The following is a 57365-nucleotide window of genomic DNA, read 5'->3' as shown; positions in this document are numbered from 1 at the left end:
GATTATGCAAAGCTGCCCCATACCGAGCGCAATATTCTGCGCCGTATCTTTCTCGACCCACGGGTACGTGAGATCCAGGCTGACTGGGAAGGCCTGGCGCAGTCGCTGGTCGCCGCTTTTCGCGCAGATGCCACCCGCTCAGGCGCAACAGCAGAAGTGAAACCGCTTATTGATGAATTGATGGCAGCGTCGCCGCTGTTCGCCGAACTGTGGCGCAGCAATACCATCGACACGATGGGCGAAGGCACGAAAGTGCTGATTCATCGCGAGGCGGGGAGATTATCGCTGGAGTATTCGAGTTTTGCCGTTGAAGGGCAGCCAGATCTGACGATGATTGTCTATAACCCGTCAACGCCTGAGGATGCCCAAAAAATCAGCGCGTTGCTTAGCGCAGCCGCCCGCGCGCCAGATTAAGCCGGGTATCGCTCATCTGCATTGCGTTCTGGCTGACATGGCAATGGGTGATAGCAATCGCCAGCGCATCGGCGGCGTCCGCCTGTGGGTTCGCCGGAAGTTTCAGCAAGGTGCGTACCATATGCTGAACCTGGCTTTTCTCGGCGCTGCCAATACCGACGACCGTCTGTTTAACCTGACGGGCCGCATATTCAAACACGGGCAGATCCTGGTTTACAGCAGCCACAATGGCCACACCGCGCGCCTGCCCAAGCTTGAGCGCAGAATCGGCGTTTTTTGCCATAAAGACTTGTTCAATCGCGAAGTAATCAGGCTGGAACTGGGTGATGATTTCCGTCACACCGGCATAAATTAATTTCAGACGCGACGGTAAATCATCAACTTTGGTACGGATGCATCCGCTGCCCAGGTAGGTCAGTTGCCTGCCTACCTGGCGAATCACACCGTAACCGGTTACGCGTGAACCCGGGTCGATACCGAGAATGACAGACATCACGCGTCTCCGGTTATTGCGATAAGTTGCCTCATCACAGAGTCGCCGCAACCTCGTCAGAAATTTCACCGTTATGGTAAACTTCCTGCACATCGTCGCAATCTTCGAGCATGTCGATCAAACGCAGCAGTTTCGGTGCGGTTTCCGCATCCATATCCGCTTTGGTTGATGGGATCATAGAGACTTCGGCGTTGTCGGCTTTCAGGCCTGCCGCTTCCAGCGCATCACGCACTGCGCCCATCTCTTCCCATGCGGTGTAGACGTCAATGGCACCGTCGTCGAAGGTCACAACATCTTCCGCGCCCGCTTCCAGCGCTGCTTCCATGATGGTGTCTTCGTCGCCTTTCTCGAAAGAGATCACGCCTTTCTTGCTGAACAGGTAAGAAACGGAACCGTCAGTGCCCAGGTTACCACCGGTTTTGGTGAAGGCATGGCGCACTTCGGCAACGGTACGGTTGCGGTTGTCAGACAGACATTCCACCATCACCGCTGTGCCGCCAGGACCGTAACCTTCATAAATGATGGTTTCCATGTTCGCGTCTTCATCACCGCCCACACCACGTGCGATAGCACGGTTCAGGGTGTCACGGGTCATGTTGTTCGACAGCGCTTTATCCACTGCCGCACGCAGACGCGGGTTGGAACCGATATCGCCGCCGCCAAGGCGCGCTGCGGTAACCAGCTCACGAATAATTTTGGTAAAGATTTTACCGCGCTTGGCATCCTGTGCCGCTTTGCGGTGTTTGGTGTTGGCCCATTTACTGTGACCTGCCATAAGAAACTCTCCACTTAACCGTTGATTTATACGGCATGAATTACAAATTCTTCAATCGCCTGCCGGTTGCTCCATGACTTGGTTAACGCGGCCGCTTGCGGCGCATCAACCCAGCGGTAAGCCAGATGTTCAGTGAACACGACCGACCTTTCATGGGGTAGCGCAAGACAGAACCAGGATTCGGTATTGCGCACCACGCCAGGGGCATAGCGATGACGTAAATGTTCAAAAATTTCAAACTCCACCGTGCGCTGACAGTCAATTAAGGCCAGTTGCTCAGTCGCAATGTCAATGGCGACCTCTTCCTTTACTTCGCGCGCGGCGGCTTGCGATGCGGACTCTCCCTCTTCCAGGCTGCCGGTAACCGACTGCCAGAAATCGGGATCGTCGCGTCGCTGCAACATCAGCACCCGCTTCGTGTCCTGGGCATAAATAACAACTAAGACAGAAACGGGATACTTAAATTGCATATTATTCGTTCTCCGAAATCTCTTTTGACGCTTTCGGAAGCACCTGAATACCCAGTTCCGCCAGGGAAGCCGGGTTAGCAAAGCTCGGTGCTTCGGTCATCAGACAAGCAGCCGCAGTGGTTTTCGGGAAAGCGATAACGTCACGAATGTTGTCGGTGCCGGTCAGCAGCATGGTCAGACGATCCAGACCAAATGCCAGGCCCGCGTGCGGCGGGGTACCGAATTTCAGCGCATCCAGCAGGAAGCCAAACTTCTCGCGCTGCTCCTGTTCAGTAATGCCCAGAATGCCAAACACGGTCTGTTGCATGTCGCCACGGTGAATACGCACAGAACCACCGCCCACTTCGTAGCCGTTGATAACCATATCGTAAGCGTTCGCAACCGCCTCTTCCGGCGCGGCTTTCAGCTCGTCCGCCGTCATGTCTTTCGGTGAGGTGAACGGATGGTGCATTGCGGTCAGGCCGCCTTCACCGTCGTCTTCAAACATCGGGAAGTCGATAACCCACAGCGGCGCCCATTTGTTTTCGTCGGTCAGGCTCAGGTCTTTACCGAGTTTCAGACGCAGCGCGCCCAGCGCATCAGCTACCACTTTCTTGTTGTCAGCGCCGAAGAAAATCATGTCGCCGTCTTGTGCGCCAGTACGATCCAGGAGAGCTTCAACGATGTCCGCAGTCAGAAACTTCGCCACCGGGCTGTTGATGCCTTCCATGCCTTTGGCGCGCTCGGTCACTTTGATGTAAGCCAGGCCTTTCGCACCGTAGATCTTCACAAAGTTGCCGTATTCGTCGATGAGCTTACGGGTCAGAGACGCACCGCCTGGTACGCGCAGCGCAGCAACGCGGCCTTTCGGATCGTTTGCCGGGCCGGAGAATACCGCGAACTCAACGGATTTCAGCAGGTCTGCCACATCCACCAGCTCCATCGGGTTACGCAGGTCCGGTTTATCGGAACCGTAACGACGCTCCGCTTCGGCGAAAGTCATGATCGGGAACTGGCCCAGATCGACGCCTTTAATGTCCAGCCACAAGTTGCGGATCAGCTCTTCCATCACTTCACGTACCTGCGGTGCGGTCATGAAGGAGGTTTCCACGTCGATCTGGGTGAATTCTGGCTGACGGTCAGCGCGCAGGTCCTCGTCACGGAAGCATTTCACAATCTGATAATAACGATCGAAACCGGACATCATCAGAAGCTGTTTGAATAGCTGTGGAGACTGCGGCAGCGCGTAGAATTTGCCTTTATGTACGCGTGAAGGCACCAGATAGTCGCGCGCGCCTTCCGGCGTCGCTTTGGTCAGCATCGGGGTTTCGATATCAAGGAAACCGTGGTCATCCATAAAACGACGCACGAAGCTGGTAATTTTGGCGCGGGTTTTCAGGCGCTGGGCCATTTCCGGACGACGCAGGTCCAGATAGCGGTATTTCAGACGCGCTTCTTCGGTATTAACCTGATTGGAATCCAGCGGCAGCGGCTCAGAGCGGTTGATAATGGTCAGTTCGCTGGCAAACACTTCCACTTCGCCGGTCGCCATATCGCTGTTGACGTTTTTTTCGTCACGAGCACGCACGGTGCCGGTCACCACGATGCAGAACTCATTACGCAGTTCGGAAGCCAGTTTGAAGGCTTCGGCGTCCGGGTCGAAGAACACCTGAACGATGCCTTCACGATCACGCATATCAATAAAAATGAGGCTGCCGAGATCACGACGACGATTGACCCAACCACACAGAGTCACCTGCTGCCCCACGTGGGACTTACGCAACTGTCCGCAATATTCTGTACGCATGAGATATCCCTTAACTTTGCCGCAGGCTGATTGTTGCCTGCCGTGCAGGCGACGATGTCGCAGCTTTAGCTGAATGTCACAACTGGATGAAAAAAGGCGGCTATTATACTGGAAATAATGGCACACGATAAGCCCGATACCGCCTGTACGCGCGTTTGCTGCGCACGCTTAGTGCGTATTCTCACAAAAATTAACAAAATTTGTAAACCGGGTGCAGCAGGATACCGCGTAAGGTAAGTGCGACCTCATTCTTTTTTCAGGAGTTATCATGCTTGAACTTAATGCTGCCAACACCGCCCTGGTGGTTATCGATTTACAGGAAGGTATTCTGCCGTTTGCCGGTGGTCCGCACAGCGCTGAGGATGTGGTGAAACGTGCCGCGACGCTGGCTGAGGCGTTCCGCGCTAACAGTGCGCCGGTCATTCTGGTCCGCGTTGGCTGGTCTGCCGATTTTGCCGAAGCGTTAAAACAGCCGGTCGATGCACAGACTGGCGGTCACGCATTGCCGGAAAACTGGTGGACGTATCCGCTCACGCTTGGCAAAAAAGAGAGCGACATTGAGGTCACTAAACGCCAGTGGGGCGCATTCTACGGTACCGATCTGGAGTTGCAGTTGCGCCGCCGCGGTATCGACACCATCGTGCTGTGCGGTATTTCCACCAACATCGGCGTCGAATCCACCGCCCGCAACGCCTGGGAACTGGGCTTTAACCTTGTGGTTGCGGAAGATGCCTGCTCCGCTGCCAGCAGCGAACAGCATCAGGGCAGCATGAAAAATATCTTCCCGCGAATTGGTCGCGTGCGCAGCACCGGGGAGATTCTGGCCGCGTTATGATTTACCTTGGCCTGCCGCAATGGTCGCACCCGAAATGGGTGCGCCTTGGCATCACCAGTCTTGAGGAGTATGCCCGCCACTTTAACTGCGTGGAGGGCAACACCACGCTCTATGCCCTGCCGAAAGCCGAAATTGTTCAGCGCTGGTACGATCAAACCCACGATGATTTTCGCTTTTGCTTTAAATTTCCGGCGACCATTTCCCATCAGGCCTCGCTGCGCCAGTGCAGCGATTTGACGCAGGAATTTTTCACCCGTCTTGCGCCGCTGGAAACGCGTATCGGCCAGTACTGGTTACAACTGCCCGCCACGTTTGGTCCGCGCGATCTTCCGGCACTGTGGGCTTTCCTGGATGCGCTTCCGGCTGATTTCACCTACGGTGTTGAAGTGCGCCACCCGGAGTTTTTTGCTAAAGGCGAGACGGAGTTGTCGCTTAACCGCGGTCTGCACCAGCGTGGCGTCAACCGGGTGATTCTGGATAGCCGCCCTATTCACAGCGCCATCCCCCACAGCGAAGCGGTGATGGATGCGCAGCGCAAGAAGCCCAAGCTGCCGGTCCATGCCCTGGTGACCGCACAAAACCCATTGATCCGCTTTATCGGTAGTGACGATATGGAACAGAACCGTCAATTATTCAGCGTCTGGCTGGAGAAACTGCCGCAATGGGAGAAGCAGAGCACGCCATATCTGTTTTTGCACACCCCTGATAACGGCCAGTCGCCGGAACTCGTGGACGTATTGTGGAAAGATCTTCAGCAGGCGCTGCCCTCTATTGGTACTCCTCCGTCCATTCCTCAGCAATCTTCTCTTTTCTGAATGGATTACCTATCATTGTAAAGCCATCCGCGTATAAAGGGAGTTTGTATGGTAAGCGCGCTGTATGCCGTGCTGGGTGCGTTACTGCTCATTAAGTTTTCATTTGATGTTGTGCGTCTGCGCATGCAATACCGCGTCAGCTATGGCGACGGTGGGTTCAGCGAGTTGCAAAGCGCCATCCGTATTCACGGCAACGCGGTGGAATACATTCCGCTGGCGTTGGTGCTGTTGTTATTTATGGAGATGAACGGCGCTGAAACCTGGATGGTTCACGTGTGCGGCATCCTGCTTATTGCCGGACGTTTAATGCATTACTACGGGCTTCATCACCGACAGCTAAGCTGGCGTCGTTCCGGAATGAGCGCGACCTGGAGTTCGCTGCTACTGATGGTGGTCGCAAACCTGTGGTATATGCCGTGGGAGTTGGTTTTCTCCCTGCGTTAGCGCACAATACGCCACTTTGTTTTCCCGGATGTTTACATTATGTCTAACCGCGACATGCTTTTTTCCGCGCCTATCGCCAGCCTGGGCGACTGGACCTTTGATGAACGGGTTGCCGAAGTCTTCCCGGATATGATCCAGCGCTCCGTCCCGGGTTACTCCAATATTATCTCGATGATCGGCATGCTGGCGGAGCGTTTCGTTCAGCCACAGACGCAGATTTACGACCTGGGCTGCTCTTTAGGCGCCGCAACGCTTTCCGTGCGCCGTAATATTCATCACGACGGCTGCAAAATCGTTGCCGTTGATAACTCGCCGGCAATGGTTGAACGCTGCCGCCGTCATATTGATGCGTATAAAGCGCCTACGCCGGTCGAGGTTATTGAAGGCGATATTCGCGATATCACCATTGAAAACGCCTCAATGGTGGTGCTGAATTTTACCCTGCAGTTCCTTGTGCCAGAAGAACGTCAGGCGCTGCTGGATAAGATTTATCAGGGGTTAAATCCCGGCGGCGCGCTGGTGCTGTCCGAGAAATTCAGTTTTGAAGATGCCAACGTCGGCGAGCTGTTATTCAACATGCACCACGACTTTAAACGCGCCAATGGCTACAGCGAACTGGAAATCAGCCAGAAACGCAGCATGCTGGAAAATGTGATGCTGACGGATTCGGTCGAAAAGCATAAATCCCGCCTGCAACAGGCCGGGTTTGAACATAGCGAAGTCTGGTTCCAGTGTTTTAACTTTGGTTCGCTGATTGCCCTTAAAGCGGGTGACCAGGCATGATCACCTTCGAGCGTTTTTATCAGCAAATCGCCGTCAGCCCCCTGTCTCACTGGTTAGAAACCCTGCCGGCGCAGATTGCCGCCTGGCAACGTGACCAGCTTCATGGTCAGTTCAAACAGTGGACCAATGCGGTGAATTTCTTACCCGAGCTGACGCCGTCGCATCTCGACTTGCTTAATAGCGTCACCGCCGAAAGCGAAACGCCGTTAAGCGCAGGGCAACTGACGCGCATGGAGACCCTGCTGCGCAATCTGATGCCGTGGCGTAAAGGACCTTACTCTCTGTATGGCATCAATATCGACACGGAATGGCGTTCCGACTGGAAATGGGATCGCGTGCTGCCGCACCTGTCTGACTTACAGGGCCGGACTATTCTCGATGTAGGCTGTGGCAGTGGTTATCACATGTGGCGCATGATTGGCGCGGGGGCAAAGCTGGCCGTGGGCATCGACCCGACGCAACTGTTCCTGTGTCAGTTTGAAGCAGTGCGTAAGCTGTTGGGGGATGATCGTCGCGCCCATTTATTGCCGCTGGGTATTGAGCAACTTCCGGCGCTGAATGCCTTCGATACCGTCTTTTCCATGGGCGTGCTGTATCACCGTCGCTCACCGCTGGAGCACCTTTGGCAGTTGAAAGATCAACTGGTGAAAGACGGTGAACTGGTACTGGAAACGCTGGTTGTCGACGGTGATGAGCATACCGTTCTGGTGCCGGGTGATCGCTATGCCCAGATGCGTAACGTCTATTTTATTCCCTCGGCGGCGGCGCTGAAAAACTGGCTTGAGAAGTGCGGCTTTGTTGATGTCCGTATCGCCGATGTCTGTGCGACCACCACCGGGGAGCAGCGCGGTACGTCATGGATGGTGACGGAATCACTGGCTGACTTCCTTGATCCGAATGACCACACCAGGACCATTGAAGGCTACCCGGCCCCGGTGCGCGCCGTGTTAATTGCACGTAAACCGTGATGAGTGACGAAGCCTTTTCGCCAGAATAGTTCGGTTTGCAACAAGGCGGCGACGCGGCGCATCCCCGGGAGCGTAGATAACTACGTGACCGGAGTGAGCGAGGAAAGCCAACGCCGTTGCAGGCCGGAATATGCAGGCGAAAGATAAAAAAAGGCCCCTGTTAATGGCAGGGGCCTGGTACGAGCAAGCATCATATTGGGCGACATGATGCGCGGTAAAAACCGGTTATGGGCGATGCTGAACAATCATTGTCTTCATCACCGCCACTGCCTCGCCGTCCACACCATAGCGCGAATACTCATCCGCGGCGGCGTCCGACGACATGGACAATCCTGTATTGCGATAACGCATAGGCGATGGTGTCCAGATACCCGCTGAGCTGTGAACTTCTTTCACGCCTGCGTCAAGAAAACGCATCAGGTTCGCTGCACGAACACCCGCGCCAGCCATAATGATTGGAACACCTGAATGGGTATTTAGTTCCATAATTAATGAAAGACCTTTTTCTGCGCTCGCCTGTTGACCTGACGTCAGGATGCGGGCAACCCCTAAATCTCTCAATTTTTCAGCGGCTTCACGCGGTTTTGCACACATATCAAAAGCGCGATGAAAAGTGACCGCCATCCCCCCTGCGGCCTCAATAATTTGTTGCATACGCGGCATATCGACATTGCCTTCCTCATCCAGCACGCCGGTCACCATTCCCGGAAAACCCAGTTCGCGAATGGCCTGGATATCCTCTAGCATGGCGGCGAATTCATCGTCGCTGTAGCAAAAATCGCCCCCGCGCGGGCGCACTATCGGGTGCACAGGGATGGTGACCCGCTGACGGGCAGCTTTAAGCGTCCCGAGTGAGGGGGTAAGCCCGCCTTCTTTCGGCGCGGCGCACAGCTCAATGCGGTCCGCCCCGTTTTGCTGCGCGATCTCCGCACAGGTTGCGCTATAGCAACATATTTCCAGTAACGTCATCTCTTCTTCCTTTAAGATGCAGCGTGCTCAGCATGGCATTATTTGGCAACCTGCGTGCTAAGCGCCCTCACACAGTGAGATTCTATTGCTCGCTGGCGACTATCTCTTCTATCGACCAGGGGTGAAATTTGACGGTGACTTTACCATCGGTCACGGCAAGCGTGGGGTTCGGCAGGCGCTCTCGTTCACCTTTTGGCGAACTGGTCTTCACAAAAATGCCTGGCTGGCTCAACCCCTCATCCGAAAGCAGCGCCAGCGCGCGGGCATTCAGGTTTTCCGGCTCACCCGGCAGTACAATTTCGATATGCTCCCACCCCTCGTGCGGGTAACGTTTTTCCCCCGGCCACGGCAGTTCGACCACGCTAAATGCCCAGTGCGCAACCTGCACCGGTTGCGATAACCTGAACAGACAGATAGGTCGGCCATTAATAAGGTTTTCTGAGAGCAGCTCACCGCACTGTTCAAAGCCGCGACGCCAGCGTTCAGCCGTCGCGTTCTGATGACAGCGCAAGGAGATATGGTCAGCATTGAGGTCACGGATATCCAGCCCCAGTCGGGTGACAAGGTGTGTCAGATCCTCAATGAAACGCGGGAGATCTGCAGCGATATCCTGCAGCTCGTCAATATGTTGCCAGCCAGCCATTGTTTATTCCCATGCGATGAATTCGGGCGATACTTTACCCTGTTCTTCGCATGGCACCAACTCAGGTTATGCAGTGACATCACCCGCGTCTGACGTCACTGCCACCCGGTTATTTGAGGTTCAGGCGAAGCCCCAGATCGTTGGGATAGGGATTGAAATAGTTTTGTGCCAGCAGATAGTGGTCAGGGTATTCGCCAAGGTAATGTTTGAGCAACGTTAAGGGGGCAAGTATCGGCAGCAGCCCGGCGCGATAGTGAAGAATCACCTCCCGAAGCTCACCGCGCTGACGAGGCGTAAGTTTGCCGTGAAAATACCCCTGAATGTGCATCAATACGTTAGTGTGATTCTTGCGGGAGGCCGGGTGTTTGAGGATCGCCATCAGTTTTTCCCGGTAAGCCTCGAAAAACGCCTCCAGGTTGTCCCACTGGGAAAGTGACGCGACAAACGGCCCGATCTCCCGGTATCCCGCCTGATGATGTGCCAGCAACTGGAGTTTGTAGCGGCTGTGAAAATCGAGCAGGCTATGACGGGTCAGACCGCGTGCCCGCAGGGTATTGAGCTCATATAACGCGAATACGCGCTCCACAAAGTTCTCGCGCAATACCGGGTCGTGCAGGCGACCGTCTTCTTCCACCGGCAGCCACGGGTACGCCGAGAGTAACGCGCCGGTGAAACGCCCCACCCCCTCTTTCCGCCCTCTCCCGCCTTTTTCATCATACAGTCGCACGCGCTCCATTCCGCAACTCGGTGATTTCGCACAGACGATAAAACCGGCCAGTTCGGCAACGCGGGGTAGATACGCCGTGGTGAAGTCATCTATTTTCTGGGTGACATCCTCATTCGGCGCCTGGCTAAAGCGCATCCGGGTCTCGCCACTGGCGGTCTGAACCAGACGCAACGCCGGGCGGGGAACGGGCAGCCCCATAGCCATCTCCGGGCAGACAGGGCTAAAGGTCACCCACTGGGCAAGTTCGTCCATCACAAACCCCATGCGCTTATGTCCGCCATCGAAACGCACGGCCGAGCCGGTCAAACAGCCGCTGATACCAATCGTCGGTTGAGTTTTCATACCCCTCTCCTTTTTATTGTGTTTTTCGGGTGAAAAAGAGCGTGACCGTTGCAACGGTAATGCCGAATTTCTTCATGGCGGTTTTATTGAAAAGGTGTGTATCGTCCTGCAGATACAGCCAGTCATCAAAGTGTAGCAGCCAGGTTTTCCCGTCAGCCGTCACGTTCATGCTGTAACGCCAGTTAAAGGCATTGCCTGCCGCCTGACCCCGTGCGACACCGTCGATATCGCCAGCAGTCCCTTCATAGCGGCCGTTACCGGTACGCCGGATATGCCACACCCGCTGCTGTTTTTCGCCATCGTCGTACACAAAATGTTCGTTGAGTGTCAGCGTGTCGCCCACTACGTCGCCCTCTATCTCAACGTGGAAGCGGCGCAATTGTTTACCACTATAGTCCTGCACCATGCCCCAGGCTTCGGTCTTGCCCTGAAAATAGTGAAATATATCGAGCGACGGCTGTTGGCGTTGATAGTCATTTATCTCGCTACTGCAGCCCGTCAGCATTAAGAGAAGTGTCAGTCCAAATGCCAGAATGCGTTTCATTGTTCACCTCCAATGAGCTGCTGACGCAGCCTGGGGTATTGCGTATGGGGATCGAGCCAGATGGCCAGAAAGCTGATGCTGAACGCCAGGGATTGTGGTGGACCCAGCGGGGTAAAGGCTTTTTGCGCCGCCGAAGCGCGATACCAGAACTGCCCTTGTTTATCATGCAGAACAAACGCCAGTTGCGTGCCCGAATGGACATCCGGCCAGAGCGTTGCCAGAGTGCGTAGCCAGGCCTGACTCTGCGCTTCCTGCGTCAGAATGCCCAGCGCCTGCCACTGTTCGCGAGTCGCATCGACCAGTTCATCACGCGTGATGTCCCGCGCGTAGGTAATGATTAACGCCTGGTCCTGATCCGCTGCGATATAACGCCCCTGCGGCGTGCGCAGTTGCGAGGTATAAACGGTAAAGGGCCCCCAGGTTAATGTTGCGTCACCGGTTTTGCGCCAGTTTAGCCAGTCGGAGGCGCTCACTAAGGGAGCGGCGGCTGTCAGTAATAGCAGCGCAAAGCGCAGAGCTTTCATTGCCGCCTCCCCATCAATAAATGGAAAAAAAGCGCCAGTACCAGCCATCCGAGTCCGAGCCAGCTCAGCACAATAAAGTTCGGTTGCAGGAATGTAATCGCCCCCAGCCGTTCACCGACATAGTAAGCAACAGGCCCGCCCAGCGTCGCCAGCAACGCCAGCGTCCAGCCCGGCAAGGCACTGGTGTGGGTGAGCCGGGTCCAGACGACGGCAAACATCAGCCACAGCGCCACCATCCACAATGGCAGCACGCCATCTCCGCTGAAACGGATCAATCCGGTAAGCGCCCAGAGGGCATCCAGCGAGCCGCCAGCCACGGCCAGCACCAGGGCATATATGCGCAGCGCTGGCGCAAGCATAACGCAGGCGAGCATCGCCAGTGCGAGCCAGACGATAATGCCGCGCTCACGAAACAGCACCACCAGCGTCCAGTAAAGATCGAACGCCACGGCCATGAAGAAAACCTGCAGATGGCGGTTCATACACGTTCCGCGGTCAGTTGCACCACGCTGATGGTGCGTGCATTGAAACCCGCTTCGCAGTAGCCAAAATAGTAAAGCCACATGCGGCGAAAACGCTCATCAAACCCCAGTTTTTCAATCTCTTGCCAGGCCTGAACGAAACGCTGACGCCAGTGCGCGAGAGTGCGGGCATAATCGGGCCCCATATCGAACACATTGCGCACCACAAAATCGGTGTGGCGGGTCATCAGGTTGTTCATTGCCGTTATGCTCGGCAAGAAACCGCCGGGAAAGATGTAACGCTGGATAAAATCGACGCTTTTGCTGTAATCGCTGTAGCGCTGATCCTGAATGGTGATGGCCTGAATTGCCATTTTCCCACCTGCGCGCAGGCGCGCCTGACAGGTTCGAAAGAAGGTCGGGAGATAGCGTTTTCCTACCGCTTCAATCATCTCAATCGAAACCAGTTTGTCGAACTGTCCGGTCAGGTCGCGATAGTCACACAGCAAAACCTGAACCTTATCCTGCAAGCCTGCCTGCAGAATGCGTGCCTGAGCCCACGTGTACTGCTCGCGTGATAGCGTGGTGGTGGTCACCCGACAGCCATAATGACGTGCGGCATACTCCGCCATGGCCCCCCATCCGGTGCCAATCTCCAGCAGGTGATCGTCCGGCGTTAGCGCCAGTTGTTCGCACAGTCGCGCCATTTTTGCCTGCTGCGCACTGGCGAGATCCTGATCGGGCGCGGTGAACAGCGCGCTGGAGTAGAGCAACTGTTCATCCAGGAATTGGGCGTAAAAAAGATTCCCCAGGTCATAGTGCGCGGCAATGTTTTCCCGCGCCTGCAGACGGTCGTTACGCCGTGTCCAGTGGCGTAGCCGCTCAATCGGACGCCCGAGCAGGCGAAAGCCGCTTTCCAGTTTTCCTAAAACCAGGCTGTTGAGCGCTAAAATCTGCAACAGCGAGGTAAGCTGATGCGTCTCCCACTCGCCATCCATCCAGGCTTCCGCCGCCGCAAGGCTACCGCCAGTCAGTAAACGCCAGTAAACGACCGGGGAAAGGATCTGCACCTCTGCACGCAACGCGGCGGCAGTGTCGCCAAAATGGTAAGTTTGCCCACCCTCGCGAAGCGTGAGAGATCCCACGCGTAAACCGTTCAGAAGGCGAAAGAGCAACCAGCGCGCGACGCGAGCATTACGCGGCATATCGGGTTCAAGCGCAAAGACGGGATCGGTCATGAGCGTTCACTCCTGCTGACGGGATGGTTATAAAGAGGTACGCGCTTAAGCCACAGACGCAGCGCCTGCCAATAAATGGCCATCACGGTCTTGAGCGTCATGAGCGGAATACGCAACAGCAAGGACATGAGTGCAGCGCGCGTTAATGGGCGCCGGGTCAGACGCAACGTGGCGTCGAAGACCTTCGCCTCCTGATGGTTTTCGATATGCATATGCAACGTTTTTCCAGGACGGTTAAAGCGCCAGTGATAGACCATATCCATCGGATTAAACGGGGAAACGTGGAACGCTTTTTCCAGCGGGCGGGCATTCTGTCCGTCAACGGCATAGTAATGTCGTTCATTCCAGGGCGTATTGCGCACCTCGGCCAGCACCCAACACAGAACGTCTTGCTGGTCGTAGCAGTAATAGAAGTTGACCGGGTTAAAATGAAAGCCGAAATAGCGCAGTTGAGTGAGCAACATCACCCGCCCCTGCGGACGTTCGCCGGTCAGATTTTCCAGCCGTTCGAGAACTTTCGCCTTAAGCGGCGATCCCAGCGGATAATCCTCGTCATAAAAGGCGGCGGCAGCAAAACGGTTACGACGAATGCCTGACATCGGGAGTGCATCCAGCTCATCCAGATCGAGCCAGGCCATAAATACGCGATAGTTGAAATGGTGCTCACGGGGCAGAAGACGCCGATGGCGTAAAACGCCTTCATAAAGACAACTGTTCATGTTACTGGCCCTCCCCATGGGCGATGCCCTGCACCACATCGAGCGCACTGCGAACACCATCCTCATGAAAGCCGTTGTACCAGTAAGCGCCGCAGAACCAGCTACGCTGACGGCCATTAATCTCACCCCGCCGCGCCTGTGCCTGCCAGCTTTGTGGGTTAAACAGCGGGTGCTCATAAACAAAGCGTTTCCAGACGTAGAGCTCATCAACGGGCGTGTCCGGGTTCAATGTTACGCAGAATAAAGGCGCTTCCTTTGGCAGCCCTTGCAGGATATTCATGTTGTAGGTCACACACGCGCTGGCCTGATCCTGCTCACTCAGGCGGTAGTTCCAGCTTGCCCAGGCACGCTCACGTTCCGGGAGCCAGCGTCGGTCACTGTGCAAGACCACTTCGTTACGCTGCCAGCCGATACCGCCGAGAATCTCTGTTTCCGCAACCGTGGGATCGGCAAGCATCGCCAGCGCCTGTGCGGAGTGGCAGGCAAAAATAACGTGGTCAAACGTAGAGGTCGCATCGGCAAGTTGGATTTCCACCCCCTTATCATGGCGGGTAACACTCTGCACCGGCGTATTGAGATGCAGCGTCAGGCGGTCGCCGAGTTTGGCGAGCATGGTGCGGATATACTCACGCGAACCGCCGGGTACCACATACCACTGCGGACGGTGGGTCACATCCAGCAGTCCATGATTCTCAAAGAAGCGCAGAAACAGCGGCAACGGGAAACGCCGCATCTCTTGCAGGGACGATGACCAGATGGCCGCCCCCATCGGCAGAATGTAGTGGCGGGCAAAAAAGGCGCTGAACCGGTGCTCATCGAGAAAGCTTTGCAGTGTGGCTTTCTCATCTACCTTGCCCGCGAGAGCCTGTTTTGCCTGGCGGTTAAAACGCACGATATCGCTGAGCAGATGCCAGAAAGATGGGTTAATGAGATTTCGGCGCTGGGCAAACAGCGAAGCAAGGGTGTGACCGTTATACTCCAGCCCACTTTGCGGATTGTGGACGGAAAAACTCATTTGCGTCTTCTGCCCGGCAATACCCAGTTCGCTGAGCAACCCCATAAAACGCGGATAGGTGCGATCGTTGTAGACGATAAAACCGGTATCAATAGCCCATCTCCCCTGTGGCGTGGCGACATCCACTGTAGCCGTATGCCCGCCGGGCGTGGCTTGTGCTTCAAATAGCGTCACCTTGTGATGACCGGCCAGCCGCCATGCACAGGTCAGCCCTGCAATGCCGCTACCAATAATTGCAATGTTCATGGCCGTACCATCCTGCGCAAGAATGCCCGCTGCACAACCGCGGGAAGAGAGGAGAGCGAGCGCAACAGCAATCCAAAAGCGCCCGGAAATACGATATGTTTTGTGCCCTTTGCGAGACCGCGACGAATCGCCGTTACCGCCTGCCCGACGCTCACCTGACCAGGCATAGAAAAGTCGTTTTTACGGGTCAGCGGGGTGTCGACAAAGCCCGGCGAGACCACGGTGACAGCGATCCCTTTCGGCTCCCAGTCCAGACGCAAACTGTCAGCAAACCAACTGAGCGCAGCTTTTGACGCGCCATAGGCTTCGGCGCGGGGAAATGGCAGCCAGTGCGCCATCGAACTGACCAGCACAACGCGACTTCCGGGTTCAAGCTGTGTCTGGAGCGCGGCAAGACAGTTCACCGGGCCAAGAAAATTGGTGCTCATCACCCGTTCGACAAGAGCGGCATCCACCACCCCGTGATCCAGATATTCGCAGGTGCCCGCACAGAGAATAACCAGATCGGCAGAACACCCTTCCAGCGCCTGGCGACAGGCGTCCCTGTCTGTCATATCGAACAGGCGCAGACGAATGTTAGGGCTATGCTGCTGTAGCGCCTCAAGACGCGATGGATCGCGTCCGCAGGCAATGACGAGATAGCCATCGGCGGCGAAGGATTTAGCAAGCCCCTCGCCAATACCCGAACTGGCACCCGTGATAAGCACCGTTTTCATGCGCGGACCCTCTTTTTCACACCGCGGACCGCCCAGCCCAGTACGGGAAGATGCTCATACAGCATCTCCCCGGCGTCGTAATAATCACGCTGATGTAAGACGTGCTCCCCCTGCACTTCCACAACCGAACAGCCTGGCAGCGTGAGGGGTTCGTTGCCACGGATATGCGGATGCGACCAGTGCATGGTCCAGGTCACCGCAAAACGCTGACCATCACAAAGCGGGGGATCAATGGTGAAACGGCACTGTTCAACATTTGCCAGTAGATGGGTGAAGTAACGATGGATAGCAACGAATCCGTGATGCTCGCCAAACGGATCCTGCAACACAGCATCGGGATGATAGAGCGCGCTCAGCGCCGAAGGCGGCTGGCTGTCCAGTTCAGCGTAGTAATGAACAAACCGATCAATGACGGACTGCATGGTGCTCATGGGTTTTACCCTTTCCGTTGACAAAACGCGGCTATCGCTTGATCTAAAACTTACACAATTAATTATATTTGTCCAAGTTTTGTTGCGTAAATATTTTATAAACTTTAAATATCAATAAATTAAATGTGATTAATTTTTATGCTTAATTTAAGAAAAAGGCGTAAGCGTCCAGGTCGCTATGTAGCGACCATGCACGCAGGCAGAAGAGAGGCGTTAGAGGGTAATAACGTCGAGGGAATTGACCTGCGATTGCCACAGTTCAATCTGTTTTTTACGCGCGGCCGATAACTTACCGCTGGTGACCAGCAACCATTTTCTTGTCGGCAAAATCTCCGGCGCCAACATTGCTGGCGGAACCGGAAGGATATCGATGCGATGCCCCTGCCCGGTCAGCCGCAGCGCTTCAAGCCAGATTTCACAAGGGTCGGTCAGATGCCAGCCGGTGATTAAATAATTATCGCCCGGCGCGCGCTTATCCCCTTCAAGGCAAAACGAGGTGTAGGAGATAATAATGCCGTCGAGGATTTCACGTAGCGTCATCATTGCCGCAATATTGGCGGACATTTTACTGCGCAACGGGCGCAACACTTCCGTGACCAGTTCCGGGCGAGGATACTCACGTCCGGAGTCGTAAATAAGCTGTCGCAGAGAGTCAATCTTCCCCTCTTTCAGCCGTGAAAGCATATTTTCTTGCAGGGTGACCCAGTTGTTCGTCCGCCGCATCTCTGGCCTTGCCAGCAGCGGTTTAACCTGGCTAACAGGCACCCCTTTTTTCACCCAGTCGAGAATTTTAAGCGCCTGTTGCACGTCGTCATCGTTGTAAAGCCGATGCCCACCTTCCGTGCGCATCGGTTTGAGCAGACCGTAGCGGCGCTGCCAGGCGCGTAGTGTGGTCGCCGTTATCCCGCAAAGCCGGGCAAATTCGCCAATGGAATAAGTCATAGTACGCTCAAAGAAATAAACTCTTCTTACTATACTACGGATAAATCCCCCACGCAGGATAGCGAGTAAGATCAGGCGCCTGGCGTTTCGGATGAGGGAGCTGAAAACACGTCCATGAGCGAATGTGTTAAGCGTTCATCCGGGCGCTAACAGGCCACGCTTTTTGACGTGAACCACCGGGTTACGGTGCTGACGCCTGCGGGCATTTGCAGTATACTCCCGCCTTTCATAATCAACACCCGGACGCGGCCTGCCCTTATGTGCCGCGTCATCAATGTAAGGTATCCCGGTGAATATTCAGGCTCTACTCTCAGAAAAAGTCGGTCAGGCGCTCATTGCCGCAGGTGCGGATGCGGATTGCGAACCGCAGGTCCGCCAGTCTGCAAAAGTCCAGTTCGGCGATTATCAGGCTAATGGCGTGATGGCAATTGCCAAAAAATTGGGCATGGCACCGCGACAACTGGCCGAGAAGGTACTGACTCATCTCGATCTCAGCGGGATCGCCAGCAAAGTGGAAATCGCCGGGCCTGGTTTTATCAATATCTTCCTGGCCCCGGAGTTTCTGGCAGACCAGGTAAGCCTGGCGTTGCAGTCCGACCGTCTGGGCATCACGAAGCCGCAGGCACAAACCATCGTTGTCGATTATTCAGCGCCGAACGTGGCGAAAGAGATGCACGTTGGCCACCTGCGTTCAACCATCATCGGGGATGCATCCGTGCGAACCCTGGAGTTCCTCGGCCATAACGTGATCCGCGCGAACCACGTGGGTGACTGGGGTACCCAGTTCGGTATGCTGATTGCCTGGCTGGAGCTGCAACAGCAGCAAAACGCAGGTGAAATGGCGCTGGCGGATCTTGAAGGTTTCTACCGCGAAGCCAAAAAGCATTACGACGAAGATGAGGCCTTCGCCGAGCGCGCCCGTAGCTACGTCGTGAAACTGCAAGGTGGCGATGAATATTTCCTGCAGATGTGGCGCAAACTGGTCGACATTACCATGACCCAGAACCAGATGACCTATGACCGCCTGAACGTTACCCTGACGCGTAAAGACGTGATGGGCGAAAGCCTCTATAACTCAATGCTGCCGGGGATCGTGGCCGATCTGAAAGCCAAAGGGCTGGCAGTGGAGAGCGAAGGCGCAACCGTGGTGTTCCTGGACGAGTTCAAGAACAAAGAAGGCGAGCCGATGGGTGTGATCATCCAGAAGAAAGATGGCGGCTACCTCTATACCACCACCGACATTGCCTGTGCCAAATACCGTTATGAAACGCTGCATGCAGACCGTGTGCTGTACTACATCGACTCCCGCCAGCATCAGCACCTGATGCAGGCCTGGACTATCGTGCGTAAGGCCGGTTATATACCGGAGTCTGTGTCTCTCGAACACCATATGTTCGGCATGATGCTGGGTAAAGACGGCAAGCCGTTCAAAACCCGTGCGGGCGGCACGGTGAAACTGGCTGATCTGCTTGATGAGGCGCTGGAGCGTGCCCGTCGTCTGGTGGCCGAGAAGAACCCGGATATGCCAGCAGACGAGCTGGAAAAACTGGCTAATGCCGTAGGTATCGGCGCGGTGAAATACGCGGATCTTTCCAAAAGCCGTACCACCGATTATGTCTTCGACTGGGACAATATGCTGGCGTTTGAAGGTAACACCGCGCCATATATGCAATACGCCTATACCCGCGTGCTGTCAGTGTTCCGTAAAGCAGAGGTCGACGAAAGCGCCCTTCTCGCCGCGAAGGTGGTGATCAGCGAAGATCGCGAAGCCCAGTTGGCCGCACGCCTGATGCAGTTTGAAGAGACGTTGAACGTGGTTGCCCGTGAAGGGACACCGCACGTGATGTGTGCCTATCTGTACGATTTGGCCGGTCTGTTCTCTGGCTTCTATGAACATTGTCCGATTCTGAGCGCCGGGAATGAAGAAGTCCGCAACAGTCGTCTGAAACTGGCGCTGCTTACCGCGAAGACCCTGAAACTGGGTCTGGATACGCTCGGTATCGAAACCATAGAACGTATGTAAATCGACGGTCTGTAAAAAACCCGGCAAATGCCGGGTTTTGTTTTTATATCGCCATGCATGATAAAGATCCCCTGAGCCCCCAGGGAGAGGGCCAGGGTGAGGGGTATATGCAGCTCAGGAGGTGGGTTCCGTTCACAGCATCTACCGCCCGCGCCAAAGGTAGCCCCGGCAAGCTTCGCGCCGCCGGGGAAGCTTAGAAATACTTACGCAGATACTCGGTCAGACACAGCATCGCCATGGCCTGACCATACGGCATAGAAGTCAGCGGGATCTGGCGGTAGAACTCGAGATTGCTGCCCATACCGGTACCGAATGAGACCTGCAGCAATTCGCCTTCAGGTGAAATATTCTTCACCACTGCTTTGATCGCTTTCTCAGCAACCTGCGCATATTCCTGGCCAACATAACGCTTACGTACCGCTTTCAGAATACCGTAGGCAAAACCGGCGGTTGCCGACGCCTCAAGATAGGATGTCGGATCGTCGAGCAGCGTATGCCACAGCCCGCTGTCGTCCTGGCATTTCGCCAGCGCAGCGATTTGTGCGTTCAACACCTGTACCAGATAACGGCGTACCGCATTGTTTGCCGGTAAATCCACCAGCTCCAGGAAATCCGGGATGACGATGGTCAGCCAGCTATTGCCGCGCGCCCAACGGGCATGCGCGAAGTTATGGCAACCTTCGTAGTTCCAGCCGTGGAACCACAGGCCTGTCTCCCTGTCCATCAGGTTCTGTACATGCAGCAGGAACTGATAGGTCGCCTCTTCCACATACTCAGGACGGTTAAGCAGCTTACCGATTTTCGCCAGCGGCAGAACAGTCATCATCAGGGTGTCATCCCACATCTGCTGATGGTTCTCTTCTGCCAGAGTGATGTGCTGCATACCGCCGTGATCCGTACGCGGCATCTCATTCATCGCCCACTCAGCCCAGGTCTCCAGCCATGGCAGGAAAGCTGGATTCCGGGTCTCTTCATAGCGATACGCCAGCGTCAGAAACGGTGCCATGGTGTTTACGTTCTTGGTCGTCGCGCCTTCGGCAAAACGGTCAGCGAACCAGCTATCAATCACGTCACGCACCGTCTGGTCACCCGTCTGCTGATAATATTGATACATACCATACAAACCGACGCCGTGGGTCCATTCCCAGCCCGCCCAACCTTTGGTGTCAATCACACGCCCGTCGTCAAGCCGCAGTAAAAACTCGCCGGTGGTGTCGTGAATATTGACCAGATTATGCGTGATCTTCTGAATCAATGATTTCAGCTCGTCGCGGGCGATAAAACGCTCTGGCTGACAAAGTAACGGGCTATGTTTGACAGGCCAAACCTTCATATTCTTAACCTCAGTTGTAAGTCGATTTCAGTGACGCGTTTTCTTTCAGGGAAGGCGCGGCAGGTTTATTACGATTCAGATAGCCGATATTGTTGTTGCCCCACAGGGACTCAAACGGCATGTCGGCCAGCATCTCAACGGTGGCACGCGCTTGCGGCGTTGCGCTTTCCGGAATTACACGACCGGACTCACGCATTTTGGCCGTCTCTTCACGCAGGACGCTGTGGGTTTTCAGGTTCAGTTTGAAACGCAGAGAGACCAGGAAACCGCAGGCCAGCACCAGCAACGTACCGAAGCACATGATCATCAGGATGGTATGGCTCACTTCCGGCACCTGCGTTTTCTGGCCGGAGACAAAACCGGATGCCTGCATCACAATCCCCACCAGCATGACCGCACCGGCCTGAGAGGCTTTCCGGGTCAGGGTCATGATGCCCGCGAAGATCCCTTCACGACGCTGGCCGGTAACCACTTCATCGATATCCGCGATATAGGTATAGGTGTTCCACGGCACGTAGTTGATACCCCCACGGCCCAGACCGGCAACGGCAGACACCAGCAGCAGCAAGGCATAGATGTCGCTCAGGCCCGCCCAGTAGAGGATGGCGAAAGATGCCGCGCTCAGACCAAACAGCACTACCACCATGCGATAAGACGGCGCCGGTCCAAAACGGATGCACAGCGGGATCATGGCGATAACGGCGATAAACTGGAAGATAGCCATGGTGCCCAGCAAGTTAGACGCGACAGACGCTTCCTGCATCAGAACGAAAACAACGTAGTAGGTAAAGACGGCGTTAAAGACGTCCTGTGCGATATAGCCGCCCAGGTACATCCCCAGGTGCTGGCGGAAAATCTTGATGCGCAGCGTTGAGCTCAGCTCAACAAACAGGCGACGCAGGCTCTGCCCCAGCGTCAGGTGTTTTTTCTCAGCTTCGGCACGCAGCGCGGCTTCGGTCCACGCTTCACGCGGACGCTCCCAGGTAAAGCACCAGACAAAAGTCAGCATCAGTGCGCACAGCACAGAGAACACCAGGCTTGCGTAGAAGAAAGAGATTGGGTTGTCTTTACCGAAGTGGGCCAGCAGCAGACCAGGCAGAAACGAGGCCAGGATAGCGGACATCTGCGCCATCGAGATACGCGCGCCAGAGAATTTGGTTTTCTGTTTGAAATCATCGGTCATTTCTGGCACCAGCGTTTCGTACGGCACCAGGATCATGGTATAGACCACATCAAACAGCAGATATGTCAACAGGTAATACCAGAAGCTCATGTCCCCTACCCACATAATGGAGTAGCTGAACACACAGGGGATACCTAACAGGATAAAGAACTTACGGCGACCAAAGCGTTTACCCAGCCAGGTCGAGCCGAAGTTATCGGTTAAAAAGCCCATCAATGGACTCACCACCGCATCCAGTACCCTGGCAGCCGCAAAAATAAACGTCGCTTCGATAGGCGTCAGGCCACAGAACGTGGTGTAGAAATAGAGTAGCCATGCGGCGGTAAGTGCTGTCGTACCCGCCCCCAGGAAGTCGCCCGAACCATAGGCGAGGTAGTTAACCAATCCAATTTTACGTGTTTTCATTGCCGTTAACCCTGTTTATTAGTGAGGGACCTCTGGCAATCCGGCTTCGCCAAAGGTAATGCTTACACGGCTAAAGTAAGAGTATGTGCTTTGGGATACCTTTCTGTTTCTGCCACGACCGGAAGGCAAATGGCAAAAATACAAAGAGTGCCGCAACGCGCTTCACTGATTTATAAAACAGCGTTTCTTTTGGTTCAAAAGGCAGGGTCATAATTTGCGAGCCAGCCATCAGATTCCTGAGAAGAACGATGATGGCTGGTGAAAAGACGAGCGGCTAGCGGTAGTTAACGATAACCTGGATACTGCTAACATTGAAGGCGGGAATCAATCTTCCACCGCCGGGAACTTCCCAGATAAAGCGTAACGGCTCAATCGCGGGCACATCGGCAAAGGCGACAGTGGTTCCGCTCTGGGCGTCGAGTTGCACACAGCGTGTCTGGCTACACAAGCGTGTATTTAACCCCGCAGGCGTCGGGCCGATTAGCTCATAACGCCACGAAACTACCGTCATCAGGCCATTGACCGGCTGCGAAGGGGCAAGAACACGCGATGACATGGCCTGCCCACGATTGCTGAGAATGACCCCGATATTGCTTGCCTGCCATGCGCCGTTTCCGGCGGCATGGACAAACAAAGGCAACGCAAGAAGTAACCCGGCAAGCTTACGCATTATTTGCCTCCGATGGTCGCCGTCATCCGAATAGGACGGTTATCTGACATTTCCATGTTCGACAACACCACCAGTTGCGGCAGGCTGCGCCGCAGGAAGCGAGACAGCAACGGACGTAACGCATGGTTGACCAGCAGTACCGGCGGCGCGCCAAGCATCTCCTGACGCTGCAATGCTTCCTGGGTTTGCTCAAGTAAACGATCGGCAAGGCCCGGCTCCAGCCCACCGCCGCCTTGCAATGCTTGCAACAGCAGGCGTTCGAGCGGCGTATCAAGGCCAATAACCTGCACTTCGCCACTGCCAGGGAACCATTGCTGCGTAATCGCACGGCCCAGCGCCACGCGAACAACCGTGGTCAGTTCGTAGGGATCGGTTTGCAGCGGAGCGTGTTCTGCCAGCGTCTCCAGAATGGTGCGCATATCGCGGATCGGCACTTTTTCTGCCAGCAGGTTTTGCAGCACTTTATGCAGCGTTGTCAGCGTAACAACTCCCGGCACCAGATCTTCGGTGAGTTTCGGCATTTCTTGCGTCACGCGGTCAAGCAGTTGTTGCGCTTCCTGACGCCCAAACAGCTCCGGCGCAAACTGGCCGATCACGTGGTTCAGGTGCGTTGCGACAACCGTACTGGCCTCCACCACGGTGAAGCCCTGGATCTGCGCCTGCTCTTTGAGGGCGCTCTCAATCCAGATAGCCGCCAGGCCAAAGGCCGGGTCGACAGTCTGTTCCCCTGGTAACGAACCTGCTGCGGTCCCCGGGTTAATCGCCAGCCAGCGCCCCGGATAGGCATCACCGCTCCCCACTTCCACCCCTTTCATCAGGATGCGGTAACGGGCAGGCGGCAAGTCCATGTTGTCACGAATATGCACCACCGGCGGCAGGAACCCCATGTCCTGGGCGAATTTTTTACGAATACTGCGGATACGCCCCAACAGTTCGCCATCCTGCTGGAAATCCACCATCGGAATCAGGCGATAGCCCACTTCCATGCCCAGTGAATCTTCCAGTTGCACATCATTCCAGGTGGCTTCCACCGCCTGGTTATTTTCTGGCATCTTGATTGGCGTCGCTTCCGCCGGCGCCTTCTCTTCTTTACCGCGCAGCCACCAGGCCAGCGCCAGCAGACCCACGGTGAAAAGCAGGAAGACAAAGTTCGGCATACCTGGGACCAGGCCAAACAGACCCAGTACCGCGGCACTGAGCACCATTACGCGTGGGTTAGTAAACAACTGGCTAACCATCTGCTGGCCAACGTCTTCATCGTTTGCCACGCGGGTCACGATAACACCCGCTGCGGTGGAGATAACCAGCGCCGGGATCTGTGCCACCAGACCATCACCGATGGTCAACAGGGTGTAACTCTGCGCCGCATCGCCCATCGACAGGCCATGCTGCAACACGCCCACCAGCAGACCGCCGATGACGTTGATAACCATGATCAGGATGCCCGCGACGGCGTCACCGCGCACAAACTTACTCGCACCGTCCATAGAGCCGTAGAAGTCAGCTTCCTGGGTCACATCGGAACGACGACGTTTCGCCTCATCTTCACCGATAAGCCCGGCGTTAAGGTCGGCGTCGATCGCCATCTGTTTACCCGGCATCCCGTCCAGTACGAAACGTGCGCCCACTTCCGCGATACGCCCCGCACCTTTGGTGATAACCATAAAGTTGATGATAACGAGGATGATGAACACCACGATACCGATGGCAAAGTTACCGCCAACAAGGAAGTGACCAAAGGCTTCAACCACCCTCCCCGCCGCCGCCGTGCCGGTATGGCCTTCCAACAGAATGATACGGGTAGAGGCAACGTTCAGCGCCAGGCGCAGCAACGTGGTAAACAGCAATACGGTGGGAAATGCCGCGAACTCGAGGGTTTTCTGGGTGAACATCGCCACCAGAAGCACCATAATCGAGAGCGCAATGTTGAAGGTAAAAAGCAGGTCGAGCACGAATGCCGGCAACGGCAAAACCATCATCGACAGAATCAACAAAATCAGCAGGGGCCCCGCCAGAATTTGCCATTGTGTTGATTTCAGGTTGCCAGGCAGACGCAACATTGCCACCAGATTAGCCATCAGTGTCCTTCTCGTTCATAAAATCCAGCGACTCTGGCACTGGGAGATTTTCAGGTCTGGCCGGGCGTTTGCCCCCGGCCAAATTCCAGCGTTTCAATTGCCATACCCAGGCTAAAACCTCAGCCACGGCCGAGTAAAGCTGGCCTGGGATCTGCTGACCGATTTCAGCATGGCGGTACAGGGCGCGCGCCAGCGGCGGCGCCTCAAGAATCGGAATACGGTTTTCGCTGCCAATTTCACGAATACGCAGCGCAATCAAACCAGAACCCTTCGCAATCACTTTTGGCGCACTCATTTTATTCTCGTCATATTGCAGTGCGACGGAGTAGTGCGTCGGGTTCGTTACAATCACATCGGCTTTCGGCACATCTGCCATCATACGACGGCGCGCCGCGGCACGTTGTAGCTGGCGGATACGCCCCTTAACATGCGGGTCACCCTCCTGCTGTTTAAATTCATCACGGATATCCTGTTTGGACATGCGCAATTTTTTCAGGTGGCTGTAGATCTGCCAGAAGACGTCGAACCCCACCATCGGGATTATCGACAGCACGACCAACAGGCAACACATCCCGGCCAGATTCAGCGCGCTGGCCATCGCAGTGACCGGCGCTTCCATCATCAGGCGCATGATTTCCGGCCATTTATGCCACAGATAAAAGGCGGCCACGCTGCCCATCAGGGCCGTTTTCATGATGGCCTTGACCAGCTCTGCCACGACCTGCGCTGAAAACAGGCGCTTAATACCACTCAACGGGTTAATTTTGGAAAAATTAAACTGTACCGATTTTCCGCTTAATACCAGTCCACCCAGTACCGGGGGAGCAGCAAGCGCCACCAGCACCACACCAGTCACCAGCGGCAATAGCGCCAGCACGGCATTTTTGAGCAACTCGATGAGATGCCCAAGGATCATTTTTTGGTCATTGATAATGCCATGATCAAAACGTAAACCCGACGACATGATACCCGACAGTTTGCGGGCAAACGCGTCCCCACCCATCCAGAGCACGCCCACCCCAACAAAGAGCATCAATATTGATGTCAGCTCTTTCGATCGGGGAATTTGCCCTTCCTCACGGGCCTTCTCTTTTCGGTGGGGTGTGGGGGCTTCTGTTTTGTCGTCGCTATCGTCTGCCACGGCTCAAATCCACGGGTAGATGTTTGATGACATAATGCCAGAGTCAAGTCGGTCTAATGGGCAGAGTAAGGCATAAAAACACGGGGTTTTCGCGATTTGAGAAAAGGAAAAGTACATGTACTTATCCGCCAACGATATACTACCGCGTGGGTCAGAAAAGCTGCTTTTGCAGCGTATGCCTATATAAAAGATATAAAACGTAATTAACACAGGGATGATAACCATGCTGTTCAATCAGGAGCAAAGACGTCATCACACAATGATGTGTCTCGCAGCGGTACTGATTTATCATTGTTTTTTCTTTATTGTGGCACTGCTACCCAATTATGCCGCGCTCTATCATTCAGGTTTTGCTGCGCTATTTGTCGGCCTGGCCGTGAGCTTGCCGTGCACACTCCTGCTCTGGCGATACTACAACCATCACTACCCTTTTATGCCGTTGGGGCAATTTAACCCCGGTTATTTCGCATTGGGCTTACTGGCTATTATCGCACTCAATATTGTCTGGCAGTTTTTGGGGATCGAAGAAGAGTGGGTGGCATCGCTAAAGAGCTACTCGGTTTCTGCGCGTTGGGGGCTGGCGTTCGCCATTTGTTTTATTGCCCCATTTTGTGAAGAGGTGATTTTTCGCGGCTTCTTACTCAACGCCTTTCTGCGCTGGGGACGCTTTGCCAGGCAGCAGAGCATCGTGGTGACTTCGGTAGCCTTTGCGCTTATGCATACGCAATATCACGCGCCAGCCACCTTTATCTGGCTGTTTACTTTTTCGGCTCTGCTTTGCGTGGTAAGAATGACATCCGGTGGGCTACTGCTGCCAATGCTGCTACATATGCTAAATAACACCGCCTCATTTTCCTTGTCCACGATGAGCTAAAAAAACGGGAAGCATTGCTGCTTCCCGTTTTATCAGTATGGTTCAGTGCAAGAGCATCAGAAACCGAGACTGTCGAGCAGATCGTCAACCTGATCCTGGCTTGCCACCACGCCCGCTTTCGTAGCATCAAGCTGCGGCCCATTGAGCAGACTTTCGTTTTCACGTTTCGGACGCGCAGACTGATCGGGAATGTTTTCGATCAGCACCATCAGAAGCTGTCGTTCAATTTCCTGAATCACATCCATCATACGCTTGATAACCTGACCGGTAAGGTCCTGGAAATCCTGCGCCATCATGATGTCTAACAGTTGCGCGTTGGTGAAGCTGGTGTGGCCCGGCACATCCCCGAGGAATTTACGGGTGTCGGTCACCAGTTCACGGGCATCTTTCAGCTCGATAGGATTTTCAAACCACTCATCCCAACGCCTGGACAGGGATTTGGCCCCTTTTTCCATCGCATCCTGATGCGGTTGCGACGCCTCGACGCTATTGAGTGCGCGTTCAGCTGCCTGCGCGGTCATCTGCACCACGTAATCAAGACGATCACGGGCATCAGGAATGGCTTCCGCCGCTTCAGCAATCGCCTGATCCAATCCCAATTCACGTAAACTGTCACGCAGCATACGTGTCAGGCTACCGATACGGGCAATGATATCGCTGGCTGAATGTTCTTCCGTAGGTTTAATTGAAGGTTGAATCATCGTCCAGTCCTCACATGCCGAGTTTCTCGAAAATCTTACCGAGTTTCTCTTCCAGGGTTGCAGCAGTGAAAGGTTTCACTACATAGCCGCTCGCGCCAGCCTGAGCCGCCGCGATAATGTTTTCTTTTTTCGCTTCTGCCGTGACCATCAGTACCGGCAGCGAAGACATGTTGCCGTCAGCACGAATCGTCTTAAGCAGTTCCAGTCCGTCCATGTTCGGCATGTTCCAGTCGGAAATGACGAAACCAAAACCACCGGTCTGGAGTTTGTTCAGCGCGTCAACGCCGTCTTCGGCTTCCTCGACGTTGTTGAACCCCAGCTCTTTTAACAGGTTGCGCACGATACGACGCATCGTGGAAAAGTCGTCGACAACCAGAAATTTGAGCTCTTTATCCGCCATAAAACATCACTCCTCGTTAAATACGTATTGCCTGTCCGGCACTAATTTTTGCCAACATCTGCTGGCTTACCTGGCTAAGATCGACCACTTCGCTGACGCCACCCATATTGATAGCTTCGCGCGGCATGCCGAACACCACACAACTTGCCTCATTTTGTGCAATGGTCCAGGCTCCAGCCTGGTGCATCGCTAACATTCCGGCCGCACCGTCATTGCCCATCCCGGTGAGGATAACCCCCACGGCATTGCGCCCGGCGTATTTCGCGACCGAATGAAACAGTACGTCCACAGCAGGACGGTGACGGTTCACCGGCGGCCCATCGTGGATCTTAATCTGATAGTTTGCCCCGCTACGCGCCAGCTCCATATGCTTGTCGCCCGGCGCAATATACGCATGTCCTGGCAGGACACGCTCACCATCTTCCGCCTCTTTCACGGTGATCTGGCACAGCTTATTCAGGCGTTCGGCAAACGAACGGGTGAACCCTGGCGGCATGTGCTGCGTAATAAGAATACCTGGACTTGACAGCGGCAATGGCTGGAGTACATGACGAATTGCCTCTGTTCCTCCGGTTGAAGCGCCAATGGCCAGCAATTTTTCCGAACTTAACAACGGACCAGACTTCAACGCTGCCGGGGCTGCCGACATGGGTTTATGTGCCGCAAGGCGCGCGCGCGAGGCGGTACGCACTTTTTCGGCGATCATTTCGCTGTAGGCCAGCATCCCTTCGCGAATACCGAGCTGGGGTTTAGTGACGAAATCAATCGCCCCTAACTCCAGCGCACGCAGCGTCACTTCTGAGCCTTTTCCCGTCAGGGAAGAAACCATCACGACCGGCATCGGACGCAGGCGCATCAGTTTTTCCAGGAAATCCAGACCGTCCATCCGCGGCATTTCCACATCAAGCGTCAGCACATCAGGGTTAAATTTTTTAATTAAATCCCGTGCAACCAACGGATCCGGCGCCGTCGCCACCATTTCCATATCGCTGTGGCTATTGATAATTTCGGTCATGATTTGGCGCATCAATGCAGAATCATCGACGGACATTACCCTGATTTTACTCATGCTTTATCCTTACTCAGCGCGTAAACGGTTTGACCACGCAGGCTAAACTCACGCACAAGGTTGCTGAAATTCTCCGAATGCCCGGCAAAAAGTAGTCCGTCAGGCTTAAGCAATGGTGCAAAACGATGCAAGATATCCTGCTGCGTCGTTTTATCAAAATAAATCATTACGTTACGGCAAAAAATCGCGTCAAACGGTCCAGGGACGTTATATTGTTTATCGAGCAAATTCACCGAGGTGAAATCAACATAATTCGACAGTTCCTGACGCACGCGCACCAGACCGGCATGGGGCCCGGTTCCGCGCATGAAGTAACGCTGTAGCTGTTGCGGCGACAGCGTTTTCAATTCATCCTGGCGATATACACCGTTACGGGCTTTTTCCAGCACTTCGGTATCAATATCGCTGGCAATTACCTTGAAACGACCCGGCGCCATACCGAGTGCATCTGCCAACGTAATCGCAATGGAATATGGCTCTTCACCAGTCGACGCCGCGGCACTCCAGACGCGATACTCGCCGGTACGCTTACGGGCATGCTCCGCAAGGACCGGGAAGTGGTGAGCTTCCCGGAAAAATGCCGTGAGGTTAGTGGTCAGCGAGTTTATAAAAGCCTGCCACTCGGCGCTATTTTGGTTCGCTTCCAGCATGCTCAGGTAGCGACCAAAATCATCCAGCCCAAGGGTGCGTAAACGACGAACAAGGCGGTTATAGACCATGTCCCGCTTGTGGTCGGCGAGCACGATCCCTGCGCGCTGATAAATCAACTGACATATTCGACGAAAATGCGCGTCAGACAGCGCAAGACGCTGAGTCATCTGTTGCATGAGTGATGACGTTTGCCCGGTAGGCATTGATGATGTCATAGCGCCTTCTCATTCTGATTTAGGATACAACCGGCACTCCTTTGGGGAGTACCGCGTCTGATGTAACGACATGTTCTTCTAACTTAAACACAGCCACCAAGGAGGTCAGATGATCTGCCTGATGCGCTAACTGATCGGTTCCCGCGGCGGCTTCTTCAACGAGCGCCGCATTCTGTTGGGTCACCTGATCCATCTGGCTTACTGCCAGTGCGACCTGCTCAATACCCCGGCGCTGTTCATCCGAAGCAGAGGCAATTTCGCCCATAATATCGTTCACCTGGGTGACTGAGTGGACGATCTCCATCATGGTTTGCGCAGAGGTATCCACCAGCACAGATCCCTGCTCAACACGTGAAACCGACTCTTCGATCAGGCCCTTGATCTCTTTGGCAGCCTGCGCGCTTCGGCTGGCGAGGTTACGCACTTCACCGGCAACTACCGCGAAACCACGTCCCTGCTCCCCTGCCCGCGCCGCTTCTACCGCCGCGTTTAATGCCAGAATATTGGTCTGGAAAGCGATACCGTCAATCACGCTGATAATATCGCCAATCTTTTGCGAACTGGCTGCGATCTCATGCATAGTACTTGCCACATTCGACGCCTGCTGCCCGCCCTTACGCGCCGTTTCCGCCGCGCTCTGTGCCAGAACAGATGCCTGACGAGCGTTATCAGCGTTTTGTCCCACAGTCGCCGTTAACTGTTCCATGCTGGCCGCCGTTTGAGCCAGCGACGCCGCCTGTTGCTCTGTACGCGCCGACAGATCGTTGTTGCCTTCGGCAATCTCCGAGATACCGGTATGCATCGCATAGCTGCCCTGGCGAACATCGGTCACAGTAGAACGCAGTGCAGTCTGCATCTTTTTGAGGCTGGCAAAAATGGCTGAAATTTCATTTTTACCAGATACTGCAATCGATCGCGCCAGATTGCCCTCAGAAATACTGTCAAAGTGACTACTGATAATGGCCAGTGGCTGAACAATCATCTTACGCGACCACCACAGCGCGGACGATGTCAGCAACGCGGCCAGAATCACCACCACCACAAAAATCACCGCCGAGCGCTGATAGTTGTTCAGGCCCTCAGCCTTAGCTATTTCCACAAAGTGGTTAATATGCTGCTGCCAGGCCGTAAAGTTTTGATTAAACGCATCCTGGGACTGCTGAACCGGCGCCGACATAAAATCGGATAGCTGGTTACTTTCGAGCCACGCGGCCTGGTGTTCCAGATCGCCATGCCAGGCTATATAAGCGGCTTTTGTCCCTTCCTGCAGACGCTTACCCTCATCGGTCAACGCCGGGATATTCAGAAACTCATTAATACTGTTATCGGCATCTTTCAGATTATCTTTCGCCTGTTTCATCAGCGCCTTGATATCTTCCGGCGGATAACTCAGCGCCGTTAACGTACCGGCTTTATTCAGTGATGTACTGGCCTGTAATAACCAGGCGCGGGTTTGCATAAGCGCGCTGCGCTGGATGTTACTTTTTTCAACTTCCGTTAAATGGGCGGTGCTTTGACGAAACGCCCAAAACGACAATCCGTTGCTCCCTACCTGCAAAACGCCACAAACGATCAAGATCAAAAACAGTGTCGTAGAAATTCGAATACGGTTTAACATCAACGCTCCCATCAGGCGGCAAAGTGCCGCGGGTTAAAGCAGTTAAAAAGTTTCCCAGTTATCGTTTTGTCCGGTCGTTAGCTGACGGGCTCTGGAAGGAACCCTCGTAATGTCTGCCGCCGGATTAAGCGCTCCTTGCGCGATTTTTGTAGGGACAGAAGAGAGACGGAAAGTTGAAACCGCTTGCGTCAAACTGCTGGCTTGTTCTTCTAATGCAGCCGCAGCGGCGGCAGATTGTTGTACCAGCGAGGCGTTTTGCTGCGTGACGCGATCCATTTCGGATACCGCCAGCGCAACCTGGTCGATGCCACGGCTCTGTTCATCAGAGGCCGAAGCAATCTCACCCATAATGTCGTTTACACGGGTTACTGCACTGACGATATCGCCCATCGTCTCACCGGCGCTTTCAACCAGTACCGAACCGGTATCCACGCGGGAGACAGAGTCTTCAATCAGCGCTTTGATTTCTTTTGCCGCCTGAGCGCTGCGGCTGGCAAGGTTACGCACTTCGCCAGCAACCACCGCAAAGCCACGACCCTGCTCACCGGCGCGGGCGGCTTCAACCGCCGCGTTGAGGGCAAGGATATTGGTCTGGAAGGCAATACCGTCGATGACACCGGTAATATCGGCAATTTTTTGCGAACTGGCGGCAATGTCATGCATGGTTTTCACCACGCCATCCACCACTTTACCGCCGCGTTCAGCGGTTTCTGAGGCGCTCTTCGCCAGCAGCGATGCCTGACGGGCATTTTCGGCGTTCTGTTTCACCGTTGCGGTCAGCTCTTCCATACTGGCAGCCGTCTCTTCCAGCGCCGACGCTTGTTCTTCGGTACGCGATGACAGGTCATTGTTACCCGCGGCGATTTCGCTGGTGCCAGAGTGAATAGCATCAGAACCGGCACGCACATTGGTTACCGTATCAATCAATGAGCGCTGCATATGATCAACGCTTTGGGCCAGATCGGTAATCTCACTGCGCCCTTCAACCACCAGCGTATCGGTCAAATTGCCGCTGGCGATTTCACGAATGTGTTTAATGACGGCGGTCAACGGCGCCAGCAGAATGCGGCGAATGCCGTACCAGACCAACGCCAGCACAACGACCAGGGCCAGCGCGAGGGCCGCCATCTGCCATTTTGCAAAGTTATAATCACTTACGCTTTCGTCATAGGCTTTACGATACAGCGATTCGCTTAACTGGGCATATTTGCCCATCGCATCACCGAGACCGTTTTGCATACCCTGCGTTGGCTGCGCAAAGTAGCCATCCATGTTGCCGCCTTCCAGAAACTGCACCAGTTCCGTTAGTCCCGCCGCATAGGTTTTATACTTTTCATCCAGCACCTGACGCGTCTCTTCCATCGCGGGTACCGATGGCATGGCACGGAAGGCATCGTAGTGTTTTGCCGCATCAGCCAGGCTGGATTTCGCGCTTTTTAATAAATCAGTTTTAGCGCTACTTTGTTGGTTGTTCGGGTCCATCATCATACGCGCGGACGAACGGCTCAGGTTGATACGTGTTTGCAGCATCAGTTCCCAGGTTTTCGTCAGTTCGGTCTGTTGCATGCGCAGATCGTTGGAAACCGCAAAGCTTTGCTGATTTTGATTAAGAGAAGAGAATAAAAGCCCGCCCGAGAGCAACTGCAGCAGCGCAAACACTACCAGTACACTCATCAGCATTGTGACAACGCGAATACGGTTCAACATGCTACACCTTCCTGAAAACTTGTTAACGGTGTTATCGGCAAGGGGCTATAGAACTTTACATTTGCGAAAGGGAATTAAACCGTCTCAATCTCATTGTGCGAGGTAACATCCATCAAATGGAATGTTAACGTCTGTAATTTCACTAAAAAAGCCAGCGCGAAAGTCATGTTTTGGTATCTGCCCGTCTGCCTGGGCGGCTCATTTGTCTGTTCCTGTTACAGGTGCGTAACGTTTGATTGATACGATTTTACGCATGCAAAAATCCGGACTATGCGACGGGTTTAGAGGAAATCAGCGGGTAACAGGCAGGAAAGGAAAGAAACCCCCACGCGATGGCGCAGGGGTTTAGAGACGCGCGATTAGGCGACGTGGGTAGCTGCGATATCCAGCAGTGCCATCTCGTCGCTGTTCAGCAGTTTTTCGATGTTGACCAGAATCAGCATACGCTCACCCAGTGCGCCAAGACCTGTCAGGTACTCGGTGGACAGGGTAACCGCGAATTCCGGTGCCGGGCGGATTTGATCCGCAGCCAGCGACAGCACGTCAGATACGCCATCGACAACAATCCCAACCACGCGCTGACCAAAGTTCAGGACGATGACCACCGTGTTATCGTTGTATTCAACGTCAACCTGGCAGAACTTCACGCGCAGGTCGACGATGGGCACGATGACACCACGTAAGTTAGTGACACCCTTGATAAAGTCAGGCGTGTTGGCGATACGGGTGACCTGGTCATAGCCACGAATCTCCTGCACTTTCAGAATATCGATACCGTATTCTTCATCGCCCAGGGTAAATACCAGGAATTCCTGGCCCGATGGCTCGCCAGCCAGTTTTGTTACATTGCTCATACCGGTCATGTTTTTACCTTCTTTTAACTCAGTCAGGCGGCAGTGTGCGCCACACGTTGTTCACGGTTTAATCCCTGTAGTGCCGAAACATCAACAATCAGCGCAACGCTACCATCACCAAGGATGGTTGCCGCAGAAATTCCCGGCACTTTGCGGTAATTGCTTTCAAGGTTTTTCACTACTACCTGATGCTGACCAATCAATTGATCAACCAGCAATGCATAGCGACGACCGGCACTTTGCAGGATAACGACAATCCCCTGCGTAGCTTCGGTTTTCGCGCCATTAACATCAAATACTTTCCACAACTCTACCAGCGGCAGGTACTCGCCACGCACTTCGAGTACGCGCTCGCCACCGGCCAGTGGGTGCAAATCTTCTTCGCGCGGCTGCAGTGATTCCATCACCGCGTTCAGCGGCAGAATGAACACTTCATCGCTCACTTTAACGGACATGCCGTCAAGGATTGCCAGCGTCAACGGCAGCAGAATGCGGATTGTGGTACCTGCGCCCTGACGTGATTTGATCTCAACGTGGCCGCCCATCTCCTGGATATTACGTTTCACCACGTCCATGCCCACGCCACGCCCGGAGACATCGGTCACCTGCTCAGCGGTGGAGAAGCCCGGTGCGAAGATCAGCATGCCGACCTCTTCGTCGCTCATGTTTTCGTGCACCGGCATACCCTGCGATATGGCTTTTGCCAGGATACGTTCACGGTTCAGGCCTGCACCATCATCGGTGACTTCGATGCAGATATTGCCACCCTGATGTTCTGCGGAAAGGGTCAGGTTGCCAATCGGTGATTTACCCGCTGCAACGCGTTTTTCCGGAACTTCAATCCCGTGGTCAAGGCTGTTACGCACCAGGTGCGTTAACGGATCAATGATGCGTTCAATCAGGCTTTTATCCAGTTCCGTCGAGCTACCTTGCAGGGTCAGTTCAACCTGTTTATCCAGCTTGCTCGCGAGGTCACGCACCAGACGCGGGAAGCGGCTGAATACATATTCCATCGGCATCATACGGATAGACATGACCGATTCTTGCAGATCGCGTGCGTTACGCTGCAACTGCGTCATGCTGGTAATCAGGTCGCCGTGGGTAACCGGGTCCAGTTCGTTCGAGCGCTGAGCCAACATCGACTGCGTAATAACAAGCTCGCCGACGAGGTTAATCAACTGGTCAACTTTCTCTACCGCAACACGGATACTGGTTGACTCACTGGCGCGGGCCGGTTTTTCACGACCAGCGGGTTGCTCTTTGGCGACCGCTTTCAGCGCCGCGACAGGTGCAGCCTGGACAACCGGGGCCGGGGCTGAAACCGGGGCCGCCGCCGCTTCTGGTGCGGCCTCTTCAACGGCTTCAACCGTTGCAGCTTCCGCAGACGCGGTTTCCACAGGTACGCTGGCGTTTTCAAAGGCGATCTGGTCTGCTTCTATAACGAAGCACAGCACCGCAATGATATCATCCTGACTAACACCGCCATCCAGCGTGACGCGTAAGGTATCCGTCCCTTTTACAACGTCGGTGAGCGTACCGAGGTTACCCAACTCTTCTTCCAGAAGGCTGACTTCGTTTTCTTTTAGACGCGACAGCACAATACGCAGCTTTCCGTCATCGGCTGGGCTCGCCGGAGCGGCAGCCTCAGCGTCCTGTGCGGCGCTTTCAACAACGGACAATTTGGCGCTATTGGCTGCAGCCGGAACAGCTTGCCCTTTGGCTTCCAACGCTAATTGACGCAACGCATTGCAGATATATTCAAAGCTGGCGGCATCTGGCTCCGTAGAGCTTTTATAGGCATCGAGCTGTTCCTGCATAATATCTTTGGTTTCCAAAAACAGGTTAATGATGTCAGTGTTGAGCTGCATTTCCCCACGGCGGGCTTCATCAAGCAGGTTTTCCATCAGGTGCGTGGTTTCCTGCAAAATGGTGAAGCCAAACGTGCCCGCACCGCCTTTAATAGAGTGGGCGGCACGAAAGATGGCATTGAGTTGTTCAGAGTCCGGCGCTTCTGGCACCAGGTCTAACAAATGCTGCTCCATGTCGGCCAACAACTCGTCAGCTTCATCAAAGAACGTCTGATAAAAATCGCTAATATCCATGCTCACGCAATCACCTCGACTCGGGTTGTGGCGATGTTGTAACTGCCGCCGCAGGCGCGGATGCTGGCGCTGGCGCCGCTTCTGCCTCCGGCTGTGTAATGACGCTTATTGGCACATTCTGGCTTTCGGCGTTCTCATGCAGAATGGCTTCTTCTGCTTGTTTGTTTAGCACCAACAGGCTGATACGGCGGTTGATCGCCTCATTCGGTCCGCGCTCTGCCAGCCTCATTGTGGCTGCCATGCCAATGACTCGAAGCATTTTTCCATCGTCGAGACCCCCAACAACCAGTTCTCGTCGCGAGGCGTTTGCACGATCCGCGGAAAGCTCCCAGTTGCTGTATCCTTTCTCACCGTTGGCGTAGGGATAGTCATCGGTGTGTCCGGAAATGCTAATTTTGTTTGGAATACCATTTAGTACCGGTGCTATAGCCCGCAAAATGTCACGCATATAGGGCTCCACTTCTGCCCGGCCGGTTTTAAACATCGGTCGATTCTGGCTATCGATAATCTGAATACGCAAACCTTCCTGAACAAGATCGATCTTGAGGTGCGGGCGTAAAGCACGCAATTTCGGATCGGCTTCGATCAGTTGGTCCAGATCGCCGCGCAATTTTTTCAGCCGCGCTTGCTCCATGCGTTGTTTGAGATCATCAATGTTCGGCTGTTTTTTAACTTCACCCTGCTGCTGTGTGTAGTCATCGCCACCGCCCGGAATCGGACTGTCGCTATTCGAAATTCTTGGCCCACCCGTTACCGCTGTTGCAAGGGGTGTACGAAAGTATTCGGCAATCTGAATCAGTTCTTTAGGGCTAGAAATTGAGATAAGCCACATAACCAGGAAAAAAGCCATCATCGCCGTCATAAAGTCGGCATAGGCTATCTTCCAGGAGCCGTGCGCTCCCCCGCCATGTCCTTTATGTTTCTTGCGTCTTACGACGACGATAGGATGGGACTGATTTTTCATGCGTCCTCAGTCGTTGTCTGTTGGTTAGGGTTTCTTACCGCGCGCACGTGTTCATCCAGTTCGACAAACGACGGACGTTCGGTTGAGTACAGCGTTTTACGCCCAAACTCGACGGCAATTGGCGGCGCGTAGCCATTCAGATTCGACAACAGTGTGATCTTGACGCACTGCATCATTTTGGTGGTTTCGGCGCTTTTCTGACGCAACACGCTGGCCAGCGGAGAAATAAAGCCGTACGCCAACAAAATACCAAGGAAGGTTCCCACCATCGCGTGGGCAATGAGCGCACCAAGCTCCGCCGCCGGACGGTCCGCCGAGGCCAGTGCGTGAACCACGCCCATAACCGCCGCAACGATACCAAATGCGGGCAACGAATCCCCTACCGCCGCCAGGGCGTTGGCCGGGACTTCCGCTTCACTTTCGTGGGTTTCGATCTCTTCGTCCATCAGCGCTTCAATTTCGAAGGTGTTCATATTGCCGCTGATGATAAGACGCAGATAATCAACAATAAATTCGAGCATGGTGGCATCGGCAAGGATGCGCGGATAGCTGGCAAAAATCTCGCTCTCTTTCGGGTTTTCGATATCCCGTTCAAGGGAGAACATCCCCTGCTGGCGAGACTTCGCCATCAGCCGGTAGAGCAGCGCCAGCAAATCCATGTACATACTTTTTGTGTATTTGGAGCGGCGAAACAGCAAAGGTAACGCCTTGATGGTGCCCTTGATGGCTTTACCATTGTTGCCGACGATAAACGCACCGATGCCAGCGCCGCCAATGATGATAAGCTCGGACGGTTGATAAAGTGCGCCAAGGTGCCCGCCGGTCATCATATACCCGCCAAGGACAGCACCCACAACCACTATGTAACCTAATACGATAAGCACGACATCATCCTTCCGCTAATGACTATGGCAAGGAAGACAAATCGCAGGGTTTTCACGAAAGGCAGGGAAAAAAAAAGCAGCGGTATAACTTCACCGCTGCTGGAGTTTGTCCCACACCTTGTTCGGTCAAACAGCCTGATCGATCTGTTCTTCCAGCAGTTGTGGAATAATATCGGCAGCATCCCGGGAAAGTTTACGTCTTTTTACCGCACGAGAAGGCGGCTGGCATAAACTACAGGCGAAACTGCCAACAGGCTGATGCGCGTGGGTGATAAAGTTACCACCACAGCAGTTACAGCGAGACAACTCCAGCATTCCGCTTTCCACGAAACGTACCAAAGTCCAGGCACGAGTCAGAGCCAGCAGCGGCCCTTCATCAGGCTGAGGGCATTGTTCGAGATAGAGTCGATAAGCTTTGATGACTGCATCAACGCCGCTGCATAACCCGGTTTTTAGTAAGAATTGCCAGGCATTACAGAACATTGAAGCATGAATATTTTGCTCCCACGTCATAAACCAGTCGGTGGAGAATGGCAGCATACCTTTCGGCGGCGGGCTACCACGCAGCTCTTTGTAAAGCTTGATGAGACGACCACGGCTCAGTTGCGTCTCACTCTCCAACATTTGCAAACGTGCGCCCAGCGTAATCAGTTCCATTGCTAACTGAATATCGCGAGCTTCTTGAACAATACTTTTCTCGCTCATGATTACGCCCTTTTCTTCCGGGCTGGTTCACCTGATTGGGTGGATTCATTCAGCAGACGAGTAGAGAGCAGAATGCCGGTATGGATTTGCTGTAAATCATCCACACGGGATTCCTGAGTCAGACGCGTAATGGTCTGATGGTTGTCAAAGCGGAACTGACAAATAACTTGATTTGTTTCAGCGAGCTTAACCATCTGAGGAAGAGTTAACTCTCCCAGCGTATTCGCCATTTCTTCGTTAACACCTAAGCGGAACATGGCGGACGCTTTGTCCTGACTAATTAAACGCTGAGCAAGGAGCAGATATGACAGATTGATGTCATAAATGTGTTTCAGCAACTCGGATGTATGCATTTTTCCCATCCCGAATAACCAACTTGTATCTTATGCGGACAAACCGCACCCCGTGATGTCGCCGGGAAAAAACCCGGTATAAAAAGAAAGGCTAAATGCATAACAGACTTAGGATCTCGTGCGGCAGGTCTCTCGCTCAAATGTTTTTACCTTGCCACACTCTTAATCATTTCTTACAAAGAACTAAGATTTTTCCTAATTCGACGCAACTGTACTCGTAGGTGCTGAGACATACAATGTGACCAGAGTGAAATTTTGGAAAAAATGTGATCCACATCACATAATTTACGCATTTCCTGGTAAGAAATCTATCAGTCTTGCTTCTGAATTGATTATTTTTTGTTCTAACAATCCATTTTTCTATTCTTTTAATGCGAATACTCATTCATATGACATATCGAAATACGGCGCAGTGGTCAGATGTGTACTATCTTTAGGCGTTTAAAATACACAATTCGTCTCTAATAAAGAGACAATAATAAATACCTTTATAAAACAAGAAATTACAAATACAGCCATGCTTATTAATTGCCGCGCGGGATCATTTTAAATTTGTTAATCAGGACGATTAATAATTTAGGGATTTAACTTTAAATTCTTAAAATTTCGCTTAAGCACTTAATTATAATTAAGATGATTAAACTTCAAACTGTCCATTTCATAAGATTAATTAATGAATATTTATGAGTTTCTTCACAAGTTTGTCATATTGGTCTATTGCTACGTTGGCGCAAACGGAGTAATGGTGATATGTGAACCTCATAGATAAGGAGCCAGTCATGGGCTACACGCATCTGTTGGTTGCGGTATCGGCCTCGCCGGAAAGCCACGCCCTGGTGGCAAAAGCGGTGTCAATAGCACGTCCGTTTCACTCCCGCTTAACCCTCATCACACTAACGTCCGATCCCGAAATGTATAACCAGCTTGCGGCACCGATGATGGAGAATGTGCGCGAGATTCTGCAGGAAGAGACGCAACAGTTTATGAACGACCTGGTCAGCCGCGCTGATTACCCCATTGAACAGGTGATTATTACCTCTGGTGAGCTCAGCGAGCACGTGCTGCATACCTGTCGTACACAGGGCGTCGACCTGGTTATCTGTGGGAATCACAATCAGAGTTTTTTTGCGCGAGCAGCCTGCTCCGCTAAAGCGATAGTCGGTTCGTGTAAAGTGGATGTCTTGCTGGTGCCATTAAGCGAATAACCCCTCCCGCGTAACGGAAGGGGCTCTTGTCAGGCCATTTTCGGGAAGGTCGCCACTTTGTTTTGCAGGCTACTGTGAGCACTACGTGGCGTGATGCGCTTTAAATCGCTTATAAACCGTTCTTGCCAGTGGTTGATATCATTTTGCTCAATCACCTTAAGCATTTCAGCATGGCGCGCGATACGCTCAGCCAGCGGCATCGTCAGTGCCCTGTCCATCGCGGCAGCCACATCATCCCGGTCGTAAGGGTTAACAATCAGCGCCGAGGTTAGCTCGTTTGCCGCACCGGCAAATTGCGACAGCACCAGTACGCCCGGATTCGCAGGATCCTGCGCGGCAACATACTCTTTCGCGACCAGGTTCATCCCGTCACGCAGTGGTGTGACCAGCCCGACTTCCGCGTATCTGAAGACTTTCATTAGCACTTTGCGATCAAAGTGCTGGTTCAGATAATAGAGCGGCGTCCAGCCAAGCTGACCATATTTCCCGTTAATGCGCCCTGCTTCCGTTTCCAGTTGATGACGGATGTCCTGGTAGGCCTGTACTTCGCCACGCGAAGTCGGTGCGATTTGCGTGTAGCGAATCTTGCCGTGATGCTGCGGATACTTCTCCAGCAGCGTTTCATAGGCGAGAAAACGCTCCGGCAACCCCTTGGAGTAATCCAGACGCTCAACGGAGAAGATATTCTTGACGTTTTTCAGCTCGTTTTTCAGTTGCGCCAGTTTGGGTGGCAACGGCCCCGAAGCCTGCTGGGCAATCTCTTTCGGTTCGATACCGATAGGGTAAACCTCGGTCTGGAATGTTTTGCCCCATGCGGTATGGTGCGTACCGCCGCGTGTTGTCAGTCGTGTTTGGGTAGACAGACAGTCAAGGAACGCCAGACGATCGCTCTCGGTCTGGAAACCCAGCAGGTCATAGTCACACAACTGCTCAAGCAGTTCGGCATTCGGCGGCAGCGCGTTGAAGATTTCCGGGGTCGGGAAAGGAATATGCAGGAAGAAACCAATACGGTTATTCACCCCACGCTTGCGCAATTCACTGGCAAAAGGCAGCAGATGGTAATCGTGGATCCACAGATTGTCGTCATCTTCTACCAGCGGTAATAACTTATCCGCCAACAGGGAATTTACCCGCTGATAGCCCTCCCATGCCTCACGCTGGAACTTCACCAGGTCCAGGCGATAATGGAAAGCCGGCCATAACACGGCGTTGGAAAATTGAGAATAATATTGCTCGTAATTCTCTTCGCTGAGGTTAAAGGAAGCCCATGTGATATTTCCACGCGAGACCTTTTTCAGCGGTGCATCTTCATCACCAATTTCACCACTCCAGCCGAACCATAATCCGCCCGTGGCTTTTAATGCTCCCAGAATCCCTACGGCCAGCCCACCTGCACTGGACTTTTTATCGTCAGGCGGAGCAATGCGATTAGATACTACGACTAAGCGACTCATAGCCATCTCTCCTGTTTGTTAGCGCCTTTTTTTCTTGTTCTTGATGGTCAGTTATACGTTTAAGCCACTGATGGACGTCATTCACACAACCCAAACGCCATTGCGCGTGAGTTGCACCAGCCCCTACTTTCACCGAAATACCTGATTTCGCGTTCACGACCTCAAAGCCGTGCTCATCCGTCAGATCATCGCCGATAAATACCGGTTTTCTGCCCTTAAACGGCGATTCCTGTAAAAACGCGTCTATAGCGGCACCCTTGTTGATGCCAGACGGTTTAAGTTCGATCACACATTTGCCTGGCTGCATCGCCAGTTGGCCCCAGGTCTCAACCATTTTGCGTGCCAGAGCGAAGATGGCCTCTTCATGCTCCGGTGCCTGCCGATAATGCAGAGCGAACGCCATCCCCTTGGTTTCAAGCTCGGCACCCTTAAGTGCGGCCATTCCCGTAGTCAGTGCCTGTTCCAGCGGCTGGATGATCTCATCTGGCAACGTGACCCGGTGAGTTTGACCGTTGATATCGCGGCGCTCTGCCCCATGAACTCCGGCAAGGGGAAAACGGTAAGGCCTGGCAAGCTTGTCCAGCTCTGCCATTGAGCGCCCTGAGATCAATGCCACCGCGCCATCATTCATTTCAGCAAGGCGTGCGAGCCGCTTGAGAACATCCGGCGGAACAAAAACCTGGTCAGGGTGAGGTTTGATATCAGCGAGGGTTCCGTCAAGATCGAAGAAAAAAGCAAAATTTCCGGAAAAGACAGGCGGTTCAGATAACAGGTCAGCCACCCTGGTTTCCTCCTTAATGGTCAACGGTGAAAGGTCTCATACGATAACCTTTCATTATCATTAGCCATGTAAGTATAGACAGTGTGACGCTGCTCGCCATTTTATGCATAACCCATCAACCATTCTGGCGGTTGATGGGTTACTGGAGGTATGCTTAAAGATCAATCATCATAGCGATGACAGGAGGATTAAACCGTCCGTTTAGCCTTCTGTTTGTAGCGGTCAAAAATCACCGCAGCCAGCAAGATCAAACCACGCACCACATACTGGGCAAACGGCGAGATGTTAAGCAGGTTCATCGCATTCTCTACCGTCCCCAGAATCAGGATCCCGGCAACCACGTAAGAGATTTTACCGATACCGCCTTTCAGCGAAACCCCACCCAGCACGCAGGCCGAAATCACAATCAGCTCATACCCGATAGAGGTCATCGGCTGACCGCTTGTCATACGCGAGGCCAGGATAATCCCTGCCGCCGCGGATACCAGCCCGGACAGAACAAAGATAATGATTTTCGTGCGCACCACGGGTACCCCCGCAAGACGCGCCGCTTCTTCATTGCCGCCAATTGCCAGCGTGTTTCGACCGAACGTCGTTTTGTTTAACAGGAAGCCAAACACGATCAGGCAGGCGACAGTCAGCCAGATTGGCGCAGGCAGCCCCAGCCAGTTGGCATAACCAAGCGTAAAGAAGCTCTCGTCTTCAATACCGACCGCTTTACCATCGGAAATGATATAAGCCAGCCCGCGCACGATTTGCATCGTGGCAAGGGTCGTGATCAGGGCGTTAATTTTCAGCCGGGCAATCACAAAACCGTTAATAAACCCGCTCACCACGCCCAGCATCAGGCCAGCAAATACGCCCAGCCACAGGCTACCTGACATGTTGATCACCACTGCGGTAGTAACACCAGCACAGGCGATGACGGATGCAACCGAAAGGTCGAAGTCACCGGAGGCCAGACAGAACAACATCCCGCAGGCCACCATACCGGACATGGAGATTGCAAGCCCCAGCCCTTTCATGTTCACAAACGAGGCGAAGTTCGGCACAAAAACGGCGCAGCCGATAAACAGTGCGGCAAACACCACCAGCATACCGAACTGATCCCAGATGCGGCCCAGGCTAAAGGCCGATGGCGACTTCGGTGCGCCAGAAGAAGTTACAGATGACATCATATTCTCCTTGCTCAGGCGACAGCCTGGCTAACTTTAGGCATCGCGAGGCTGAGCGCTCGCTGTTCATCGGCCTGACCATGAAGCAATTCACCGGCAATTTCGCCTTCGCGCATCACCACGATGCGGTCGGCGACGCCAAGGACTTCCGGCAGGTCGCTTGAGGCAAACAACACCGCTACACCACGGGCTGCCAGCGCATAGATAACGTTATAGATTTCATGCTTGGCCCCCACATCAATCCCGCGAGTGGGTTCATCGAGCAAAATGACCTTCATCTCTTCCGATAACCAACGTCCCAGAATGGCCTTCTGCTGATTCCCCCCGGAAAGATTCATAATTAACTGGTCGGCACTGGGCGTTTTGATATTCAGGCTACGAATATGATGCTCGGCGTTCTGCGCCTCCCAGCCGTTATTGATCAAACACCCTGCATGGATAAACTTACGCCGGGCGCTGATATTGATATTCTCCTGTACGGAGTGGACGGGAATAATCCCTTCTGCTTTACGGTCTTCCGGGCAGAGCATCATACCGGCGCTAATGGCATGGGATGGTTTCTGGATATTAACCTCAGCACCGTCAATAAAGACTTTCCCTTCGGTAATTCGCGTACCACCGAACAAACCTTTCATTAACTCGCTGCGCCCTGCTCCTACCAGACCGAACAGGCCAACAATCTCGCCGCTGCGTACGGTCAGGCTAATCGGTGTGCGAACACCGGGTGCTTTAACCTGATCGAGGCGTAGCCGTTCATCGCCATAGTCGCGCGGCTGCCAGCCGTAGATGTCGCCCAGGTCACGGCCAACCATCGCCTGTACTAGCTGGTCATGGTTAACCTGCTGCATGTCCGTGAACGTACGGACATAACGTCCATCTTTAAACACGGTAATGGCATCGCTGAGGGCGAAGATCTCTTCCATGCGGTGCGAAACATACAAAATGACGCGCCCTTCTTTGCGCAGCTCACGAATAACCCTGAACAGGTTTTCGATTTCGCGCGCCGACAGTGAGCTTGTCGGTTCATCAAAGGCAATAACTTTGGCGTTACGGGCCAGCGCTTTCGCAATTTCGACCATCTGCCACTGGCCGATGGAGAGATATTTGAGCGGTGTCTGCGGATCAATATCCAGCCCCAGATGCTTGAGTTGCAGACCCGCTTCATAATTAAGGAGTGAGCGGTTAACGATCCCGCTTTTATGGGGTAACTGGCCGAGATAGATATTCTCCGCCACCGTCATTTCCGGTACCAGATGCAGTTCCTGGTAGATGATAGCCACACCGGCATTGAGCGCCGCCGTAGTATCCGCGAAGCTAACATCCTGTCCTTTAATTGCCAGCGTACCGGTCGTCGGTGCGTAATTACCGCTGAGAATTTTCAACAGGGTCGACTTACCCGCGCCATTCTCCCCCATCAACGCGTGGACCTGACCGGCATGACAGTCAAAGCTGATATCGCTCAGGGCCTTGACGCCGGGGAACGTCTTGCCGATGCCGCGGAAGGAAAGATAAGGAGTAGAGTCTTGCATAACGTCTCCGTGAATCAGTTCAGTGTACTTCTGGCCCCCCCTGATAAGGGAGGGCACAACCATCAGAGATTTACTTCACGCCTAACCCTTTTTTCGCCAGCTCTTCTTTGAAGTTATCGCGAGTGATCAGCACCACATCGGTAACCGCAGTGAATTTCGGCGGCTCAACACCTTTGGTCACCCAGTTGTAGAGCAGCTCGCTGGTTTTATAGCCATGCACATCCGGGCTTGGCAGCAGAGAACCGTAGAAGCCGGTCGCCTGCGCTTTCGACAGCTCGCTCACCGCGTCCACACCGTTAATACCAATGCCAATCACATCCGCAGCTTTAAAGCCCTGGCCTTCGGTTGCACGCACGCCGCCCAGGACGGTGTTATCGTTCATACCCAGCACCAGCCAGTGTTTCACTTCCGGATGTTGCACCAGCAGAGAGTTACCGGCATCAAACGCACCGGGGATATCGTTTGATTTTGTCGGTACCTGGTAAATTTGTTTTTCCGGGAAACCCGCGGCTTTCAGCGCATCCATTGAACCGGTGGTACGGCGACGTGCGGTATCCAGTTCATTGGCCGTGATCGCCATAACGCCGGTCGTTTTCACATCCCAGCCGCGTTTTTGCATCTCTTTGTACAATTCCTGACCCTGACGCGCGCCGATTTCGCTGGCGGCCATCATGACCAGAGGCACGGAGGTCATCGGTTCGCCTTTGGCGTTAACGAACTGATCATCCACGGTAATGACTTTCATGTCATAACCGCGCGCTTTAGCAACAATCGCGGAACCTAATTTCGGGTCCGGCGTACAGATAACGAAGCCTTTTGCGCCGCTCGCTGCCAGACTGTCGATGGCATTCAGTGTTTTTTCGCCATCCGGAACGGCGATTTTAATCACCTCAAACCCTAAATCCTTGCCCGCCTTATCGGCGAATTTCCATTCAGTCTGGAACCAGGGTTCTTCAGGTTGTTTTACCAAAAAACCCAGTTTCATTGTTTCAGCAATAGCGGATTGTGACATAACGGCGGCAAGGCCAATGGCTGCTAACGCTTTAGTGAATTTGTGCATGGTTAACTCCAGCTTTGACTTTCTTTTACGTAGGGAAAAATAACTACCGGTTAACTTAAAAGGTCATAAAACAAGGCATTAGGATCCGTGCTTCCCTGGATACCTGTGCTGGCAGTAGTTTTAGCGGGAAATTGATTCTCCATAGGAGAGCAATATCACACCGCAGAATTACAGTAATTCCGTACATAAATTCAGCGGATTAAGACATAAAAATGGGCGTATTTGTCGTACAAATCAGAAGGGTATTAGCAGGATAATCCATAGCTCCAGCTCGGTTATCCTTGTCCCCCGATACAAGGTGTATCGGGGTGTACAGGTTACCAATGGTAATAAATATGATCTGCGTGATCGCGCACGGGGGTTTCATCACCCAGCAAGCGTGCCGACAGGGCAAACGCAAAATCAAATGCGTGGCCAAGACCTTTGCCGCTTAACAGATTGCGGTCTTCCACCACCGGGGCATCAACATACTCACCGTTTCGAACTCCTTGCCACAAATCGCCGGAGCAGACGTAGCGGCGGCCATCCAGCAGGTCATTGCCGCCAAGCACTCTTGCGGCCGCGGAGCAAATCGGGCAAATCAACCTGTTCTGCGCATCGTGATGCTTAACAAATGCGATAACTTCTGTGTTCGCGGCAAGGTTAACACTGCCCTGCGGGCCACCCGGAAGCACCACGGCGTCGTAAAGTGTGTCAGCACGCTCGCTCAGCGTGCTGTCTGCCACCATCGGAATATTGTGATAGCTCACTACCGCACGTGATTGTGCGCAGGCCAGCGTTTCAACCTCGATATTCAGGCGACGCAGAATGTCGATGGTAATAATCGCCTCTGCCTCTTCAAACCCTGGCGCTAACAACACCGCCACTTTTTTCATTGCCTACTCCTTACCCTGTTGTTGTCATCAATTGTCCATACATTAAATCAAAACGGTGTTTCAAAATCGTTCTTAAGTCACATTCTTGCCGCCAGGCGTGCGCAAGTCGTCACTTTTCAGGTAACCAGAGAAACCGCAGGCTTTTGAAAGATAGGTTTATTTGCCTGTCGGAATAAGTGCACCCTCTGTAAGAGAAAACGAATATTTATGACTGAATAAAACTATCATCCACATGTCATATGGGCGAAATGAACAATAACGTAATATAACTCAGGATACGCTTATTCCTCTGTAATCCTTATGCAACTCACGTTGAGGCAGATGGATACCTGAATGGTTTGCCGTATTAATTTAACACGTGCAAAAACTTACTCTGTAATAAGGATATTATTATGATGACCTCTGTAATGACGCAGAAATTGAATACTCAGATGAATCTTGAGTTTCATGCGTCACATCTTTATATCTCTCTTGGCAACGGGTGTATGACGCGCAACCTTCCTGCTATGGGGGTGTTTCTGCGCATTCAGGCGCAAAAAAGTGTGACGCGAATGATGCAACTGTTCGAATATATTAAGGCATCAGGGACCTGGCCGGTTATTAAGGCGGTTGATATGGTGGACAATAATTTTGTTTCTGTTGAGGATATTCTAAGGCAGCTCATGGAAAACCAGGCGCTGCGTATCTGTGCACTGGAATGTCTGGCCGAAGAGATCGCATTGGACACTAATATGGCCACTCTCGAACTCATAAACAACATTCGCGCAGAATATCAAAACAATAACGAAGAATTAAAAAACATTCTCACCATTCAGTATTCCGCTTCCCTTGCCTGTTAATTTTTCCGCGTTACCCCTTCCTGTCGTCAGTCGATGTTTAATCCCCCCACCGACTGACCCATTACTTTGCCAGGGTATGAATTATTTGTTAATAAAAAGTATATAAGTTATTGCTTTTATTAATTTTGCTCAAATTGGATCTGGCTCTCATTGAGAGACGTTACAAAATGTAATGATCTATTCAATGTATTAATGTCCAGGACAAGGTGAGTCATGATTACCATTGAATTTATCATTATAATTCTCTGTTTATTAATAGGGACACGTTTTGGCGGGATGGGGCTGGGTTTAATCAGCGGTATTGGTCTTTTTCTCCTGAGTTTTGTATTTGGTCTGGAGCCGGGCAAGCCGCCAGTTGATGTTATGCTCACGATTCTTGCCGTTATTGGTTGCGCGGCTACGCTGCAAACCGCAGGCGGTCTGAACGTGATGATGCAATTTGCGGAGCGGTTATTACGTCGCCATCCCCAACATATTACGTTGCTGGCACCGTTCACCACATGGACATTGACGTTTCTCTGCGGTACCGGGCATGTGGTCTACACCATGTTTCCTATCATCGCCGACATTGCGCTTAAGAAAAATATCCGCCCGGAACGTCCGATGGCCGTGGCTTCTATTGCCTCGCAGATGGCGATTACCGCATCGCCGGTCTCCGTTGCCGTCGTGTCGCTGGTCTCCATTCTTGCCGCGCAACACGGCATTGGTCATGCCTGGAGTATCCTTGAAATACTGGCCGTCTCTGTCCCGGCCTCGCTGTTCGGGGTCGCTATCGCCGCGCTGTGGAGCCTGCGCCGTGGTAAAGATCTGGCAGACGACAAAGAATTCCAAGAAAAATTAAAAGATCCGAAACAGCGTGAATTCATTTACGGCGGTAGCGAAACACTGATGAATCAGCGCTTCCCCAAAGAGGCCTACTGGTCAACGTGGATCTTTTTTGCCGGTATCCTGGTCGTGGTATTACTCGGCGCACTCCCGCAATTGCGCCCCGCTTTCGACGTAAAAGGTAAACTCTCGCCGCTGTCTATGAACCTGGTCATTCAGATGATGATGCTGATTGCCGGTGCCGTGATGCTGATGGTCTGTAAGGTCAACGCTTCTGCTATATCAGGCGGTGCGGTATTCAAAGCGGGAATGGTGGCTATTTTCTCGGTGTTTGGTGTTGCATGGATGAGTGATACTTTTTTCCAGGCACATCTGAACGAACTGAAAATGGCGCTGGAAGGGGTCGTGAAAAGCCATCCGTGGACCTACGCTATCGTGCTGTTTCTCGTCTCGAAACTGGTAAACAGCCAGGCCGCCGCACTGACCGCCGTTGCGCCAATGGGTCTGATGCTGGGCGTTGAACCCAAAATGTTGATCGCCTTCTTCCCGGCCTCGTACGGCTATTTTGTTCTGCCGACCTACCCGAGTGACCTGGCCTGTATCGGCTTTGACCGCTCAGGCACCACGCGTATCGGCAAATTTATCATTAACCACAGCTTTATCATTCCGGGTCTGATTGGCGTGAGTTGCGCCTGTGCTGCCAGCTACATGTTGGTCTCGGCTTTCTTCTGATAAGTAAAAAGCGGCGAAGATCGCCGCTTTTATCATCCTTCCGCCTTTTGTTGCGGACATAAAAAAACCTGCCTCGGCAGGTTTTTTTATCATCAGAACATGGCACCCGGGGGTACATCTTTGAAGGTTTTGCAGTAGGTTTCAAAAATGCTTTTCAGGATTTTGCGCAGTTTCATGTTTTGCTCCGGCGATTTGTTATGCAGGTGTTATCGGTTGATGTGCATATAATATGACCTCCGTCACAAAAAGCAATATTTACGTGATAGAAATCACGTTTTATTTTTAAAGAAAAACGGTTTTTGTTAAAAATTCGTGTAGAATCTGCGACTTACAATCTAAATTTTTTTGTATTTTTAAAAAATAATTGGGCAAGTTAAGGAAATAGTGGCGGGTAAACACGGAAGGGAAAGCAGAGGCCAGCGTGTGCTGACCTCAGGGGTATCAGGCGAGGATCTCACGCACGAAAGCTTCGATGGCTTTATCCTGGCAGTTTTCAAAGAAGCACTGCTGGAAACGCGGGCCGGAAACGGCGGTTTTCACCAGTTCCGGATCGATGGCGCGCAAGGTATCAAGGTAGTTCTCTTTGACTACCGCCGCTTTTACCTGGTTGAGGATACCGGCATTACGCACCTGCGGCTCTTTACGTTCCGGCGGGTAGCCTTCACCTTTACGGCCCGTGAATGCTTTTTCAAAGATAAAGCGCACATTCAGCTCCGCGCCCCAGCCAAACCCTTTGGCGAACGGCAATGAGAGCGCGTTGCCATTATTAATCTGGGCAAAGAGGAAAGCGTCAGCCGGATCAATACAGTAGCCACAAATAACGCCTGGATGAATATTCAGGGACATCAGCGCCCCCTGCCCTGTACCGCAACCCGTCACTACAAAGTCGACCGCTTTAGCATTCAGCAGAATACTGGCCATAATACCAAGGTGGATATAGGTCAGGTGATGATCGTTCTCGTCACTCATACCCACATTGAAGACCGGAAAATCTTTTTCATCCGCAACCGCTTTCAGTTCTTTAAGGATGACGGCGTTTTTCCCTGCCTGGCTGTTTTCCATCATCAGTGCAATCTTCATCTTCATCTCCTGGTTAATGCATTAAGTTGCCAAATTGGATCAACCTTACTACCTGATAAACAGACTTTCAAATTTAATGAAAAATAGTTTTAAAAAAGTAAATTGCGTTCACAGTTTTGCCTGAAATGGACCTGATTGCCCCGTCGTTGCACGTAAAAAGGTCAGTTAAGCAGGCTATTCTGCCGATTGCCCGCGTAATAAGTCGGTAAGATGCAACAATGCCCATATGAATCAGAGCGCTTTCATGAACAAAATCCTTGTTGCCGCCTCGCTGCTACTGCTCGCCGGGTGCTCAATAACCAAAGAACCCAAAGTCAGCAATGTTGATACGACCAATGGTCTGATCCGTCTTAGCTTTAATCAGGCGATGATGCAAAACGCACACTATGACGAATACACCACGCAGGGAACCGCCAACAAGCAGTGTCAACAAATGGGCTATGCGACCGCAGTGGCCTATGGTCAGCCCATTTCGACCTGTAGCCTGATCAGTGGCTCTGTCTGTATGAACACGACCATCACCATTCAATACCAGTGCCGTGGTATGGCGCTCAACAACGTGCCGGCCGCCAGAGCCTGGTAACAATTAATGCCAGTGCTCCACCGCTGGCATTACTCTTTATTTAAATAAAAGAATAATTATCATTTCCCCGGTTATTTTCCTGCAATGCGTGTTATTCCCATTCTCATTTTTAATAAAAATTATTTTTTATTTTACCTTTTGCAAATAATTAAATAACAAATTATAGTGGCCGCTCTTTACCTCTTTTATTATTTTTCGGAGTGGCGCCATGCTTAAAGCTGAAATGATTGAAAAACTCAATGAGCAGATGAACCTCGAACTTTTTTCGTCTCTGCTTTATCAACAAATGAGCGCCTGGTGCAGCTATAACAGCTTTGAAGGTGCCGCCGCATTTCTGCGCCGCCATGCACAGGAAGAGATGACGCACATGCAGCGTCTGTTTGATTATCTGGCAGATACCGGCAGCTTACCGCGCATTAACACTATTCAGTCGCCGTTTGCCGAATACGCTTCGCTGGATGAATTGTTCCGTGCGACTTACGAACACGAGCAGTTGATCACCCAGAAAATTAACGAACTGGCGCACGTCGCAATGACCTCGCAGGATTATCCGACGTTTAATTTCCTGCAATGGTATGTAGCGGAACAACATGAAGAAGAAAAACTGTTTAAATCCGTTATTGATAAACTGACGCTGGCGGGTAAAAGCGGCGAAGGTCTTTATTTTATCGATAAAGAACTGTCTACTCTCGACACCGCAAATTAAGCAAAATGCGGTAATGACTCTACATTACCGCATTATTTTTTAGTGCTGGCAGATTTTACTTTCGTGGGTAGAAAACCCATTTTCAGCAGGAATAAATTTCCCACGCGATGCCAGAAACGCCACCAGCTCCGCTGCCGTCATATCCTCTGCTGAACAGGTATGAAAACGGGCATCCTTACCAAAGCGCATACAGATTGCCGCTTCCAGGCTTTGCTCTGAATAACGCTCCCCTGATTCCAGCATCATATTAAGTACTTCATGACCATGAATTGACGCCATACACCCTCCGCTTAAAAGATGCATCATAGACACATCTTTATAAGGGTTTATTGCGCTGAGACAGGTTTACCTGCATTGCGCACAGACTGTTGACCGCCAGCCAAACGACCAAAGGTAAGCACCTTTTCCCATGTAATTATTTATTTACACTTTTTGTAAGCCCGGTTTGACGCAGATCGGTTTTTCACATACTCTGCGCCGCATATTTGATAAAGAATACGGTTTGAATCCAGAGGAAAGTGTGAAGAATCGAGCACTTGGCAGTGTTTTTATTGTGGCTGGTACCACTATTGGCGCAGGGATGCTGGCGATGCCGCTGGCCGCCGCCGGGGTCGGGTTTAGTGTAACGCTGGTTTTACTCTTCGCCCTGTGGGGGCTGATGTGTTATACCGCGCTATTATTGCTCGAAGTCTATCAGCACGTGCCCGCCGACACAGGGCTCGGTAGCCTGGCGCGACGTTACCTGGGGCGTTACGGGCAGTGGATCACCGGTTTTAGCATGATGTTTTTGATGTATGCCCTGACGGCGGCTTATATCAGCGGCGCCGGTGAGCTGCTGGCGTCCAGCCTCAGCGTATGGACTGGCATCAATGTTTCGTCATCAGGCGGGGTATTTTTGTTTACCTTTGTCGCCGGTGGCGTGGTCTGCATTGGCACATCATTGGTCGATTTATTCAACCGTTTCCTGTTTAGCGCTAAGATTATTTTCCTGGTGGTAATGCTCGCGCTGCTCCTGCCACATGTTCATCAGGTGAATTTACTCACCCTGCCACTGGAAAAAGGGCTGGCTCTCTCCGCCATGCCGGTGATTTTTACCTCTTTTGGTTTTCATGGCAGCGTGCCGAGCATTGTCAGTTATATGGGCGGTAACGTTCGCAAGCTGCGCGGGATATTTATCACCGGCAGCGCGATCCCGCTGGTCGCCTATATTTTCTGGCAACTGGCGACCCTGGGCAGTATTGAGTCTTCAACCTTTATGGGAATGCTGGCTAACCATGCCGGGCTGAATGGACTTCTTGGGGCGCTGCGCGAAGTGGTTGCCTCCGCGCATGTGGAACTGGCTGTTCATCTGTTTGCCGACCTGGCGCTGGCGACCTCATTTTTAGGTGTGTCGCTTGGTCTGTTTGATTACCTGGCCGACCTGTTCCAGCGCCGCAACACGGCTGTCGGGCGTCTGCAAACCGGCGCGATCACCTTTTTGCCCCCGCTGGCCTTCGCCCTCTTCTATCCGCGCGGTTTTGTGATGGCGCTCGGTTATGCTGGCGTGGCGCTTGCGGTGCTGGCCCTGCTGATCCCCGCCCTGCTCGCATGGCAAAGCCGTAAGGCGCATGGACAAGCGCAATATCATGTTCTGGGCGGGAGACCCATGCTCTGCCTGGTGATGGCCTGCGGCGTGACCATTATTGCCGTACAGTTTGCGATTTCAGCAGGCTTGCTGCCGGAAGTGGGATAATAAATCGGGCTCACCAGGAGCCCGGTTTTTTTAGTGTAGGCAGCAGCTTTTGAATTTCTTACCGCTGCCGCACGGGCAAGGATCGTTACGCCCGACTTTTACACCATTCACCTGCGGTTTCTGAGCAACAGGCTGTTGTGGATTCGCCGACCAGTACTCATACAGACGCAGAGCGGCAGGCCTGATAGCCTCTACGCTTTCATTGAATTCCTCTTCGGTGAATTCATCCAGACGCTCAAAGTTTTCTTCCAGCCCGTGCAAGGCAATAATATCCAGATCGGCCTTACGCTCCTCCGGCAAGCCTGACCAGTCGGTTAGCGCCACGCCGCGCATATAGCCAAAACACCACTCTTCAACCACCGTGTAGCTCTTACCGTCCACTTCGTTGTAACCAAAGACGGGTTCAAACTGATCCGGGTAATCACTCAGGCGCTCGGCAATATCGTTCAAATGTTTAAAGCAGAGATCGATAAAGCGATTCATTTCACGATCGTTTTTCCAGCGCGGAATGTTCTTTTCGCCGCCCCATACAGCCACCAGCCAGCGATCCGGCTCGACAACCACCGGGCCGGATAATACGGCGGTCAACATACCATCCAGCTCCGCCACATCGAGTACGGACTCATCGCTGTGGCCATAAGCGACCAATGTCTCTTCCAGCCACTGCAATTCATTTTCATTTAACGGGCCTTCGGTCATTTACGACTCTCCTGATGGCATAAGGGATAAAAAAGAAGGGTATCACAGAAACGATAAGCGTAAAAAAGCCGGGACAAGCCCGGCTATTTATAATCAGGATTCTGGCGTCAATTTTTCGTTGCGCTGAACGGCCTTTTAATTGATGACCGTATGCAAAATCACCGCTTTAGTGTCAGGGTCGATAAGCTGTACATCATCTTTTACCAGCGTTGCCTCAATGGTATTACGATCGCCATTAATGCTGTCGATATGGATGAAATATTTCGCTGAGGTGCTGACATTTTTGCCTTTGCCTTTGAAATCGGCGAACTTCGCAGAGATCTCACGGGCCTGATCGTCAGGAACCAGCACTGTGCAGCCACGGACGGTCTTATCGACAGATAACGATACACCCCGTTCATTGACGGTGATGCCCCCGTTCATGTTGCAAAGGAAGTTATGATATTCATAGCCTTTCTTTGCAAAATCATAGCTGCTATCGGTAAGGGTGAAGATCCCCATATCGTTAATTTTGATAGCGTTTTCACCCGACGCTGTTTTCAGCTTCAGGAAGTCCTCATCATGATAAGAACCATCGGTGGTGGAATAAATCACGATATTTTTGATGTCTTTATATTGCGCGATTTTTGCTTTAATTTGCGGCAGTTCTTCTTTTTTGATGTCTTCTTTCGCAAATGAATCGCTGGTATTGTTCCATTTATTGCTAAAGAGTCCCATCAGTTCATCATCGTTAAACTGGCGCGGTGTCTGGGCAAAATAGATATAAAAGAGATCTTTTGTAGAAATCGGCTGATATTCGCTGTCGGCAACGTTTTTCAGCGCCTGATCTTTTGCATTTAATTCTGCTTCATATTTATCACGCCACGCCTTTTGGCCCGCCGTCGGCTCGACTTTACTTTGCTTCATGTCGGTCAGCGCGAATTTCCCTTCGGTGATAATTTTCTTATCAGCCTTAGTGATGGTATAGGAGACCGGCGTTGAGAAGGCTTTACCGTAAATCTCATCACTGCTGAAATCAGCCTGGGCACTACAGGTCAGGCTGTCCTGGCCTGTTGCAGAAAGCGTCGGGTTACTTATTTTCAGAACGTCAGTCTGGCCAAAGCCTTTGTTAAAGGTATCAGCGGAATAGAGAAAACTGTCATCAATACGACTTTTTCTTCTCAGCTCCGAATCAGTAATGCTTTTGGTCGAGTCAACGTTACGATCGCTAAAAGGATAATAGTTAAAGGGATGTTGGGTTAAAAACTCACTGGTGCCCGCTTTGAAGTTGTTTGTTAATTGCTCAATTGCCTGCGGCGACTTACATAAAGTCTGAGCTTCTTCGCTTGTCAGTTCAGAAATCTTTTTATCTTCAACCGCTTTATCGCAGCCGACCAATACGACTGACAACCCTAAAATACATACAATCCCGCGCATAATTCCCTCTTAAAATAATGACACTTTTACTTTATGTTCCGCATTTACCAGCATCACCTAAAAACAATCAGTGGCAGCGCCCGATCCGTAGAAGTTGTTAAATACAGCTAAGGCGAAATAGCCAACGGCAATGTTGATAATTAAAAAGCGGCGCATAACACTAACAGGATTATCAGACGACATGTACCCACCTGTTTTAGTACATGAAAAACCGATGAGTGATTTTATTTAAAGCAAAAAAAAGCCCGGTTTCCCGGGCTCTTATCATGCGCTAAAAAGCTTAGTAGTAGGCTTTCAGCGTTCTCTGGCAGAGTGCGGAGCGGACGCAATCGTCTGTGGTGAAACGCACCACCCCTACCATCTCATCTTCCTCAAAACGCGACAGCGCATCGCTCAGACCGGACTGCACCCCACGGGGCAAATCACACTGAGTCACATCACCGTTGACGATTACCGTCACATTTTCCCCGAGGCGCGTTAAGAACATTTTCATTTGCGCAGCGGTCACATTCTGAGCCTCGTCAAGAATGACAACCGCATTTTCAAAGGTACGTCCGCGCATATAGGCGAACGGCGCGATCTCTACCTTACCAATCTCTGGTCGCAGGCAGTATTGCATGAAGGACGCACCCAGCCTTTTCACCAGCACATCATAGACGGGCCGGAAATAAGGGGCGAACTTCTCCGAAATATCACCAGGTAAGAAGCCGAGATCTTCGTCGGCCTGCAGAACCGGTCGGGTTACAATAATCCTGTCCACATCCTTATGAATCAGGGCTTCCGCCGCTTTCGCCGCGCTGATCCATGTTTTACCGCAGCCGGCTTCCCCGGTCGCGAATATCAGTTGTTTACTCTCGATAGCATTCAGGTACTGCGCCTGAGCTTCATTACGCGCAACAATCGGTGAATTATCACGGCTATCCCTTGCCATTCCAATTGCTTCAACGCCACTCATCTGCACAAGCGAGGTGACCGACTCTTCTTCACGCTGTTTGTGACTGCGCGAATCGCGTCTCAGCACACGTTTAGCTTCACGACGAGCTTTGATCACTGCTTTCTGTCTTCCCATGGATAGCACCTTGAGTTGTTGGTTTACATCACACGCACCAAAATCGGCACGATTATGCGCACGAACGTCTGAGGTTTGGCTTCCTTTTAAGCCATGTCTTGCCTTTGAAATTGACATAACAAAGCAACCGTCATCAGCGCTTGCCATGTCGGTTAAATCAGAAACAGGAATGAAGGAGAGAAATTCAGAGGTGAAGCGTTTACTGCCGGAGTGTGCATCCCCAAGCCGGGTGTTGCGCTGTTTGTTGGTGTTACGTCCAGTTGTGGACTTTACCATCCGCGATCTCCAGGTGACGACATCACCGCAGGGCAGTAATTCTATGTAATAAGTACATCAGGAATTAGCATAAACGCAACATTATTTTCACCGAAAGGT

General features: G+C 52.8%; 59 protein-coding genes (1 of these 59 only partly in view). 14 read left to right on the top strand and 45 right to left on the bottom strand.

What is annotated here, in order from left to right; all coding sequences use genetic code 11:
• Positions 1–414 carry the 3' end of a helix-turn-helix transcriptional regulator gene (locus tag IP582_RS09170; RefSeq protein WP_193795716.1) on the top strand. Its footprint begins 429 nt before the window's first position, so only the last 414 of its 843 coding nucleotides appear in the window; the start codon falls outside the window, past its left edge; its stop codon occupies positions 412–414.
• On the opposite strand, the gene ruvC is transcribed toward IP582_RS09170, so the two are convergent.
• From ruvC to aspS, 4 genes are read right to left on the bottom strand one after another with little or no spacing between them, the layout of a single operon-like run.
• Positions 386–907, bottom strand: coding sequence for a crossover junction endodeoxyribonuclease RuvC (ruvC, locus tag IP582_RS09165; protein WP_039078721.1), 522 nt, complete (start codon positions 905–907; stop codon positions 386–388). The two genes, IP582_RS09170 and ruvC, sit on opposite strands and share 29 nt — an antisense overlap.
• A 34-nt stretch (positions 908–941) precedes the next feature.
• Complete coding sequence (locus IP582_RS09160) at positions 942–1682, bottom strand: YebC/PmpR family DNA-binding transcriptional regulator (protein WP_047370910.1); 741 nt, start codon at positions 1680–1682, stop codon at positions 942–944.
• 26 nt (positions 1683–1708) lie between these two features.
• Positions 1709–2152 (bottom strand): dihydroneopterin triphosphate diphosphatase, encoded by a 444-nt coding sequence (gene nudB, locus IP582_RS09155; RefSeq protein WP_039078719.1) that lies wholly within the window; start codon positions 2150–2152, stop codon positions 1709–1711.
• A 1-nt stretch (position 2153) separates the two neighbouring features.
• Positions 2154–3938, bottom strand: a complete 1785-nt coding sequence (aspS, locus tag IP582_RS09150) for an aspartate--tRNA ligase (RefSeq protein WP_193795715.1) — start codon at positions 3936–3938, stop codon at positions 2154–2156.
• Positions 3939–4206: 268 nt separating this feature from the next.
• On the opposite strand from aspS, the gene IP582_RS09145 reads away from it, so the two are divergent.
• From IP582_RS09145 to cmoB, 5 genes are read left to right on the top strand one after another with little or no spacing between them, the layout of a single operon-like run.
• Positions 4207–4773: a hydrolase gene (locus IP582_RS09145; RefSeq protein WP_110294764.1), complete on the top strand. Its 567-nt coding sequence runs from the start codon at positions 4207–4209 to the stop codon at positions 4771–4773.
• On the top strand, positions 4770–5588 hold the full coding sequence (locus IP582_RS09140; protein ID WP_193795714.1) for a DUF72 domain-containing protein: 819 nt from the start codon (positions 4770–4772) through the stop codon (positions 5586–5588). Before IP582_RS09145 ends, IP582_RS09140 begins: the two co-directional genes overlap by 4 nt.
• 48 nt (positions 5589–5636) lie before the next feature.
• Positions 5637–6032, top strand: coding sequence for an MAPEG family protein (locus IP582_RS09135; protein WP_039078715.1), 396 nt, complete (start codon positions 5637–5639; stop codon positions 6030–6032).
• Between the two features lie 39 nt (positions 6033–6071).
• Positions 6072–6815 (top strand): carboxy-S-adenosyl-L-methionine synthase CmoA, encoded by a 744-nt coding sequence (cmoA, locus tag IP582_RS09130; RefSeq protein WP_193795713.1) that lies wholly within the window; start codon positions 6072–6074, stop codon positions 6813–6815.
• The gene (gene cmoB, locus IP582_RS09125) at positions 6812–7783 is read left to right on the top strand and encodes a tRNA 5-methoxyuridine(34)/uridine 5-oxyacetic acid(34) synthase CmoB (protein ID WP_071194611.1); all 972 of its coding nucleotides are present in this window, start codon (positions 6812–6814) and stop codon (positions 7781–7783) included. The genes cmoA and cmoB overlap by 4 nt, the downstream gene beginning before the upstream one ends.
• Positions 7784–8008: 225 nt before the next feature.
• On the opposite strand, the gene cutC is transcribed toward cmoB, so the two are convergent.
• From cutC to IP582_RS09065, 12 genes are all read right to left on the bottom strand, one after another.
• The gene (cutC, locus tag IP582_RS09120; protein ID WP_193795712.1) at positions 8009–8752 is read right to left on the bottom strand and encodes a copper homeostasis protein CutC; all 744 of its coding nucleotides are present in this window, start codon (positions 8750–8752) and stop codon (positions 8009–8011) included.
• An 82-nt stretch (positions 8753–8834) separates the two neighbouring features.
• Entirely contained in the window at positions 8835–9395 is a 561-nt protein-coding gene (locus IP582_RS09115; protein WP_193795711.1) for a VOC family protein, read from the bottom strand.
• 109 nt (positions 9396–9504) lie between these two features.
• Positions 9505–10464: a DUF523 and DUF1722 domain-containing protein gene (locus IP582_RS09110; protein WP_039078710.1), complete on the bottom strand. Its 960-nt coding sequence runs from the start codon at positions 10462–10464 to the stop codon at positions 9505–9507.
• 13 nt (positions 10465–10477) lie between these two features.
• Positions 10478–11008: a DUF3833 domain-containing protein gene (locus IP582_RS09105; RefSeq protein ID WP_193795710.1), complete on the bottom strand. Its 531-nt coding sequence runs from the start codon at positions 11006–11008 to the stop codon at positions 10478–10480.
• Entirely contained in the window at positions 11005–11523 is a 519-nt protein-coding gene (locus IP582_RS09100) for a hypothetical protein (RefSeq protein WP_193796218.1), read from the bottom strand. Before IP582_RS09100 ends, IP582_RS09105 begins: the two co-directional genes overlap by 4 nt.
• A 5-nt stretch (positions 11524–11528) precedes the next feature.
• Positions 11529–12014 carry a DUF2878 domain-containing protein gene (locus IP582_RS09095; RefSeq protein WP_108701609.1) on the bottom strand — a complete coding sequence of 162 codons (486 nt, stop codon included), beginning with the start codon at positions 12012–12014 and terminating at the stop codon, positions 11529–11531.
• The gene (locus IP582_RS09090; protein ID WP_193795709.1) at positions 12011–13231 is read right to left on the bottom strand and encodes a cyclopropane-fatty-acyl-phospholipid synthase family protein; all 1221 of its coding nucleotides are present in this window, start codon (positions 13229–13231) and stop codon (positions 12011–12013) included. The genes IP582_RS09095 and IP582_RS09090 overlap by 4 nt, the downstream gene beginning before the upstream one ends.
• Positions 13228–13950: a DUF1365 domain-containing protein gene (locus tag IP582_RS09085; protein ID WP_193795708.1), complete on the bottom strand. Its 723-nt coding sequence runs from the start codon at positions 13948–13950 to the stop codon at positions 13228–13230. Before IP582_RS09085 ends, IP582_RS09090 begins: the two co-directional genes overlap by 4 nt.
• 1 nt (position 13951) lies before the next feature.
• Complete coding sequence (locus tag IP582_RS09080) at positions 13952–15211, bottom strand: NAD(P)/FAD-dependent oxidoreductase (RefSeq protein WP_193795707.1); 1260 nt, start codon at positions 15209–15211, stop codon at positions 13952–13954.
• A complete protein-coding gene (locus IP582_RS09075) occupies positions 15208–15927 on the bottom strand; it encodes an SDR family NAD(P)-dependent oxidoreductase (RefSeq protein WP_193795706.1) in 720 nt (239 codons plus the stop codon). The genes IP582_RS09080 and IP582_RS09075 overlap by 4 nt, the downstream gene beginning before the upstream one ends.
• Complete coding sequence (locus tag IP582_RS09070; protein ID WP_193795705.1) at positions 15924–16358, bottom strand: nuclear transport factor 2 family protein; 435 nt, start codon at positions 16356–16358, stop codon at positions 15924–15926. The genes IP582_RS09075 and IP582_RS09070 overlap by 4 nt, the downstream gene beginning before the upstream one ends.
• A 213-nt stretch (positions 16359–16571) precedes the next feature.
• Complete coding sequence (locus IP582_RS09065) at positions 16572–17300, bottom strand: MerR family transcriptional regulator (RefSeq protein WP_039078702.1); 729 nt, start codon at positions 17298–17300, stop codon at positions 16572–16574.
• 289 nt (positions 17301–17589) lie between these two features.
• On the opposite strand from IP582_RS09065, the gene argS reads away from it, so the two are divergent.
• Positions 17590–19323, top strand: coding sequence for an arginine--tRNA ligase (argS, locus tag IP582_RS09060; protein ID WP_039078701.1), 1734 nt, complete (start codon positions 17590–17592; stop codon positions 19321–19323).
• A gap of 193 nt (positions 19324–19516) precedes the next feature.
• Here argS and IP582_RS09055 read toward each other — a convergent pair whose 3' ends face one another.
• The 5 genes from IP582_RS09055 to flhB all read right to left on the bottom strand — a co-directional run bounded on the left by IP582_RS09055 (position 19517) and on the right by flhB (position 26133).
• The gene (locus IP582_RS09055; protein ID WP_193795704.1) at positions 19517–20656 is read right to left on the bottom strand and encodes a glycoside hydrolase family 105 protein; all 1140 of its coding nucleotides are present in this window, start codon (positions 20654–20656) and stop codon (positions 19517–19519) included.
• Positions 20657–20666: 10 nt separating this feature from the next.
• Positions 20667–22244, bottom strand: a complete 1578-nt coding sequence (locus IP582_RS09050; protein ID WP_193795703.1) for an MFS transporter — start codon at positions 22242–22244, stop codon at positions 20667–20669.
• Between the two features lie 274 nt (positions 22245–22518).
• Positions 22519–22914: a flagellar protein FlhE gene (locus tag IP582_RS09045; protein WP_193795702.1), complete on the bottom strand. Its 396-nt coding sequence runs from the start codon at positions 22912–22914 to the stop codon at positions 22519–22521.
• Entirely contained in the window at positions 22914–24992 is a 2079-nt protein-coding gene (gene flhA / locus IP582_RS09040) for a flagellar biosynthesis protein FlhA (protein WP_039078697.1), read from the bottom strand. The genes IP582_RS09045 and flhA overlap by 1 nt, the downstream gene beginning before the upstream one ends.
• Positions 24985–26133, bottom strand: coding sequence for a flagellar biosynthesis protein FlhB (gene flhB / locus IP582_RS09035; RefSeq protein ID WP_193795701.1), 1149 nt, complete (start codon positions 26131–26133; stop codon positions 24985–24987). The genes flhA and flhB overlap by 8 nt, the downstream gene beginning before the upstream one ends.
• A gap of 259 nt (positions 26134–26392) precedes the next feature.
• Between flhB and IP582_RS09030 the strand changes: the two genes are divergently transcribed.
• The gene (locus IP582_RS09030; protein WP_193795700.1) at positions 26393–27007 is read left to right on the top strand and encodes a type II CAAX endopeptidase family protein; all 615 of its coding nucleotides are present in this window, start codon (positions 26393–26395) and stop codon (positions 27005–27007) included.
• A gap of 56 nt (positions 27008–27063) precedes the next feature.
• Here IP582_RS09030 and cheZ read toward each other — a convergent pair whose 3' ends face one another.
• From cheZ to flhD, 12 genes are all read right to left on the bottom strand, one after another.
• A complete protein-coding gene (cheZ, locus tag IP582_RS09025) occupies positions 27064–27708 on the bottom strand; it encodes a protein phosphatase CheZ (protein WP_165158868.1) in 645 nt (214 codons plus the stop codon).
• Positions 27709–27718: 10 nt separating this feature from the next.
• Positions 27719–28108 (bottom strand): chemotaxis response regulator CheY, encoded by a 390-nt coding sequence (cheY, locus tag IP582_RS09020; RefSeq protein WP_039078693.1) that lies wholly within the window; start codon positions 28106–28108, stop codon positions 27719–27721.
• A 16-nt stretch (positions 28109–28124) separates the two neighbouring features.
• Positions 28125–29177 (bottom strand): chemotaxis response regulator protein-glutamate methylesterase, encoded by a 1053-nt coding sequence (locus IP582_RS09015; protein ID WP_039078692.1) that lies wholly within the window; start codon positions 29175–29177, stop codon positions 28125–28127.
• Positions 29174–30043 (bottom strand): protein-glutamate O-methyltransferase CheR, encoded by an 870-nt coding sequence (gene cheR / locus IP582_RS09010; protein WP_039078691.1) that lies wholly within the window; start codon positions 30041–30043, stop codon positions 29174–29176. Before cheR ends, IP582_RS09015 begins: the two co-directional genes overlap by 4 nt.
• Positions 30044–30062: 19 nt before the next feature.
• Positions 30063–31661: a methyl-accepting chemotaxis protein IV gene (tap, locus tag IP582_RS09005; protein ID WP_193795699.1), complete on the bottom strand. Its 1599-nt coding sequence runs from the start codon at positions 31659–31661 to the stop codon at positions 30063–30065.
• A gap of 42 nt (positions 31662–31703) precedes the next feature.
• Positions 31704–33368: a methyl-accepting chemotaxis protein II gene (gene tar, locus IP582_RS09000; RefSeq protein ID WP_193795698.1), complete on the bottom strand. Its 1665-nt coding sequence runs from the start codon at positions 33366–33368 to the stop codon at positions 31704–31706.
• Between the two features lie 359 nt (positions 33369–33727).
• On the bottom strand, positions 33728–34231 hold the full coding sequence (gene cheW / locus IP582_RS08995) for a chemotaxis protein CheW (protein WP_039078682.1): 504 nt from the start codon (positions 34229–34231) through the stop codon (positions 33728–33730).
• 23 nt (positions 34232–34254) lie between these two features.
• On the bottom strand, positions 34255–36330 hold the full coding sequence (gene cheA, locus IP582_RS08990; protein WP_193795697.1) for a chemotaxis protein CheA: 2076 nt from the start codon (positions 36328–36330) through the stop codon (positions 34255–34257).
• A gap of 4 nt (positions 36331–36334) precedes the next feature.
• Positions 36335–37288 carry a flagellar motor protein MotB gene (motB, locus tag IP582_RS08985; RefSeq protein WP_039078680.1) on the bottom strand — a complete coding sequence of 318 codons (954 nt, stop codon included), beginning with the start codon at positions 37286–37288 and terminating at the stop codon, positions 36335–36337.
• Complete coding sequence (motA, locus tag IP582_RS08980; RefSeq protein ID WP_039078679.1) at positions 37285–38172, bottom strand: flagellar motor stator protein MotA; 888 nt, start codon at positions 38170–38172, stop codon at positions 37285–37287. Before motA ends, motB begins: the two co-directional genes overlap by 4 nt.
• A gap of 126 nt (positions 38173–38298) precedes the next feature.
• Complete coding sequence (flhC, locus tag IP582_RS08975; RefSeq protein WP_193795696.1) at positions 38299–38877, bottom strand: flagellar transcriptional regulator FlhC; 579 nt, start codon at positions 38875–38877, stop codon at positions 38299–38301.
• Positions 38878–38879: 2 nt separating this feature from the next.
• Positions 38880–39230 (bottom strand): flagellar transcriptional regulator FlhD, encoded by a 351-nt coding sequence (gene flhD, locus IP582_RS08970; protein WP_228007953.1) that lies wholly within the window; start codon positions 39228–39230, stop codon positions 38880–38882.
• Positions 39231–40009: 779 nt separating this feature from the next.
• Here flhD and uspC point away from each other — a divergent pair.
• A complete protein-coding gene (gene uspC, locus IP582_RS08965) occupies positions 40010–40435 on the top strand; it encodes a universal stress protein UspC (RefSeq protein ID WP_039078676.1) in 426 nt (141 codons plus the stop codon).
• A gap of 29 nt (positions 40436–40464) precedes the next feature.
• On the opposite strand, the gene otsA is transcribed toward uspC, so the two are convergent.
• The 6 genes from otsA to IP582_RS08935 all read right to left on the bottom strand — a co-directional run bounded on the left by otsA (position 40465) and on the right by IP582_RS08935 (position 47309).
• Positions 40465–41889 carry an alpha,alpha-trehalose-phosphate synthase gene (gene otsA / locus IP582_RS08960; RefSeq protein WP_071194629.1) on the bottom strand — a complete coding sequence of 475 codons (1425 nt, stop codon included), beginning with the start codon at positions 41887–41889 and terminating at the stop codon, positions 40465–40467.
• Positions 41864–42670, bottom strand: a complete 807-nt coding sequence (gene otsB / locus IP582_RS08955) for a trehalose-phosphatase (protein ID WP_193795694.1) — start codon at positions 42668–42670, stop codon at positions 41864–41866. The genes otsA and otsB overlap by 26 nt, the downstream gene beginning before the upstream one ends.
• A 188-nt stretch (positions 42671–42858) precedes the next feature.
• On the bottom strand, positions 42859–43848 hold the full coding sequence (gene araH, locus IP582_RS08950) for an L-arabinose ABC transporter permease AraH (RefSeq protein ID WP_162303309.1): 990 nt from the start codon (positions 43846–43848) through the stop codon (positions 42859–42861).
• Between the two features lie 11 nt (positions 43849–43859).
• Complete coding sequence (gene araG, locus IP582_RS08945) at positions 43860–45374, bottom strand: L-arabinose ABC transporter ATP-binding protein AraG (RefSeq protein ID WP_193795693.1); 1515 nt, start codon at positions 45372–45374, stop codon at positions 43860–43862.
• 70 nt (positions 45375–45444) lie between these two features.
• Positions 45445–46434: an arabinose ABC transporter substrate-binding protein gene (locus IP582_RS08940; RefSeq protein ID WP_039078671.1), complete on the bottom strand. Its 990-nt coding sequence runs from the start codon at positions 46432–46434 to the stop codon at positions 45445–45447.
• A gap of 317 nt (positions 46435–46751) precedes the next feature.
• Entirely contained in the window at positions 46752–47309 is a 558-nt protein-coding gene (locus IP582_RS08935) for a DJ-1/PfpI family protein (RefSeq protein WP_071194632.1), read from the bottom strand.
• A gap of 392 nt (positions 47310–47701) precedes the next feature.
• On the opposite strand from IP582_RS08935, the gene IP582_RS08930 reads away from it, so the two are divergent.
• Together IP582_RS08930 and IP582_RS08925 are read left to right on the top strand one after the other, a co-directional pair.
• The gene (locus tag IP582_RS08930) at positions 47702–48148 is read left to right on the top strand and encodes a ferritin-like domain-containing protein (protein ID WP_193795692.1); all 447 of its coding nucleotides are present in this window, start codon (positions 47702–47704) and stop codon (positions 48146–48148) included.
• A 213-nt stretch (positions 48149–48361) separates the two neighbouring features.
• Entirely contained in the window at positions 48362–49705 is a 1344-nt protein-coding gene (locus IP582_RS08925; protein ID WP_079496746.1) for an anaerobic C4-dicarboxylate transporter, read from the top strand.
• A 92-nt stretch (positions 49706–49797) separates the two neighbouring features.
• Here IP582_RS08925 and azuC read toward each other — a convergent pair whose 3' ends face one another.
• A complete protein-coding gene (gene azuC, locus IP582_RS08920) occupies positions 49798–49881 on the bottom strand; it encodes a stress response protein AzuC (RefSeq protein ID WP_088218881.1) in 84 nt (27 codons plus the stop codon).
• Between the two features lie 265 nt (positions 49882–50146).
• The gene (locus IP582_RS08915) at positions 50147–50785 is read right to left on the bottom strand and encodes an RpiB/LacA/LacB family sugar-phosphate isomerase (protein ID WP_039078668.1); all 639 of its coding nucleotides are present in this window, start codon (positions 50783–50785) and stop codon (positions 50147–50149) included.
• Between the two features lie 244 nt (positions 50786–51029).
• Between IP582_RS08915 and yecR the strand changes: the two genes are divergently transcribed.
• Positions 51030–51368, top strand: a complete 339-nt coding sequence (gene yecR, locus IP582_RS08910) for a YecR family lipoprotein (protein ID WP_039078778.1) — start codon at positions 51030–51032, stop codon at positions 51366–51368.
• 208 nt (positions 51369–51576) lie between these two features.
• A complete protein-coding gene (gene ftnA, locus IP582_RS08905) occupies positions 51577–52074 on the top strand; it encodes a non-heme ferritin (RefSeq protein ID WP_039078667.1) in 498 nt (165 codons plus the stop codon).
• A gap of 39 nt (positions 52075–52113) precedes the next feature.
• On the opposite strand, the gene IP582_RS08900 is transcribed toward ftnA, so the two are convergent.
• On the bottom strand, positions 52114–52353 hold the full coding sequence (locus IP582_RS08900; protein WP_039078666.1) for a YecH family metal-binding protein: 240 nt from the start codon (positions 52351–52353) through the stop codon (positions 52114–52116).
• A 241-nt stretch (positions 52354–52594) separates the two neighbouring features.
• Between IP582_RS08900 and tyrP the strand changes: the two genes are divergently transcribed.
• Positions 52595–53806 carry a tyrosine transporter TyrP gene (gene tyrP, locus IP582_RS08895; RefSeq protein WP_193795691.1) on the top strand — a complete coding sequence of 404 codons (1212 nt, stop codon included), beginning with the start codon at positions 52595–52597 and terminating at the stop codon, positions 53804–53806.
• Positions 53807–53836: 30 nt separating this feature from the next.
• Here the strand turns inward: tyrP and IP582_RS08890 are convergent, their stop codons facing one another.
• The 3 genes from IP582_RS08890 to phoH all read right to left on the bottom strand — a co-directional run bounded on the left by IP582_RS08890 (position 53837) and on the right by phoH (position 56990).
• Positions 53837–54505 carry a YecA family protein gene (locus IP582_RS08890; RefSeq protein WP_079496748.1) on the bottom strand — a complete coding sequence of 223 codons (669 nt, stop codon included), beginning with the start codon at positions 54503–54505 and terminating at the stop codon, positions 53837–53839.
• Positions 54506–54640: 135 nt separating this feature from the next.
• Positions 54641–55921, bottom strand: coding sequence for a hypothetical protein (locus IP582_RS08885; protein ID WP_132438974.1), 1281 nt, complete (start codon positions 55919–55921; stop codon positions 54641–54643).
• A 280-nt stretch (positions 55922–56201) separates the two neighbouring features.
• Positions 56202–56990: a phosphate starvation-inducible protein PhoH gene (gene phoH / locus IP582_RS08880; RefSeq protein WP_039078777.1), complete on the bottom strand. Its 789-nt coding sequence runs from the start codon at positions 56988–56990 to the stop codon at positions 56202–56204.
• Positions 56991–57365: the final 375 nt, after the last annotated feature.

Origin of the sequence: Citrobacter sp. BDA59-3, from assembly GCF_015167655.1 — a bacterium.
Lineage (GTDB): Bacteria > Pseudomonadota > Gammaproteobacteria > Enterobacterales > Enterobacteriaceae > Phytobacter > Phytobacter diazotrophicus.
Note: the sequence above shows the minus strand (reverse complement) of the source record. Positions and strands in the feature narration are given on the sequence as shown.

Bases quoted from the DNA above. Each gene is read 5' to 3' on its own strand.
- IP582_RS09110 (WP_039078710.1), bottom strand. From the start codon at position 10,464: ATGAAAACTCAACCGACGATTGGTATCAGCGGCTGTTTGACCGGCTCG.
- cheZ (WP_165158868.1), bottom strand. From the start codon at position 27,708: ATGATTCAACCTTCAATTAAACCTACGGAAGAACATTCAGCCAGCGAT.
- IP582_RS09050 (WP_193795703.1), bottom strand. From the start codon at position 22,244: ATGAAAACACGTAAAATTGGATTGGTTAACTACCTCGCCTATGGTTCG.
- araH (WP_162303309.1), bottom strand. From the start codon at position 43,848: ATGATGTCATCTGTAACTTCTTCTGGCGCACCGAAGTCGCCATCGGCC.
- IP582_RS09090 (WP_193795709.1), bottom strand. From the start codon at position 13,231: ATGACCGATCCCGTCTTTGCGCTTGAACCCGATATGCCGCGTAATGCT.
- IP582_RS08890 (WP_079496748.1), bottom strand. From the start codon at position 54,505: ATGACCGAAGGCCCGTTAAATGAAAATGAATTGCAGTGGCTGGAAGAG.
- phoH (WP_039078777.1), bottom strand. From the start codon at position 56,990: ATGGGAAGACAGAAAGCAGTGATCAAAGCTCGTCGTGAAGCTAAACGT.
- IP582_RS09045 (WP_193795702.1), bottom strand. From the start codon at position 22,914: ATGCGTAAGCTTGCCGGGTTACTTCTTGCGTTGCCTTTGTTTGTCCAT.
- IP582_RS08925 (WP_079496746.1), top strand. From the start codon at position 48,362: ATGATTACCATTGAATTTATCATTATAATTCTCTGTTTATTAATAGGG.
- IP582_RS08915 (WP_039078668.1), bottom strand. From the start codon at position 50,785: ATGAAGATTGCACTGATGATGGAAAACAGCCAGGCAGGGAAAAACGCC.
- IP582_RS08935 (WP_071194632.1), bottom strand. From the start codon at position 47,309: ATGAAAAAAGTGGCGGTGTTGTTAGCGCCAGGGTTTGAAGAGGCAGAG.
- IP582_RS09075 (WP_193795706.1), bottom strand. From the start codon at position 15,927: ATGAAAACGGTGCTTATCACGGGTGCCAGTTCGGGTATTGGCGAGGGG.
- aspS (WP_193795715.1), bottom strand. From the start codon at position 3,938: ATGCGTACAGAATATTGCGGACAGTTGCGTAAGTCCCACGTGGGGCAG.
- motB (WP_039078680.1), bottom strand. From the start codon at position 37,288: ATGAAAAATCAGTCCCATCCTATCGTCGTCGTAAGACGCAAGAAACAT.
- IP582_RS09105 (WP_193795710.1), bottom strand. From the start codon at position 11,008: ATGAAACGCATTCTGGCATTTGGACTGACACTTCTCTTAATGCTGACG.
- cutC (WP_193795712.1), bottom strand. From the start codon at position 8,752: ATGACGTTACTGGAAATATGTTGCTATAGCGCAACCTGTGCGGAGATC.
- IP582_RS08885 (WP_132438974.1), bottom strand. From the start codon at position 55,921: ATGCGCGGGATTGTATGTATTTTAGGGTTGTCAGTCGTATTGGTCGGC.
- IP582_RS09080 (WP_193795707.1), bottom strand. From the start codon at position 15,211: ATGAACATTGCAATTATTGGTAGCGGCATTGCAGGGCTGACCTGTGCA.
- IP582_RS09055 (WP_193795704.1), bottom strand. From the start codon at position 20,656: ATGAAGGTTTGGCCTGTCAAACATAGCCCGTTACTTTGTCAGCCAGAG.
- IP582_RS09070 (WP_193795705.1), bottom strand. From the start codon at position 16,358: ATGAGCACCATGCAGTCCGTCATTGATCGGTTTGTTCATTACTACGCT.
- IP582_RS09145 (WP_110294764.1), top strand. From the start codon at position 4,207: ATGCTTGAACTTAATGCTGCCAACACCGCCCTGGTGGTTATCGATTTA.
- cmoB (WP_071194611.1), top strand. From the start codon at position 6,812: ATGATCACCTTCGAGCGTTTTTATCAGCAAATCGCCGTCAGCCCCCTG.
- nudB (WP_039078719.1), bottom strand. From the start codon at position 2,152: ATGCAATTTAAGTATCCCGTTTCTGTCTTAGTTGTTATTTATGCCCAG.
- azuC (WP_088218881.1), bottom strand. From the start codon at position 49,881: ATGAAACTGCGCAAAATCCTGAAAAGCATTTTTGAAACCTACTGCAAA.
- IP582_RS09085 (WP_193795708.1), bottom strand. From the start codon at position 13,950: ATGAACAGTTGTCTTTATGAAGGCGTTTTACGCCATCGGCGTCTTCTG.
- IP582_RS09015 (WP_039078692.1), bottom strand. From the start codon at position 29,177: ATGAGTAAAATCAGGGTAATGTCCGTCGATGATTCTGCATTGATGCGC.
- IP582_RS09140 (WP_193795714.1), top strand. From the start codon at position 4,770: ATGATTTACCTTGGCCTGCCGCAATGGTCGCACCCGAAATGGGTGCGC.
- IP582_RS09030 (WP_193795700.1), top strand. From the start codon at position 26,393: ATGATGTGTCTCGCAGCGGTACTGATTTATCATTGTTTTTTCTTTATT.
- IP582_RS08930 (WP_193795692.1), top strand. From the start codon at position 47,702: ATGATGACCTCTGTAATGACGCAGAAATTGAATACTCAGATGAATCTT.
- tap (WP_193795699.1), bottom strand. From the start codon at position 31,661: ATGTTAAACCGTATTCGAATTTCTACGACACTGTTTTTGATCTTGATC.
- araG (WP_193795693.1), bottom strand. From the start codon at position 45,374: ATGCAAGACTCTACTCCTTATCTTTCCTTCCGCGGCATCGGCAAGACG.
- flhC (WP_193795696.1), bottom strand. From the start codon at position 38,877: ATGAGCGAGAAAAGTATTGTTCAAGAAGCTCGCGATATTCAGTTAGCA.
- otsA (WP_071194629.1), bottom strand. From the start codon at position 41,889: ATGAGTCGCTTAGTCGTAGTATCTAATCGCATTGCTCCGCCTGACGAT.
- IP582_RS08900 (WP_039078666.1), bottom strand. From the start codon at position 52,353: ATGGCGTCAATTCATGGTCATGAAGTACTTAATATGATGCTGGAATCA.
- IP582_RS09135 (WP_039078715.1), top strand. From the start codon at position 5,637: ATGGTAAGCGCGCTGTATGCCGTGCTGGGTGCGTTACTGCTCATTAAG.
- cheW (WP_039078682.1), bottom strand. From the start codon at position 34,231: ATGACCGGTATGAGCAATGTAACAAAACTGGCTGGCGAGCCATCGGGC.
- cheY (WP_039078693.1), bottom strand. From the start codon at position 28,108: ATGGCGGATAAAGAGCTCAAATTTCTGGTTGTCGACGACTTTTCCACG.
- ftnA (WP_039078667.1), top strand. From the start codon at position 51,577: ATGCTTAAAGCTGAAATGATTGAAAAACTCAATGAGCAGATGAACCTC.
- flhA (WP_039078697.1), bottom strand. From the start codon at position 24,992: ATGGCTAATCTGGTGGCAATGTTGCGTCTGCCTGGCAACCTGAAATCA.
- IP582_RS09160 (WP_047370910.1), bottom strand. From the start codon at position 1,682: ATGGCAGGTCACAGTAAATGGGCCAACACCAAACACCGCAAAGCGGCA.
- IP582_RS09095 (WP_108701609.1), bottom strand. From the start codon at position 12,014: ATGAACCGCCATCTGCAGGTTTTCTTCATGGCCGTGGCGTTCGATCTT.
- flhD (WP_228007953.1), bottom strand. From the start codon at position 39,230: ATGCATACATCCGAGTTGCTGAAACACATTTATGACATCAATCTGTCA.
- ruvC (WP_039078721.1), bottom strand. From the start codon at position 907: ATGTCTGTCATTCTCGGTATCGACCCGGGTTCACGCGTAACCGGTTAC.
- IP582_RS09115 (WP_193795711.1), bottom strand. From the start codon at position 9,395: ATGGCTGGCTGGCAACATATTGACGAGCTGCAGGATATCGCTGCAGAT.
- IP582_RS08940 (WP_039078671.1), bottom strand. From the start codon at position 46,434: ATGCACAAATTCACTAAAGCGTTAGCAGCCATTGGCCTTGCCGCCGTT.
- uspC (WP_039078676.1), top strand. From the start codon at position 40,010: ATGGGCTACACGCATCTGTTGGTTGCGGTATCGGCCTCGCCGGAAAGC.
- cmoA (WP_193795713.1), top strand. From the start codon at position 6,072: ATGTCTAACCGCGACATGCTTTTTTCCGCGCCTATCGCCAGCCTGGGC.
- IP582_RS09065 (WP_039078702.1), bottom strand. From the start codon at position 17,300: ATGACTTATTCCATTGGCGAATTTGCCCGGCTTTGCGGGATAACGGCG.
- tar (WP_193795698.1), bottom strand. From the start codon at position 33,368: ATGTTGAACCGTATTCGCGTTGTCACAATGCTGATGAGTGTACTGGTA.
- cheR (WP_039078691.1), bottom strand. From the start codon at position 30,043: ATGACATCATCAATGCCTACCGGGCAAACGTCATCACTCATGCAACAG.
- yecR (WP_039078778.1), top strand. From the start codon at position 51,030: ATGAACAAAATCCTTGTTGCCGCCTCGCTGCTACTGCTCGCCGGGTGC.